A 55672-nucleotide genomic window follows, 5' to 3' on the forward strand; every position below is an offset into this window, starting at 1 on the left:
CCGTCGAGGGAACGCTCGTCGAAGAAGAGCTGGTAGCGCAGGCCGGAGCAGCCGCCGGGCTGAACGGCGACGCGCAGCGCCAGGTCCTCGCGGCCTTCCTGGTCGAGCAGGGCCTTGACCTTCGCCGCGGCGGCGTCGGACAGGATGATGCCGTCGGTGACGGTGCTGGTCTCGTCCGATACGGACATCTACATCTCTCCCGGGTTGTACGGAGACTGCCTTGCCGACGGTTGCAACCGTCGGGGCCGCGGATTCATTCCGGGCCGAGGACTTGTGTTCCCACTTCTTTCCTCTTCCTGTCATTCATGCTCGCACACCCGCGCTGAAGCGAACAGCGATCGCCATCCGCCATCGGGATTCACGTCACATCGACGTTATGACCATCGTCAAAGTGACATGAAGCGGGTTATGATAGATAACGTCAATTCGACGAAAAGTAGAAAGGGTGCGTGTCGTGACCACGGCCCAGACCCAGGAGCTCGACGTACAGCCGACTCCTCTTGCCCTGCTGCTCCTCGGCCGTGAGGCCGACCCGAAGAGCGAGCGGGGTGTCGAGTGTCCCGGCGACCTGCCCTCGCCGTCCGACCCGGACCTGGTCGAGCGCGCCCGCGCGGCCAAGGCCAAGCTCGGCGACAAGGTGTTCGTCCTCGGCCACCACTACCAGCGCGACGAGGTCATCCAGTTCGCCGATGTCACAGGCGACTCCTTCAAGCTGGCCCGGGACGCGGCCGCGCGCCCGGAGGCCGAGTACATCGTGTTCTGCGGTGTGCACTTCATGGCGGAGTCCGCGGACATCCTGACGGGCGACGACCAGAAGGTCGTACTGCCGGACCTCGCCGCCGGGTGCTCGATGGCCGACATGGCCACCGCGGAGCAGGTCGCCGAGTGCTGGGACGTGCTGACCGAGGCCGGCATAGCCGAGCAGGTCGTGCCCGTCTCGTACATGAACTCCTCGGCGGACATCAAGGCGTTCACCGGCAGGCACGGCGGCACGATCTGCACCTCCTCCAACGCCCAGCGGGCCCTTGAGTGGGCCTTCGAGCAGGGTTCGAAGGTGCTGTTCCTGCCCGACCAGCACCTCGGCCGCAACACCGCCGTGCGGGACATGGGCATGTCCCTGGAGGACTGCGTCCTCTACAACCCGCACAAGCCCAACGGCGGGCTGACCGCCGAGCAGCTGCGCGACGCGAAGATGATCCTCTGGCGCGGCCACTGCTCGGTGCACGGCCGCTTCAGCCTGGAGTCGGTCGAGGACGTGCGCGCCCGGATCCCCGGTGTGAACGTGCTCGTGCACCCCGAGTGCAAGAACGAGGTCGTGGCCGCGGCGGACTACGTCGGCTCGACCGAGTACATCATCAAGGCGCTGGAGGCGGCTCCGGCCGGCTCGAAGTGGGCCATCGGCACCGAGCTGAACCTGGTCCGCCGCCTCGCGAACCGTTTCGCGCCCGAGGGCAAGGAGATCGTGTTCCTCGACAAGACGGTCTGCTTCTGCTCGACGATGAACCGCATCGACCTCCCCCACCTGGTGTGGACCCTGGAGTCCCTCGCCGAGGGCAACCTGGTCAACCGGATCGAGGTCGACAAGGAGACCGAGGCGTTCGCGAAGCTGGCGCTGGAGCGGATGCTGGCGCTGCCGTAGCCCTGTCGTGGACCGCCGCCGACCCCGAGACGGGCTTCCGCTCGGGGTCGACGGGTCGGCGGGGTCGGCAGGGCCGAAGGTGAAGACGCCCACTCCAGGAAGACCGACCGGCCGTTCCGGACAGACCAGTTCGGGGCCGCAGGATACGCAACGGCGACATGCCGACGGCCGGGCACCGAACCGTCGGGGTTCGGTGCCCGGCCGCCGTGGAGCGTGCCGTCACACGGACGCGGGCTCCGGTTCGTCCGAGGAGTCGGGGGACGAGGAATCGGGGGACGAGGAGGAGGCCGGGTCCGAGGCCGACTCCTCGGGCGCCCCCGCCTTCTTCGCCCGCTTCGCCGCCCGCTTCTTCGCCCGGCGCTCCTTGCGGAGCTCCAGCATCGCGTACAGCGTCGGGACCAGCAGCAGGGTGAGCAGGGTCGACGTGACCAGGCCGCCGATCACGACCACCGCGAGCGGCTGGGCGATGAAGCCGCCCTGGCCGGTGACGCCGAGGGCCATCGGGAGCAGGGCGAAGATCGTGGCCAGGGCCGTCATCAGGATCGGGCGCAGCCGGTGGCGGCCCCCTTCGACGACCGCCTCGACAACGCCGTACCCCTGCTTGCGGTACTGGTTGATCAGGTCGATCAGCACGATCGCGTTGGTGACCACGATGCCGATGAGCATCAGCATGCCGATCATCGCGGGGACGCCCATCGGGGTGCCCGTCGCCACCAGCAGGCCGATCGCGCCGGTCGCCGCGAACGGGATCGAGACCAGCAGGATCAGCGGCTGGGCCAGCGAGCGGAAGGTCGCGACCAGGAGCATGAAGACGATGGCGATCGCCGCGAGCATCGCCAGGGCCAGGTTCTTGAACGCGTCGTCCTGGTCCTGGGAGACCCCGCCGATCTCGGCCGTGGCGCCCGCCGGCAGCTTGAGCGAGTCCAGCTTGGACGTCAGGTCCGCGCTCACCGCGCCCGTGTTGTCGCCCGTCGGCTTCGCCGTGATGGTCGCGGCGCGCTGACCGTCGATACGGGTCATCGAGACCGGGCCGTCGACCAGCTTCACGTCCGCGATGTCGCCCAGCTTCACCGGACCCAGCCGAAGGTCGCGCAGCTGGTCCAGCGTCCGGGCCGGCTTCGCCGACGTGATGACGACGTCCCGCTCCGTGTCGTCCAGGATCGCCTTGGCGGCCGTGCTGCCGCGCACGGCCTGGCCGACGGCCGCGCCGAGGGTCTGCTCGTTGAAACCGGCCGCCGCCGCCTTGGAGTTGGCCTTGACCGAGATGCGCGGGACGCTCTGCGAGAGGTCGCTGGTGACGTCCGTGACATCGTCCAGACCGGCCACCGTCCTTCGGACCTCCTCCGAGGCCTCGCGCAGGACGTTCGCGTCGGCGGCCTTCACGACCACGCTCAGGTCCTGGCTGCTGAAAGCGTCACCGGCGGCGACCGTGGTGGTGCCGATGCCGGACAGCTTGTGCAGGCCGTCCTCGATGGCGTTCTGCACGTCGTCGAACGACGCCGAGTCCTTCAACATCACCTGGTACGACGCCTGGTTGGTGTCCGTGCCGCCGCCGAAGGCCGCCAGGAAACCGGAGGAGCCGATGGTGACCTGGTAGTCCTTCACGCCCTTGGTGGCGGAGAGCAGCTTCTCGACCTTCTTCGCCTGGGCGTCGGTCGTGGCCAGGCTGGCGCCCGGCTTCAACTCCTGCTTGACGGTGAGGACTTCCTGCTCGCCCTGGTCGAAGAAGTTCGTCTTCAGCAGGGGTGCCATGCCGAAGGTGCCGACGAGGATGACGGCCGCGAGCGCCAGGCTCGTCAGACGGCGCCGGGTGGCGAACCGCAGGACCGGGACGTAGAGGCGCTGGAGCCTGCTCCTCGCCTCCTTCTCCTCGGCCTTGCGGCGGGCCTCCTCCGCGTCCTCGGGGGTGCCCTTCGGGGCGCGCAGGAACCAGTACGACAGGACCGGGACGACCGTGAGCGACACCAGCAGGGAAGCCAGCAGCGCCGCCGTGACGGTCAGGCTGAACGAGCCGAACAGCTCGCCCACCATGCCGCCGACCAGGCCGATCGGGAGGAAGACCGCGACCGTGGTGAGCGTCGAGGACGTCACCGCGCCGGCCACCTCACGGACCGCCTTCAGGATGGCGTCCTGGCGCTCCTCGCCGTAGCCGAGGTGCCGCTTGATGTTCTCCAGCACCACGATCGAGTCGTCGACGACCCGGCCGATGGCGATGGTCAGCGCGCCCAGCGTGAGCATGTTCAGGGACAGGTCACGGGTCCACAGCACGATCAGGGCCAGGACCACGGAGAGCGGGATGCTCACCGCCGTGACCAGCGTCGAGCGGATCGACGCCAGGAAGACCAGGATGACGAGGACCGCGAAGAGCAGACCGAGGGCGCCCTCGGTGGTCAGGCCGTCGATGGCCTTGGAGACCGCCGGTCCCTGGTCGCTGACGACCGTGACGGTGGCGCCGGAACCGAGGTCCTCCCGCATGTCGGACAGCTTGTCCTGGACCGCTTCGGAGATGGCGACCGCGCTGCCGTCGTGGTCCATGGTGACCGTGACCGCGAGGCTCGGCCTGCCGTCCGTCCGGGTGATGGAGTCGGCGACGGCCTGCTGCTGCTCGACCGTGGCCATGTCGGCGAGGCGTACGGGCTTCTTGGCGCCCTGGCCCGTGACCATCAGGTCCTGGATCTGCTCCAGGGAGGTGAAGCCGCCGCCCACCTGGACGGTGCGGTTGCCGCCGTCCTCGTCGAAGGAGCCGGCCGGGACGGTCGCGCCGCCCGCCTGGAGCGTCTGCGAGAGGTCCTGAGCGGTCAGACCCGCCTTCGCCAGCTTCGCGTCGTCGGGGGTGACGGTGACCTGGAGGTCCCGTACGCCGTCGACGGTGACCTGTCCGACGCCGTCGATGTCCTTCAGATCCGGTACGACGGTCCGGTCGAGCCGGTCGGACAGCGCCTGCTGGTCCTGCTCGGAGGTGACGGCGAGGACGACGGTCGGGATGTCGTCCGTCGACCCGGCGACGACCTGCGGGTCCACATCGTCGGGGAGCTGGACGCGGGCCCGGTTGACGGCCTGCTGGACGTCGGCGACCAGCTGCCCGGTGTCGGTGCCGAACTCGAAGGACGCCATGATCAGGGCGTTGCCCTCGCTCGCCGTGGAGGTGACGGACGAGATGCCGTCGACGGCCTCCAGGTTGTCCTCGATGGGCTCGACGACCTGCTTCTCCACGACGTCGGGAGACGCGCCCTGGTAGGGCGCCAGCACGGACACGACCGGCAGTTCGATGGTGGGCAGCAGTTGCTGCTTCAGCTGCGGGATCGCGATCGCTCCGAAGGCGAGCGCGATGATGGACATCAGGCCTATCAGGGCCCGTTGAGCGAGGCTGAATCTCGACAGCCAGGACATGGGTGAGGGTCTCTCTTCTGTGAGCGGCAGAAGTCAGGGCGGCCGCACATGTGAGCGCCCGCCCCTCCACCCTGTGCCATGCGGAAGTGCCGATCCGTAGGCCCCAGGTCCAGTTCCTTATACGGCGCATACTCCGGGCGCAGTACGGCGAGGTCGAGTTCACTCCACCCTTGGACGTACCAGGCCCGACTCGTACGCGATCACCACCAGTTGGGCCCGGTCCCGTGCGCCCAGCTTGGCCATGGCCCGGTTGACGTGCGTCTTCACGGTGAGCGGGCTGACCTCCAGCCGCTCCGCGATCTCGTCGTTGGAGTGTCCGCCGGCGACCTGGACCAGCACCTCGCGCTCCCGCACGGTGAGCGCGGCGAGGCGCTGCGCGCGGGCGGGGTCGCGGTCGTCGTCCGCCGCGTCGCCCTGGGCGAGGAAGCGGGCGATCAGGCCCTTGGTGGCCGCCGGGGACAGGAGGGCCTCGCCGCCCGCAGCGACCCGGATGGCGCTGAGGAGTTCCTCGGGTTCGGAGCCCTTGCCGAGGAAGCCGGAGGCGCCCGCGCGCAGCGACTGCACGACGTAGTCGTCGACCTCGAAGGTGGTCAGGATGACCACGCGGACATGGGCGAGGGAGGCGTCGGCGCTGATCATGCGGGTGGCCGCGAGGCCGTCCGTGCCGGGCATCCGGATGTCCATCAGGACGACGTCGGCGCGCTGTTCCCGGGTCAGCAGCACCGCCTGAGCCCCGTCGGACGCCTCGCCCACGACCTCCATGTCGGGCTCGGAGTCGACGAGCACGCGAAAGGCGCTGCGCAGCAGGGCCTGGTCGTCGGCGAGCAGGACGCGGATGGTCATACGGGCTCTCCCGGCTTTCCGGTGACTGCGGTGCGGGTCTTGACCGGCAGGATCGCATGGACGCGGAAGCCGCCGCCGTAGCGGGGACCGGTGGTGAGGGTGCCGCGCAGGGCGGTCACGCGCTCCCGCATGCCGAGCAGTCCGTGGCCGCCGCCGGCCTGCGTGCCGTCGTCGTCGCCGGTTCCGTCGTCGAGGACGGTGATCTCGATGTCCGGTCCCACCCGGACGACGCTGACCTCGGCCTTCGCCGCCGTCCCGGCGTGCTTCTGGACGTTGGTGAGGGCCTCCTGGACGATCCGGTAGGCGGCCAGACCGACGGCGGCGGGCAGGACGGTGCCGTTGTCGGCGCGGGCGACCTCGACACGCAGTCCGGCGCTGCGGAAGGTGCCGACGAGTTCGTCGAGCCGGTCCAGGCCGGGGGCGGGCTCGGTCGGCGCCTCCGGGTCCCCGGACTGGCGCAACAGGCCGACGGTGGCGCGGAGTTCGTTGAGCGCGGAGCGGCTGGCCTCCCGTACGTGGGCCAGCGCCTCCTTGGCCTGGTCGGGCCGCTTGTCCATGACGTGGGCGGCGACCCCGGCCTGGACGTTGACCAGGGCGATGTGGTGGGCGACGACGTCGTGCAGGTCACGGGCGATGCGCAGGCGCTCCTCGGCGACCCGGCGGCGGGCCTCCTCCTCGCGGGTGCGCTCGGCGCGTTCGGCGCGCTCTCTGATGGCGTGGATGAAGGCGCGGCGGCTGCGGACCGCGTCGCCGGCGGTGGCGCCGATGCCGGTCCAGGCGAAGATCGCGAGGTTCTCCTGGGCGTACCAGGGGAGCGGGCCGGCGAGCATGGAGGCGCCGGTGAGGACGGTCATGGTGAGCAGGCCGGCCCGCCAGGTGGTGGGACGGTCGGTGGTGGCGGCGACGGTGTAGAGGGCGATCACCGCGGACATGGCGACGGGGGCGCGGGGGTCGCTGGTGACGGCCTCGACGAGGGAGAAGGTGCCGGTGAGGGCGAGGACCGTCATGGGGGCTCGGCGGCGGAACACGAGGGCGGCGGAGCCGAGGGCGATGAGGACCAGGCTGAGGGGGTCGGGGGTGCGGAATCCCCAGCTGACGCCCCGCTCTCCGTGCGGGTCCACGAACGAGCCGGCCACCATGCAGACAAGGACACCGGCCGCGAGGGCCGCGTCCAGTGCCATGGGGTGCGCCTTGAGGTGACGCCGGGCGCGGTCGAGGGTGCTCACGTCTGCCAACGGTACGGGGGCCCTGGCGGGGGCGGAACGGGGGCTACCTGTACGTTTCCTGTCCGCGTCAGATGCCGGCGCGGAGCCTGGGGGAGGCTCAGCCCGGGATCAGTCCGTCGTCGCTCAGTAGTTCCCGTACGTCCTCCAGGGTCGCGTCCTGCGAGGGGAGGATGAGTTCCGAGGGTTCCAGGGAGTCGTCCGGGAGCGGCTCGCCCAGTTCGCGGACCTTGGACAGCAGGGCTTCCAGGGTGCGGTGGAAGCCGGGGCCGTCGCCGTTCTCCATTTCGGCCAGGAGCTCGTCGTCCAGCTTGTTCAGCTCGGTGAGGTGGCCGTCGGCCAGCCTCACCTGCCCCTCCCCCATGATCCGTACGATCATGTCGCCCTCCTCAGGCGTGGGCCCTACTGTTCATCACCACTTGTCACCGCTTGCCACTGCCCGTCACTTCTTGTCGAAGCGCGGGGTGTCCTGCGGCTGCTGCTGGGACTGCTGCTGGCTCGTGCCACCTTCGATGGCCTGCTGCCCGGACGTGCCACCGGCCAGCTCCGCCTTCATGCGCTGCAGCTCCAGCTCTACATCCGTACCACCGGAGAGCTGGTCCAGCTCGGCCTGGATGTCGTCCTTGTGCATGCCGGACTGGTCGTCGAGGGCGCCGGAGGCAAGGAGTTCGTCGATCGCGCCCGCCCGGGCCTGGAGCTGCGCGGTCTTGTCCTCGGCGCGCTGAATGGCCAGGCCGACGTCGCCCATCTCCTCGGAGATGCCGGAGAACGCCTCGCCGATCCGGGTCTGCGCCTGGGCCGCGGTGTACGTGGCCTTGATCGTCTCCTTCTTCGTGCGGAAGGCGTCGACCTTGGCCTGGAGCCGTTGGGCCGCCAGAGTGAGCTTCTCCTCCTCACCCTGCAGCGTGGAGTGCTGTGTCTCCAGGTCGGTCACCTGCTGCTGGAGCGCGGCGCGACGGGAGAGCGCCTCACGGGCCAGGTCCTCGCGGCCCAGCGCCAGCGCCTTGCGGCCCTGGTCCTCCAGCTTGGACGACTGCGACTGCAACTGGTTCAGCTGCAGTTCCAGACGCTTACGGCTGGTCGCCACGTCGGCGACTCCACGGCGCACCTTCTGCAGCAGTTCCAGCTGCTTCTGGTACGAGTAATCGAGGGTCTCGCGCGGGTCCTCGGCCCGGTCAAGGGCCTTGTTCGCCTTCGCGCGGAAGATCATCCCCATACGCTTCATGACACCGCTCATGGGCTTCGCGCGCCCCCTTCTGACGGACTCCAGCTCAGCTGCTGCGACAGAACCCACAGTACGGGCCCTGCATCCATTACCGCACTGTTCAGGGACTGATGCGCTCATCCCCAAGGACGACTGCGCCAGGCCCCGCTCCCGCGTAAGGAGTAGGTGACATTCAGGGTGAGCACCGGGTCACCGAGTGAGTACTGGGTCACCGACGTCCCCATCTGTCGCCTGTACAGACGACTGGTGTTGCCGGATCGTTCCCCACCTGGCTGGGGTCCACACCCTCGCACCCCGTACCCTTGGGTTTTGTGTTCCGTAGCCGCGCGAAGGATGAGAAGGCCCCCGCCGCCGACAAGGCGTCGCTGACCGACTCCAAGCAGACCCGAGACCCGCAGGCCCCTAAGGGCCGGCCCACCCCCAAGCGGAGTGAGTCCCAGTCGGTGCGCCGCAGCGTGGCCAACACGCCGACGTCGCGCAAGGAGGCCTCCAAGCGCCAGCGCGACGATCGCCGGGCGCAGATGGACAGGCAGCGCCAGGCGCTGGCCACCGGCGACGAGCGGTACCTGCCCGCCCGTGACAAGGGCCCCGTGCGCAAGTTCGCCCGCGACTACATCGACTCGCGGTTCAACGTGGCGGAGTTCTTCCTGCCCATGGCCGTGGTCATCCTCGTGCTGAGCATGGTGCGGGTGGGTTCGCTGCAGAGCATCGCGCTGCTGCTGTGGCTGGTCGTGATCGTGCTGATCGTGCTCGACTCGATCCTCACGGGCTTCCGTATGAAGAAGACGCTGGCCGAGCGCTTCCCGGACCAGAACCGCAAGGGCGCGGTCGCCTACGCGCTGATGCGCTCCCTCCAGATGCGTCGACTCCGGCTGCCGAAGCCGCAGGTCAAGCGTGGAGAGCGGCCCTGAGCACCACGCCGTTCACCGGGGGCGCGGCGGATGCCTGGCTGACCAGGCTGGGCGGGCCGCGGGATGTCGTACGACAGGAGCTGGTGGCCCGGCAGCTCGACGAGCAGATAGCCGGGCGGTTCAAGGTCGGGCAGCGGCTGCGGGTGCTCGACGTGGGGATGGGGCAGGGCACGCAGGCGCTGCGGCTGGCCCGGGCCGGGCACAAGGTCACCGGGGTCGAGCAGGACCACAAGATGATCTCTGTCGCCCGGGAGGCCCTCGCCGTCGAGCCGGAGGGGATCCGAAATCGGGTGCGGCTCGTCGAGAGCGACGGCCGGGACACCGGGGTGCACTTCCTGCCGGGCAGCTTCGACGTGGTGCTGTGCCACGGCGTGCTGATGTACGTCGAGGAGCCGGATCCGCTGCTGGCGGGGCTGGCCCGGATGCTCGCCCCGGGCGGGCTGCTGTCCCTCCTCGTGCGCAACGGCAACGCGCTGGCGATGCGACCGGGACTGTCCGGGGACTGGGCCGCCGCGCTCACCGCCTTCGACACCACCGCCTACCAGAACCGGCTGGGCCTCGACGTGCGTGCCGACCGGCTGGAGACGCTGACCGCGACGCTCGCCGGCATCGGGGCACCCTTGCAGGCCTGGTACGGCGTACGCGTCTTCACGGACACGGTGGCCGACGGGGCGGAGGTCCCGGCCGACCTGACGGACCTGCTCGCGGTCGAGGAACGGGCCGGGCGCTCGGATCCGTATCGCGGGGTGGCGGCCCTGCTGCATCTGTGCGGAGTGCGCGGCTGAGCCCACTCGGGCCGCCGGGGATGTGACACCGGCCCGCGGTGAGACGGGGCGACCGGCGCACGGCCGCCCCTGTCCCCGCTACGCCTCTTCTGCCGCGCGCAGGCTCATCGGCCCGTAGATCTCCGTGGAGTCCTCGAACAGCCGTACCTGCTCGGCGCCACCGGCCAGCAGGTCCTTCCAGTACTCCCCGAGCCAGGACTCGGCGTCCCCCTGCGTGGTGAATTCCTCGGGCTGCACCGCGGGCTGGACCTCCGCCCCGTCGGCCTTCTCGAATCGCCACGTCCATGCCGCCATGTACGCCTCCCACGTCTGAGCACGAGCAGAGCAGAAGCCGGATCTTGGTCCGGCTCCTCTCCGCAGCCTATTCGCTCCGCTGGGTCAGCTGTGAAGAACGGGGGGAGGTTCGTGATCTGCGGCCGGTGCGGGTCGGTGCCGGCCCATGGGTACCGGTGAGGGCTGGTGGGGGTGGTGGCTCCCGCGCCTCCGGGGGACTCGGGCGCGCACGACCAGCGGCGACCGGCGAGAATCGGGGCCGTGGAAGCAACTGTGCTCGGTACCGGCGCCCCTGCGGGGCTCCCCCGCCCCGACTGTCCCTGTGCTGTCTGTGCCACCGCCCTCGGGGTGGCCGCCAGGGCGGCGACCGCGGTGCTCGTGGACGGGGCGTTGCTGCTCGATCTGACGCCCGGGGCGGCGTTCGCGGCGGCCCGGGCGGGGCATTCGCTGGGCCGGGTACGGCAGGTGCTGCTGTCGCATCCGCACGACGGGCCGGCGGTCGAGGTTCCGGCGGGCCTGCCGCGGCCCGGACGGGTGCCGGACGGGCGGGAGTTGGCGCTGCTGACGGGGCATCGGGTGCGGGCGGTGGCGCTGGACGCGCCGGGCACCGGGTACGCGGTGGCCGGGCCGGGCGGGCAGCGGCTGTTGTACCTGCCGCCCGGGGGTGCGCCCGCCGGACTGGAGTCGGGTGCCACCGTCCCGTACGACATGGTGCTCGCCGATGTCGTGGGACGGCCGGACGCCCTGGCGCGGCTGCGGGCCGTGGGGGCGGTCGGGCCCACGACGGACGTGATCGCCGTGCACCTCGACCACGACGCGCCGCCGGGGCCGGAGATGCGGCGACGGCTGGCCGCGGCGGGGGCGCGGGCGGTGCCGGACGGGACGACTCTGGCGGTGGGCGTGTACGAGGACGTACCGGATGTGCCGCGGCGGACGCTGGTGCTGGGCGGCGCCCGGTCGGGGAAGTCGGTGGAGGCCGAGCGGCGGCTGGAGGCCTTTCCGGACGTGCTGTATGTCGCGACCGGCGGCTCCCGCAGCGAGGACAGCGAGTGGGCGGACCGGGTCGCCGCGCACCGGGAACGGCGGCCCGGGTCGTGGCGTACGGCCGAGACGTGTGACCTGGTGCCGCTGCTGAAGGACGACGGGCCGCCGTTGCTGGTCGACTGTCTGTCGCTGTGGCTGACGGACGCGATGGACTCCGTCGGGGCGTGGGACGACGCCCAGTGGGCCGACGGCGGCGAACGGGCGTTGCGGGCGCGGGTGCGGGAGTTGACGGAGGCGGTCCGCGCCACCGGGCGGACCGTGGTCGCCGTGTCGAACGAGGTGGGCTCGGGGATCGTCCCGGCCACCGCGTCAGGGCGGCGCTACCGGGACGAACTCGGGCGGCTGAACGCGGCGTTCGCGAGGGAGTGCGAGCAGGTCCTGCTGGTGGTGGCGGGTCAGGCGCTGGTGCTACGGGGCTGACGCCTCGCGGCGGGCGATGAGCCGGTAGGTGTTCGAGAAGCGGGTGAGCCGGAGCAGCGGGGCCAGGGCGTGGTCCAGCGCCTTCGCCGCGGCCAGCGGGGGTCTGGTCGACCACGAGGGCAGGAACCTGGGCAGGCACAGGGACAGCGCGGCCGACAGGTCGTGGGGGAGGTGCGCGGCCCGGCGGTCCGTCCCGACGATCGTGCAGCCCTGGGACGTCAGTTCCGTGCACAGGTCGTCCAGGGACAGCAGCCGCAGCCGGCGGGCCCGCGGAAGCCACCGTTCACCGAGGAGCTCGGCGAACGCGCACTGCGGGTCGGCGGCTTCGAGCAGGAGGTGGCCGCCGGGACGCAGGACGGCCACGGCCGCGTGGAGTTCCTCGCGGGGGTCCGGGGCGTACGGCAGGTGGTGGAGCATGCTGACCACGTCGTAGCGGGCTCGCAGCCGCATCCTGATCTGCGGGTCCGTCAGGAGGCCCACGTGGGCCTCCTCGACGCGCTCGGCGCGGCGGGCCTGCTCGACCCGGGGGGTGGCGTCCAGGCCGTCGAAGGACGTGTAGGGGAAGAGTTCCTTCGCCGTCTCCGGGAAACGGGCGTCGCCCGTGCCCACGTCCAGCCAGCTCTCCGGCTCGGGGAACGGCAGTATCACCTGGGCGGTGGAGCGCAGGCGCCGCGCGGAGAGGGCGGACGGTACGGACATGGGCGACTCCTGGAGACGTACGACAATCCGCTGCAAAACGGAACGTATGGGATGACGTTCTGGAGCGCAACGACGTCGCCCCGTCGTCGTGGCGATATGGCGCCGTCCTGTTCGATCGCGGCCGGTACTGTTCGGCGAATGAGCTCGCTTAATCTCGACGACTTCACCGATCTGATCGAGCGCCCCGACGGTGGTGTGCGCCGCGACGCCGAGGCGCGCCGGGAACGTCAGATCGTGCCGCCCGGAGCACTGGGCCGCCTCGACGAACTGGGTGAGTGGCTGGCCGGGGCGCAGTCCGCCGTGCCGGTACGCACGATCGAACACCCGCGGGTCGTGCTGTTCGCCGGGGACCACGGGATCGCCGAACTGGGCGTCTCGGCACGACCCGCGGGCACCGCCGCGGAGTTGGTGCGGGAGGTCCTGGAGGGCGGCCGTCCGGTGTCGGTGCTCGCGCGGCGGTTCGGGGTGCCGGTGCGGGTGGTCGACATGGCGCTGGACTGCCCGCCGGAGGCCCTGCCCGGCGAGGTCACGCGGCACCGGGTGCGGCGCGGCAGCGGGCGTATCGACATCGAGGACGCGCTGACCCTGGAGGAGGCGGAGGCCGCCTTCCTCGCCGGGGTGGCGGTGGCCGACGAGGAGGCCGACTCCGGTACGGATCTGGTGGTGCTCGGCGATGTGAGCGTGGGCGGCACCACGGCGGCGGGCGTGCTGATCGCCGCGCTGTGCGGGACCGACGCGTCCGTGGTGACCGGGCGGGGCGGTCAGGCGATCGACGACCTGGCGTGGATGCGCAAGTGCGCGGCGATCCGGGACGCGCTGCGGCGGGCCCGGCCGGTGCTCGGGGAGCAGTTGCGACTACTGGCGACGGTGGGCGGCGCCGACCTCGCCGCGATCACCGGGTTCCTGCTGCAGAGCGCGGTGCGGAAGCTGCCGGTCATCCTGGACGGGGTCGTGGTGGCCGCGTGCGCGCTGGTGGGACAGCGGATCGCGTTCCGGGCGCCGGACTGGTGGCTGGCCGGGCAGAGCAGCGGGGAGCCGGGGCAGGCGAAGGCGCTGGACCGGATGGCCTTGGAGCCTCTGCTGGATCACGGTGTGACCGTCGGGGAGGGCGCGGGGGCGCTGCTGGCGCTGCCGCTGGTACAGGCCGCGGCGGCGCTGGCCGCGGAGCTTCCTGAGAAGCCGGAGGTTTCTGAGAAGCCGGAGGACTCCGGGGAGCTTGAGGCGGACGGGGAGCCTGAGATTTCCGGGGGCTCCGAGGTTTCCGGGGCCCTCGAAAAGGACGGGGAGCCCGAGTTTTCCGCGGGCCTCGACAAGGACAGCGTGCCGGACAAGGACGGCGTGCCGACGACGGACGGGGCGCCGGAGAAGGAGGCGTAGCCTCCGGCCGGTTCGGCGCAGCCGACCACGCCGTCGACCGCACCGTCGGACCACGCCGCCGGACCACGCCGCCGCGGCCGGATCCCGTCGTGGCTGAGCGTCACAACGGCGGAAAACGGGCATGATCCCCGTTCATGGGAGATGTCCGAATTGCCACGGAACAGGACCGGCCCCGCACCCCACCGGGCACAACGGCCCCACCGGGCACGACAGCCCAACCGAGTACCCCCGGTCGGCACGGGACGGCGGACCGGCGGTCGACGGCCGCTTCGCGGCGGGCCGCCAAGTTCGCCGTGTGGTACCTGCGCGCCGTCGCGTTCGTCAACTTCCTCAGTGCGGTGTGGGTCTCCCTGGGGCAGGACGTACGGCGCCACAACCAGGAGAACTACTTCACGCCGTATCTGCTGACCGCCGGCTTCGCCTCCGGTGTGTTCACGGCGTTCCTCGCGATCACCATGCGGCGGCGGAAGCGGGCGGCCTGGATCCTGAACCTCGCGCTGGCCGGGCCGTTCCTGCCGCTGCTCGCCTCGGCCATGGCGTTCCCGGAGGTGCGGCAGTACGCCCAGAACTGGATCTCGCTCGTCCTCACCGCCGCCTTCGTGGCCGCGCTGCTGATCGGACGACGGGAGTTCTACGCCAAGGGCGACCGGTCCAACCCGAAGCTCGCCGCCGCCGTCGCGGTCGGCGGCCTGCTGGTGTCCTCGCTGCTCGCCGCGCTGCTGGTGACGGTCACCAACGACGCGCCCGGCCCGTCCACCTTCGCGGAGCGCTGGCGCTACGGCGCCCTGCGGCTGGTCTCGGTCGCCGCCGACGAGTCCCACTTCTCCGGGATCGCCCCGCCGAACTGGGTGAACGTCGTCGTCAACGTGCTCAGCACGGCCCTCGTCCTCGCCGTCCTGTATGCCGCCTTCCGCTCCCGGTGGGCCGTGGACCCGCTCACCGAGGACGACGAGAGACGGCTGCGGGCGCTGCTGGAACGGCACGGCGAGCGGGACTCGCTCGGGTACTTCGCGTTACGGCGGGAGAAGAGCGTCGTCTGGTCGCCGACCGGCAAGGCGGCCGTGGCGTACCGGGTGATCGGCGGGGTGTCGCTGGCCTCCGGTGATCCGCTCGGCGACCCGGAGGCCTGGCCCGGCGCGATCGAGCCCTGGCTCGCCGAGGCGCGGGCGCACGGCTGGATCCCGGCGGTGATGGGCGCGGGCGAGGAGGCGGGGACCGTCTACGCCCGGCACGGTCTGGACGCCCTCGAACTCGGCGACGAGGCGATCGTCGAGGTGGCCGAGTTCACGCTGGAGGGACGGGCCATGCGGTCCGTGCGGCAGGCCCACAACCGGGTCGGCCGGGCAGGGTACGAGGTGCGCGTCCGACGGCACGAGGACATTCCGGCCGACGAGATGACGTGTCTGCTGGAACGCGCCGACAACTGGCGGGACGGGGCCACCGAACGCGGGTTCAGCATGGCGCTGGGGAGGCTCGGGGACCCGGACGACGGGCGGTGCGTGATGGTCGAGTGCACCGACGCCCGGGGCGAGTTGAGGGCTCTGCTGTCCTTCGTGCCCTGGGGGCCGCACGGGCTGTCCCTCGACCTCATGCGGCGCGACCGGGACTGCGGCAACGGCCTGATGGAGTTCATGGTGATCGAACTCCTGCGCCGCGCCCACGAGATCCAGGTCACCCAGGTCTCGCTCAACTTCGCCATGTTCCGTGCGGTCTTCGAACGTGGCGCACGTCTGGGTGCCGGACCGGTGCTGAGGCTGTGGCGGTCGCTGCTCAGCTTCTTCTCGCGCTGGTGGCAGATCGAGTCGCTGTACCGCGCCAACGCCAAGTACCGGCCCATCTGGGAGCCGCGGTTCCTGCTCTTCGAGAAGAGCGCGGACCTGCCGCGCATCGGCATCGCGTCGGCGCGCGCGGAGGGCTTCCTGGAGGTGCCGGGACTGCTGGGACTTCTGGGACTGTCAGGACTGCCGGGACTGTCGGGACTGCCGGGACTCACGGGGACGAGGACCACCGGATGAAGACGCTCACCCGCTGGGCGCGCGCCGAATGGGGGCTGCTGTACGTCACCGTGCGCGAGCCGCTGCTCCGGCGCGGGTGGCGGGCGGTCCCGATGACGATCGGGGCGGTGTGTCTGACGGCGCTGCTGCAGTACGCGCAGAACCAGTCGTGGGGTTACCGGTTCGTGCAGGACATCGGGGCCGTGCGCGCCGAGGACCCCCTGTGGCAGGCGCTGCTGCGCACTCCCCTCTCCCTGTTCGTGCCCGCGCTTGACCTGCCCGTCTGGGGCGCCCTGGCGCAGATCCTGCTGGTGTTCGGGATCGCCGAGATCTGTCTGGGCCGGTGGCGGACGCTCACCCTGGCCTACGCGGCCACGCTCGCCGGGACCCTGTACGCGCGCCTGGGCATCCGACTGGGCCCCGACCACCTGCTGGGTCTGCCCGGCTCGGACGCGTACGTGGTGGACACCGGCCCGTCGGCGGCCGTGGTGGGCCTCGCGGTGTTCCTGGGGTGGCGCTACGGCGCCTACGTCACCGCGGGCGGGGTGATCGCGGCGATGGTGGTCGAGGTGGCGGTGAAGGAGAACCTGGCCGGCAAGGAACATCTGGCGGCCATCGTGGTGGTCCTGGTGCTGTGCGGGGTGTCCGCCCTGCGTCACCGGCGGGCGACCACCGGGTCGGGCTTGCCGCCGATCAAGTCCTGAAGTCTGCGGCTGGGGCCCGCCCAGCGTCGGTCGTGGTGGTAGTCACGCAGGATCGACTTCGCGCGGGCCCGCGGGCGGCGCCGGTAGAAGCGCTTGGCCCAGGGGGACCCCGGGCGGGCCAGCCGCATGAAGCCGACCAGGCCGACCAGCGGGATGATCACACTGAAGATCGCCATCCGGGCCTTGCCCTTGCTCAGCACGAGCAGGGCGAAGAGGAAGTTGCCCGCCACGGTGAAGATGACTCTGCCGCGGTCCTGGAGCTCTTCCTGGGACATGTCGTTGACGCCGAACGGCAAGAACCCGGAGAGGGCCAGGCCGACCAGGGCCGCCGTGAGCACCACCACCTCGACGCTCTTGCGGCCGGCCTCGGTCCAGTAGACGTCGTCGAGGTGCAGGATCAGCGCGAACTCGTCCAGGACCAGGCCCGCGCCGATACCGAAGACGACCGCGAAGGCCGCGGAACCGAAGCCGTACCGGCTGCTGGCGACCGCGCCGAAGCCGCCGACGACGGTGAGGAAAACGCCGGGGACCACGTGATGGATATGCACTCCCCCGGCGCTGACGTTGCCGAAGGGACCCTTGCCCGCCCTGATCATGCGCGTGACGACCCGGGTGATCACAAAGGTGAGGATGAACGCGGTCAGGGCCAGCAACAGCGGGAGTTTGCCCGGTTCGACGATGTTGCGGTTCAGCCAGTGCCCCATCCCCCCAGTCTTCCGGGGAGCGGACAGGGCCGCCTGACGGATGTGGCGTCCGGGCGAGGGGTGTCGTTCGGATCACCTCGGGTCCGGGCCGATGAGCGCGGAGACATGATCCGCCGGGCAGGCCCTACTCTGCCGGGGTGTCCATAGCCCTGCCGCTCGACGGTTTCCGTTTCGCCTTCGGCACCCTCAGTGTGTTCCCCGTCACGGTGAAGCGCTGGGACCGGGAGGCCGCCCGGGGCGGGATGCTCTGCGCTCCCCTGGTCGGAGTGGTATTGGGCGGCCTCTCCGCCGTCGTCGGGCTCCTGCTGCTCGTCCTCGGTGCCTCGCCCCTCCTCGCCGCCGTCGCCACCGTCGCGGTGCCCGCCGTCCTCACCCGGGGCCTGCATCTCGACGGGCTCGCGGACACGGCGGACGGCCTCGGCAGCGGCAGGCCCGCCGAGGACGCCCTGCGGATCATGAAGCAGTCGGACATCGGGCCCTTCGGGGTGATCGCCCTCGTCCTCGTCCTGTTCGCGCAGGTGGCCGCGGTGTCGCAGCTGTACGGCGACTCGTGGGCCCGGGGCGCGGTGGCCGCCGTGGTCTCGGCGACCACCGCCCGCCTCGCGCTCACCCTGGCGGCCCGCGCCGGGGTGCCGGCCGCCCGGCCGGAGGGGCTGGGGGCGGCGGTCGCGGGCGTGGTCCCGGCGAGCGCCGCCCTGATCACCGGCCTTGTCACCGTCGTGGCCGCGGCCGGCGCGGGGGCGCTCCTCGGGACGTACGACATCCTCCGCACGGCACTCGCGGTCGTCATCGCCGTCGGGCTCGCCGAACTCCTTCTGCGGCACTGCACCCGGCGGTTCGGCGGAGTGACCGGTGACGTGTTCGGAGGGCTCGCCGAGACCGCGGCCACCACCGCGCTCGTGGTGCTGACGCTGGGGTACTAGCAGGCCTCGCGCCACACCCCCAGTTCGTATTTCTTGAGCATCGAACTCAGCTTCAGGCGGCGGGAGTCGGCGCAGAAGCGGCGGGTGGGCAGTTCGTACTCGACGTGGAAGACGGCCTTGTCCGCGGTGATGAAGGGCTTCAGGTCGTCGCATTCCTCGTACTGGGCGCACTGTTCGTTGACCGCGAAGTCGAAGTCGGCCACCAACTGCGGGATCTGGTCGAGGTCGTTCTTCAGCCCCACGGCCAGACCGCGGTCGTGGGCGAGCTTCGCGACCAGGCGGTTGTAGCGGAGCTGGTCGGTTGCGGTCAGCGGGAAGCCGCTGCGGTTGCGGTAGCCGTCCATGTTGTCCGGCTCCACCGCGTCGAAGCCCTTGTCGCGGCACATGTCGATACGGGCCGCCATCAGGGGCTCCAGAACGTCCGTGCGGCGGATGTCGAGCCAGCGCTCGCCCTCCCAGCCGTTGCCCTTGCCCAGCACCGACCTGGGGAATTTGTCGGCGTCGGGCCGCCAGTCCTCCCAGGCGCCGGTCGAGAGGTAGCAGATCACCTTGCGGTCCTCGTCGTGCAGCGCGGCGACCGTCGCCTCGGGCTGGTCGAAGCCGTCGATGTCGTAGACCGGGACGTCGACGCCGGTGTCGACACGGCCGCTGAGCTGCCACTGCCAGGCCACTGAGGGGCGCGGCCGCCAGCGGTCGCCGGTCTGCCGGTCGGCGTCCTTGCCGGGGGCCGTCGTACAGGCCGTCAGCAGCAGTAGCAGGGCTGCGAACAGGATGGGGCGTCTCACCGGGCGGGCTCCAGGGTATGCGGCAACGTACCCCCAAGGATGATCTACCGGGCCGGTACGTTCCCCCCGGGCCCTCGTGCGGTTTCACAGCGGAGGACCCGTGTGAGCGGATGCGGCCCCGAGCGTAGGCTCGTGCCGGGGCTTTGCCCGCCCGGTAGAGACCGTTCCGCAGGGGGGCTCTAGGGTCGCTTGTCGGGCCCGGTCGACCCACCCGTATTCGGCCACAGCACACTTCAACGGAAGCGAGATTTCACCACCGTGACTGCTCTCACTCTCAGCACCGCCGCGGCGCCCGGCCTGCGGGCCGACGCGATCGTGATCGGTGTTGCCAAGGGTGCCGAAGGCCCGGTCGTCGCACCGGGCGCTGAGGCTGTGGACAAGGCGTACGACGGCAAACTCGCAGGCGTCCTGGAGACCCTCGGCGCCGCCGGTGCCGAGGGCGAGGTGACGAAGCTGCCCGCACCGGCAGGCTTCAAGGCGCCGCTCGTGGTGGCGGTGGGCCTGGGCGCCGAGCCCGAGAAGGACGCCGGGTTCGACGCGGAGGCGCTCCGCAAGGCCGCCGGTGTCGCGGCCCGCACGCTCAAGGGCATCAAGAAGGCCGCGTTCGCGCTGCCGCTCGCGGACGCCGCCGACGCCGGCGCGGTCGCGGAGGGCGTACTGCTCGGGGCGTACAGCTTCGACGCGTACAAGGACACCGCGGGCGCCAAGAGCAAGGTCGGCAACGGCAAGGCGCCGCTCGCCGAGGCCGCGCTGCTCGGCGGCAAGCCCCGCGACCGGGAGTACAAGGCGGCGCTCGACCGTGCCACCGCCGTGGTCGAGGAGCTCAACCGCGCCCGCGACCTCATCAACATGCCGCCGAACGACCTCGACCCGGAGGCGTTCGCCGCCGTCGCGCAGACCGCGGCGAAGGAGCACGGCATCAAGGTGCAGGTGCTCGACGAGAAGGCCCTCGTCAAGGGCGGCTACGGCGGCATCCTCGGGGTCGGCGCCGGATCGGCGGCGGGTCCGCGGCTGGTGAAGCTGTCGTACACCTCCTCCAAGGCGAAGAAGCACCTCGCCTTCGTCGGCAAGGGCATCACGTACGACTCGGGCGGCATCTCGCTGAAGCCGGCCGGTCACAACGAGACGATGAAGTGCGACATGAGCGGGGCGGCCGCCGTCTTCGCCGCGGTCGTCGCCGCCGCGCGGCTCGGCCTGGAGGTCAATGTCACCGGCTGGCTGGCGCTGGCCGAGAACATGCCGTCGGGCTCCGCGACCCGGCCGGGTGACGTGCTGCGCATGTACAGCGGCAAGACGGTGGAGGTGCTCAACACCGACGCGGAGGGCCGGCTGGTCCTGGCCGACGCGCTGTGGGCGGCGTCGCAGGAGAAGCCGGACGCGATCGTGGACGTGGCGACGCTGACCGGCGCGATGATGCTGGCGCTGGGCAACCGGACGTTCGGGGTCATGGCGAACGACGACGCGTTCCGCTCCGCGGTGCACGAGGCAGCCGAGGAGGTGGGTGAGCCGGCGTGGCCGATGCCGCTGCCGGAGCACCTGCGCAAGGGGATGGACTCCGCCACCGCCGACATCGCGAACATGGGTGAGCGGATGGGCGGCGGACTGGTCGCCGGCCTGTTCCTGCGGGAGTTCGTGGGCGAGGGGATCACCTGGGCGCACCTCGACATCGCGGGGCCCGCGTTCAACGAGGGCGGCCCGTTCGGATACACGCCCAAGGGCGGTACGGGCACGGCCGTGCGCACGCTGGTTCGGCTGGCCGAGCTGACCGCGGCGGGCGATCTGGGCTGAGTTCCGTCGCCGGGGCCCCGCACGCGGGTGGTGCGGGGCCCCCGTCGCCCGACAGCTCGGTGCGCTCTCAAGTGAGCGTGGTGCGTCTCACAGCCCGGCCCGGCGTCCCTTTCACCGGCGACAGGTGCGAAGATGGGGCTCGGCAGGACAGGGCCCCACCCGAAGGGCCGAAGAACGAGCGGCCGGACACCAGCCGCCGACCGGTCACTGGAGACCGGCGTGGCGCACATGCATGGAGGACGTGACGTGGCGAACGACGCCAGCACCGTTTTCGACCTAGTGATCCTCGGCGGTGGTAGCGGTGGTTACGCCGCGGCCCTGCGCGGGGCGCAGCTGGGCCTGGACGTCGCCCTGATCGAGAAGGACAAGGTCGGCGGTACCTGCCTGCACCGGGGTTGCATTCCCACCAAGGCCCTGCTGCACGCGGGCGAGATCGCCGACCAGGCCCGCGAGAGCGAGCAGTTCGGTGTGAAGGCCACCTTCGAGGGCATCGACGTACCGGCCGTCCACAAGTACAAGGACGGCGTCATCGCGGGCCTGTACAAGGGATTGCAGGGGCTCATCGCCTCCCGCAAGGTGACGTACATCGAGGGCGAGGGACGTCTGTCCTCCGCGACCTCCGTCGATGTCAACGGCCAGCGCGTCCAGGGCCGCCACGTGCTCCTCGCGACCGGCTCCGTGCCGAAGTCGCTGCCGGGCCTGGAGATCGACGGCGACCGGGTCATCTCCTCCGACCACGCCCTCGTGCTGGACCGCGTACCGAAGTCGGCGATCGTCCTCGGCGGCGGTGTCATCGGCGTCGAGTTCGCCTCCGCCTGGAAGTCCTTCGGCGCGGACATCACCGTGATCGAGGGCCTGAAGCACCTCGTTCCGGTCGAGGACGAGAACTCCTCCAAGCTTCTTGAGCGCGCGTTCCGCAAGCGCGGCATCAAGTTCAACCTGGGCACCTTCTTCTCGAAGGTCGAGTACACCCAGGACGGCGTCAAGGTCACCCTCGCCGACGGCAAGGAGTTCGAGGCGGAGGTCCTGCTCGTGGCCGTCGGCCGCGGCCCTGTGTCCCAGGGCCTGGGCTACGAGGAGCAGGGCGTCGCCATCGACCGCGGCTACGTCCTGGTCGACGAGTACATGCGCACCAACGTTCCGACCATCTCCGCCGTCGGTGACCTGGTCCCGACCCTCCAGCTCGCGCACGTCGGCTTCGCCGAGGGCATCCTGGTGGCGGAGCGTCTGGCCGGACTGAAGACCGTTCCGATCGACTACGACGGTGTCCCCCGGGTGACGTACTGCCACCCCGAGGTCGCCTCCGTGGGCATCACCGAGGCCAAGGCCAAGGAGATCTACGGTGCGGACAAGGTCGTCGCTCTGAAGTACAGCCTCGCGGGCAACGGCAAGAGCAAGATCCTCAACACCGCGGGCGAGATCAAGCTCATCCAGGTCAAGGACGGTGCCGTGGTCGGCGTCCACATGGTCGGCGACCGCATGGGCGAGCAGGTCGGCGAAGCCCAGCTGATCTACAACTGGGAGGCGCTGCCCGCCGAGGTCGCGCAGCTCATCCACGCCCACCCGACCCAGAACGAGGCGATGGGCGAGGCGCACCTGGCCCTGGCCGGCAAGCCTCTCCACGCGCACGACTGACCCTCGGTCGACAACGCGACTCCGCGACGAACACAGACTTCCGCAATTCGTAAGGAGCAACCGAAACCATGGCGGTTTCCGTAACCCTTCCGGCGCTCGGCGAGAGCGTCACCGAGGGCACCGTCACCCGCTGGCTGAAGGCCGAGGGTGAGCGCGTAGAGGCCGACGAGCCGTTGCTCGAGGTCTCGACCGACAAGGTCGACACCGAGATCCCCTCGCCCGCCGCCGGTGTCCTTGCGTCCATCAAGGTCGCCGAGGACGAGACCGTCGAGGTCGGCGCCGAGCTGGCCGTCATCGACGACGGCACGGGCACCCCCGCTGCCGCCCCGGCCCCGGCCGCAGAGCCCGTCGCGGAGCCCGCTCCCGAGCCGGCTCCGCAGGCCACCCCGTCCACCGAGCAGGCCGCCCCGGCGCCCGCTCCCACCGCCGAGGCCGCCACCGGCGCCGGCTCCGCCGAGGGCACGGACGTCGTCCTGCCCGCGCTCGGCGAGTCCGTCACCGAGGGCACCGTCACCCGGTGGCTGAAGGAGGTCGGCGACTCCGTCGAGGCCGACGAGCCGCTGCTCGAGGTCTCCACGGACAAGGTCGACACCGAGATCCCGGCGCCCACCTCCGGTGTGCTGCTGGAGATCACGGTCGCCGAGGACGAGACCGCCGAGGTCGGCGCCAAGCTGGCCGTGATCGGCGCCCCGGGCGCGGCTCCGGCCGCTGCACCGGCCCCCGCCGCCCCGGCCCCCGCTCCGGCCCCGGCCCCGGCTCCGGCTGCGGAGGCCCCTGCTCCGGCTCCCGCCCCGGCCGCTCCCGCGGCTCCGGCCCCGGCTCCGGCTCCGGCTCCGGCTCCGGCCCCGCAGGCGCCCACGGCTCCGGCTCCGCAGCAGCAGACCACCCCGGCTCCCGATCCGGTCCCGTCCGCTCCCGCGCCGGCTCCGGCGCCGGCCGCGCAGGCTCCCGCCGCCACCTCCGGTGACGACGGCGCCTATGTGACCCCGCTGGTGCGCAAGCTCGCCGCCGAGAACGGCGTCGACCTGGCCACCGTCAAGGGCACCGGCGTCGGCGGCCGGATCCGCAAGCAGGACGTCGTCGCCGCCGCCGAGGCCGCGAAGGCCGCCGCGGCCGCTCCGGCTCCGGCCGCTGCCGCCGCCCCGGCTCCGGCCGCCAAGAAGGCCCCGAGCCTGGAGGCCTCCCCGCTCCGGGGCCAGACCGTCAAGATGCCGCGCATCCGCAAGGTCATCGGCGACAACATGGTCAAGGCGCTGCACGAGCAGGCGCAGCTGTCGTCGGTCGTCGAGGTCGACGTCACGCGCCTGATGAAGCTGCGCGCCCGGGCCAAGGACGCGTTCGCGGCCCGTGAGGGCGTGAAGCTCTCCCCGATGCCGTTCTTCGTCAGGGCCGCGGCCCAGGCGCTGAAGGCGCACGCGCCCATCAACGCCAAGATCAACGAGGCCGAGGGGACCATCACCTACTTCGACACCGAGAACGTCGGTATCGCGGTGGACTCCGAGAAGGGCCTGATGACCCCGGTCATCAAGCACGCCGGCGACCTCAACATCGCCGGTATCGCCAAGGCCACGGCGGAGCTCGCGGGCAAGGTCCGCGCCAACAAGATCACTCCGGACGAGCTGTCCGGCGCGACCTTCACCATCTCCAACACCGGTTCGCGCGGTGCGCTCTTCGACACGATCATCGTGCCGCCGGGCCAGGTCGCGATCCTCGGTATCGGTGCCACGGTCAAGCGTCCGGCCGTCATCGAGACGGAGGAGGGCACGGTCATCGGCGTCCGCGACATGACGTACCTGACCCTCTCCTACGACCACCGTCTGGTGGACGGCGCCGACGCGGCCCGTTACCTGACCGCGGTCAAGGCGATCCTGGAGGCGGGCGAGTTCGAGGTCGAGCTCGGCCTGTAGCCCCCAGCGGCAGCTGTACGGTGCCCCCGTCCGGAGTTTCCGGGCGGGGGCACCGCTTTCCCGTCTCGGCGAAGACGCCCAGCTGAGGGCGTGTAAGCCTTGTCTCACCTGCACTGAAGCGCCCCTGTGCGCCCCTTCCGGACGAGCCCGCGGCCTTATTGTCTAAACGTCAAACGCGCCAGGGGCCGAGGGGCGGCCCCTCCCTAAGGAGCTCTCATGACCGCGCCCGTCGTCCACTCGCTGCGCGAACAGATCCGCGAGCACATCGTGGAGGGGATCGTCAGCGGGCGCTGGCAGCCGGGCGAGCGGATCGTGGAGCGGCGGATCGCGACCGAGCTGGAGGTCAGCCAGACACCCGTGCGGGAGGCGCTGCGCGAGCTGGAGTCGCTGCGGCTGATCGAGTCCGCGCCGAACAAGGGCGTGCGGGTGCGGAACCTGACGGCGGCCGACCTGGAGGAGAGCTACCCGGTCCGGGCCGGTCTGGAGGCGATCGCGGCGGAGCTGGCGGCGGTGCGGCTGGCGGAGGACTGCTCGGCGCTGGAGCCGCATGTCTTCGCCCTGTACGAGGCCGACCGGGAGGCCGACGGCACGGCCCAGGTGCGGCACACGGTGGGCTTCCACCGGGAACTGGTCCGCGCGGCCGGCAACTCGGTGCTGCTGCACACCTGGGAGGGCCTGGGCATCGAGGTGTTCACGGCCCTGTCGATCCGCTGGCTGGGGACGGTGCAGCAGTCGTACGCGGAGGAGCACGAGGAACTGGTGCAGGCGTTCCGGAGGCGGGACCCGAGGATCGCGGAGCTGGTGAAAGCGCACGTACTGGGGTGCGCGCCACGGGCCTGACGCAGCCGAGCACACCCCTGCTCACCTGCGAAAACCCCCCGAAAGACCCGGCACGGCGTGCCTGCCCGAAAGGCACCGCGTGCCGACTTTCTCGTTATCAAGAAGTTTTACCCCTCAACCCTTTGATCGATCATCGATCAGGGAGTTAGAGTCACCGCGGGCCTTACCGAGGCCCTCGCCCTGTCCTGCCAAAGACCAAGGGCACCCCCGATAACCCCATAGGGAACCCCCTTCGACTGAGGAAGGCGGCGACATGACCGACCCCCACGCCATCCAGCCGAGCGCGCTCGACCAGCTCCCCGACCGGGACCCGGAGGAGACCGCCGAATGGCAGGCCTCCCTGGACGCGGTCACCAAGGCGGCCGGGCCGCACCGTGCCGCGTACCTGATGCGGCGCACGCTGGAGCGTGCCGAGGGCAACGGCATCACGCTGCCCAAGCTGCTCGCGACGGACTACGTCAACACCATCCCCACCGCCGCCGAGCCGTCCGTGCCCGGTGACGAGGAGATGGAGCGGAAGATCACCGCGTGGAACCGCTGGAACGCGGCCGCGATGGTCACCCGCGGCGCGAAACACGGCGTCGGCGGCCACATCGCCACCTTCGCCTCCGCGGCCTGGCTCTACGAGACCGGCTTCAACCACTTCTTCAAGGGCAAGGAATCCCAGGAGTCGCCCGGCTCGGGCGACCAGCTCTACATCCAGGGACACGCCTCTCCCGGCATCTACGCCCGCGCCTTCCTCGACGGCCGGCTGGACGAGTCGCACCTCGACAACTTCCGCCGCGAGTCCGCCGGCGGCGGCCTTCCGTCGTACCCGCACCCGCGCCGGCTGCCCTGGCTGTGGGAGTTCCCGACGGTGTCGATGGGCCTCGGCCCGCTGTCCGCCATCTACCAGGCGCGCTTCAACCGCTACCTCACCAACCGCGCCGTCAAGGACGTCTCCGCGTCCCACGTGTGGGCGTTCCTCGGTGACGGCGAGATGGACGAGCCCGAGTCGACGGCGGCCCTCGGGCTCGCCGCCCGCGAGGAGCTCGACAACCTCACCTTCGTCATCAACTGCAACCTGCAGCGCCTCGACGGCCCGGTCCGCGCGAACTTCAAGATCGTGCAGGAGCTGGAGGCCCAGTTCCGGGGCGCCGGCTGGAACGTCGTCAAGACGCTGTGGGGCACGGCCTGGGACGAGCTGTTCCAGCTCGACACCACCGGCGCGCTCGTACGCCGCCTGCGCGAGGTACCCGACGCCCAGGTGCAGACGTACCAGACCCGCGACGTCGCCTACATCCGCCAGGACTTCTTCGGCTCGGACCCGGCGCTCGTCGAGCTGGCGAAGCTGCTGAGCGACGACAAGATCCTGGAGTGTTTCCACCTCTCCCGCGGCGGCCACGAGGCCCGCAAGGTGTATGCGGCCTACAAGGCGGCCGTCGAGCACAAGGGCGCCCCGACGGTCATCCTGGCGCAGACGGTCAAGGGCCACACCCTCGGCGAGGGCTTCGCGTCGAAGAACGCCAACCACCAGATGAAGAAGCTCTCGGTGGACGAGTTCAAGTCGATGCGGGACCTGCTCGAACTGCCCATCTCGGACAGCCAGTTCGTCGACGGCGTGGTGCCCTACGGCCACCCGGGCGCCGACTCCCCCGAGGTCCGCTACCTCCAGGAGCGCCGCGCCGCCCTCGGCGGCCCGGCCCCGGCCCGCCGCACCCACGCGCTCGCCCCGCTGCCCGCCCCCGCGGACAAGACGTTCACCTCCTTCGACAAGGGCTCGGGCTCGCAGAACGTGGCGACCACGATGGCCTTCGTCCGGCTCGTCAAGGACCTGGTCCGCGACAAGGAGACCGGCAAGCGCTGGGTGCCGATCGTCCCCGACGAGGCGCGCACCTTCGGCATGGAGTCGCTGTTCCCGTCGCTCGGCATCTACTCGCCCAAGGGCCAGACGTACGAGCCGGTCGACCGCGACCAGCTGATGTACTACAAGGAGGCCAAGAACGGCCAGATCCTCAACGAGGGGATCACCGAGGCCGGTTCGATGGCCGACTTCATCGCCGCTTCGACGTCGTACGCGACGCACGGCGAGGCGATGATCCCGTTCTACATCTTCTACTCGATGTTCGGCTGGCAGCGCACGGCCGACCAGATGTGGCAGCTCGGCGACCAGCTCGGCCGCGGCTTCCTGGTCGGCGCCACGGCCGGCCGGACCACCCTGACCGGTGAGGGCCTCCAGCACGCCGACGGGCACTCCCCCGTCATCGCGGCGACCAACCCCGCCGCCCTGTCGTACGACCCGGCGTTCGCCTACGAGATCGCGGCGATCGTGAAGGAGGGCCTGCGCCGGATGTACGGCGAGGCGGCCCCGGGCGAGGACCAGAACGTCTTCTACTACCTCACCGTCTACAACGAGCCGATGCCGCAGCCGGCCAAGCCGTCCGGCGAGGGCGTCGACGAGGGCATCGTCAAGGGCCTGTACCGCTTCAACACGGCGGAGTCGGCCGGGCTGTCCCCCGTGGCCAACGCCCCGCGGATCCAGCTGCTGGGTTCCGGTACGGCGATCCACTGGGTCCTCAAGGCCCAGCGGCTGCTCGCCGAGGAATGGGGCGTGGCCGCCGACGTGTGGTCCGCGACCTCCTGGACCGAGCTGCGCCGGGACGCGCTGGAGGCCGACGAGGCCCTGCTGCGCGGCGAGGAGCGGCTGCCGTACGTCCGTCAGGCGCTCCAGAGCGCCGAGGGCCCGGTGCTCGCCGTCTCCGACTACATGCGCCAGGTCCCGGACCAGATCGCGCAGTGGGTCGAGCAGGACTACTCCTCGCTGGGCGCCGACGGCTTCGGTCTCTCGGACACCCGTGAGGCGGCCCGCCGCCACTTCGGTGTGGACGCCGAGTCGGTCGTCGTTGCGGCCCTGGCCCAGCTGGCCCGCCGCGGCGAGGTCAAGGCGACCGCGGTGAAGGAAGCCCGGGAGAAGTACGGCCTGTAGGCATCGCTTCCGTTCGAAGGGGCACGGCGTTCTCGCCGTGCCCCTTCGCCGTCGGCGGCTGTGTTGTCCGTGGCTGTGTTGTCGGTGGATCCCGGCATCATGAACGTATGCGTGCCGCCCGTCTCATCAAAATGGTGTTGCTGCTCCAGTCCCGGCCGTCCATGACCGCCGCCGAGCTGGCACGGGAGCTGGAGGTGTCCGAGCGGACCGTCACGCGGGACGCGCAGGCACTGTCGGAGGCGGGGGTGCCGGTGTACGCCGACCGGGGGCGGGCCGGCGGTTACCGGCTGATCGGCGGGTACCGCACCCGGCTGACCGGGCTGGCGCGCGGCGAGGCCGAGGCGCTGTTCCTGTCCGGGGTGCCGGGGGCGCTGCGCGAGATGGGCCTGGAGGACGCGGGCTCGGCGGCGCGGCTGAAGGTCTCCGCGGCCCTGCTCCCGTCGGTGCGGGACGCCTCGCGTACGGCGGCTCAGCGGTTCCATCTGGACGCGCCGAGCTGGTTCAAGGAGCCGAAGACACCCGAGCTGCTGCCGGCCGTCGCCGACGCGGTGTGGGACGACCGGCGGATCACCGCGCGCTACTGGCGCGGCGAGGGCGAGGTCGTGCGGGACCTGGAGCCGTACGGGCTCGTCCTGAAGGCGGGTGTCTGGTATCTGTGCGCGCGGGTGGCTGGGCACGGGTCCTACCGGGTGTACCGGATCGACCGGTTCACGGCGGTGAAGGCGGGCGAGGAGCGGTTCGCGCGGGACGAGGAGTTCGACCTGCCGGGTTTCTGGGAGGAGCGGGCCGAGCAGTTCGCGCGCTCCATCCTGCGCGCCGAGGTCGTCGTACGACTGACCCGGGACGGGGTGCGGGCCCTGCCGTACGCCGTCGACGGGCCGTCCGCCCGGGAGGCGCTGCAGGCCACCGGCCCGCCGGACGAGCTCGGGCGGGTGACGGTGACCCTGCCGGTGGAGTCCGAGGAGGTCGCGCACAGCCAGCTCGCGGCGCTCGGGCCGGAGGCGGAGGTACTGGCGCCGGAGAGTCTGCGGGCACGTTTCGCCGCGGACGCGATGCGCCTTTCCGCCCTCTATGGGACATAGCCTTGTACGGGACATAACAATCCGTCGCACTCCACGTGCGCCCCACCCTTCCAGGGCCGATGCTGGACCCGTGATGGACGAGACGGAGTTCTGGGAGCTGGTGGACGCCACCCGCGAGGCCGCCGAGGGCGACCCCGAGGAGCAGGCTGACCTGCTCGTGGACCGGCTGCTCCAGCTGGACCCGGAGATGGTCCTCGACTTCGCCCGTCACTTCGAGGCCCGTTTCAACCGCGCGTACACCTGGGACCTGTGGGGCGCCGCCTGGGTCCTGCTGGACGGGGCGAGCGACGACGCCTTCGACTTCTTCCGGTGCTGGCTGATCGGCCAGGGCCGCGAGGCGTACGAGGGTGCCGTGCACGTCCCGGACTCGCTCGCCGATCTCCTGGCCGACTTCGACGAGGAGCTCGACGGCGACGGCGAGGAACTCGGCTACGCGGCGGACGAGGCCTACGAGCAGCTCACCGGTACCGTCGCCCCCGACCTGGGCATCCCGCCCGCGGCCTCGGAGCCGGCCGGGACCCCCGTCGACTTCGAGAACGCACGGGTGCTGGCGGAGCGCTACCCCAGGCTGTGGGAGCGGTTCAGGGGCTGAGAGCCTGTGTCACAGGCTCTGAGGGCTACGCGACCCGGCGGCGGGTCGGGTCCGTCGGGAGGTACGCCTGGGTCTGGTCGACCGGCCGGTCGACCCGCGCCGCGTGGTGCATCGGTGCCTTGTTGGCCTGGTCGAGCGCGGACGCCGTGACGGCGGCCGGCCCCAGGACGACGGTCGCGACCGCGCAGACCACCGTCCACACCCGACTGCCGCCGCTCCTGCTGCTGCTCATGATCCCCACCTCCGGTCGGCTTCTGGTGAAGACCGTAGAGCGCGGATCTCTCAGCACCCTGCGCGCGGGCTGTGCCGTTCCTGTGGACCTCGGCATCCTCCTCACACCCTGCCCTGGAGCCGTGCCGCCCGTTCCCTGATCTCCGGCAGCCGGGCGGTGAGGGCCGCGCCGGGGCAGCTCGTCATGTAGCCGTCGTCGTGGCCAGCCAGGGCGGGCAGCAGGGCGGCGGTGCCGGACGCGTACCGGCTGAGGCTGTTGCTGGAGACCAGGCGGACCCTCGCGCGGGGGTCGACATCGGCCGGGCCCAGCTTCCAGGCGACCAGCGCGGCGATCGAGTCGATCATCGCCTTCGGCACCTTGACACCGGCGGTGAACGTGCCGACGGCGGCGATGCCCGTGGTGCGGTGGTTGAAGCCCTGGGTGTGGGCGCCGGTCACGGGCCGGCCGGGGCCGCCCGCGCGGCCCTCGTAGATGGTGCCGCAGCGGTCGACGAGGAAGTTGTAGCCGATGTCGTCCCAGTCCCGGGCGCCGGTCTGGCCCGCGTACAGGTAGCGGATGATGTGGGGCGTCTCGGCGCAGTCGTAGTCGTTGGGCGAGTCGGTGTGGTGGACGAAGACGGCGATGACCTTGTCGTCGTAGCGCGGCGGCGGCTGCGGGCGGCGGGTGTCGTCGTCCAGCCAGGTCGCGCGCGGCCGGATGGGCGGCCTGGTCGCGGAGTGCGGGGCGCCGGCCTGGCGGGGGACGGCGGTCTGCCGGGCGGCGGCGCGGGCGGCGGCCGTGTGTTCGACGCCGCTCGCGCACAGCACCAGCGCGCCGGCCGCGGCCAGGCCGGGCAGGCAGCCCAGCAGCACGAGTGCGGTGCCCGGTATGCGGCCCGCGCGTCGTCTCCGGGCCCGCCGCGGCCGCCGCCGTCTTCGCGAGACACACATGCTGCCACTGTCGGCCGGATCCGGTGCGCCCGCGATGTGTGCTGTGCCACCCGGTGGAACCATCGTCCGGGTCCGCGACGTTTCTCCAGGTGCACGCACGCGTGGCCGGTTCCGGTGGCCACGCGCGCGCGTGACTGATCACTGGGACCGTCCCACGCGTACTAGGAGACGCCCCCTGAGGGGTCCGAGAGAAAGGCGGCTCCGTGGACCTGCTCGACATCCTGCTGTTGCTGGTGATCCTCGCCTACGCGGCGTCCGGCTACCGGCGCGGGCTGGTGGCCGGCTGTGTCTCGTTCGCCGGGTTCGTGGGCGGCGCGGTCATCGGCGTGTGGGTGCTGCCGTGGATGATGGACCTGGCCACACCGGGGACGACCGCGGCGACGGTGACCGCGGTGCTGACCGTGCTGGTTCCGGCGGTGGTGGGGCACGAGCTCGCGGGGCGGCTGGCGCTGAAACTGCGCCGGGAGCTGGACCGGGGGCCGCTCAGGGTGGCCGACGGGGTCGGCGGGGCCGCGGCCAACTCGGTGGCGGTGCTGATCGTGGCGTGGGTGGTGGCGAGTGTGCTCGGCGCGTCCTCGTCCCCGCTGGTCACGACCGCGATCCGGGACTCCGCCCTGCTGGGCGCCGTCCAGGACACGATGCCGGACACCACTCCCGCCTGGTTCTCGCGGGCCACGTCCGCGCTCACCCAGGCGGGCTTCCCGCAGGTCTTCAACCCGTTCGAGAACGAGTCGACGGCCGAGGTCGCCAAGCCGACCGGCGACAGCGTCACGGCGAGCGCGACGAACGCCGCCAAGCTGAGCACCGTGAAGATCGAGGGCGTCGCGGGCACCCAGGGCCGCGAGGGCAGCGGCTTCGTGTACGCCCCGCGGCATGTGATGACCAACGCGCACGTGGTGGCCGGCATCGACGATCCGAGCGTACGGATCGGGGGTGTGGGGCGGTCCTACGAGTCACGGGTGGTGCTCTTCGACCCGAACAAGGACGTGGCGGTGCTGTACGTCCCCGAACTGAGCGCCCCGGTGCTGAAGTTCGACGGCGACGCCACACGCGGCGACTCGGCGGTGGTCGCCGGCTATCCGCAGGACGGCGACCTGAACCTGCAGGCGGCGACCGTGGCGAACCGAGTGCGGGCGACCGGCCAGAACATCTACAGCGACGCGACCGTCACCCGCGAGATCTACTCGATCCGCTCGACCGTCCGCCCCGGCAACTCCGGCGGCCCGTTGCTGACCACCGGCGGCCAGGTGTACGGCGTGGTCTTCGCCCGCTCCACCTCGGACGACGAGACGGGGTACGTCCTCACGGTGGCCGAGATCGCCGACGACGCGCGGCGCGCGTCGGACGCGACGGCTCCGGTGGACACGGGCGACCTGGTCACGTCCTGACGGACGCGGTCCATGGGGCACCGGCCGCCCTGAGACCCCCCGCCCACCTCGCCCTCGGACGGGGCAATCCCACGCCCGGCGGCACTCACGGCGTACCTCTGGGCGCATGTCCTGTGCCAGCCCGGCCCGCCGGGCCGCTCTCCTCCTGGTGTCCCTGTTCGCCCTCACCGCCGCCGCCCCGGCCGGCCATCCGGTCGGCCCCGGCTGGATGCTCGCCGGTTTCGCCACGGCGGCCGCGGTGGCCGGGGCCCCGCTCTACCTGCTCGTGCGCAGACGCCGTACGAGCGCCACCGCCGAGCAGGTCAGAGAGTGCGGCCCATGAGCACGTCGTCGACGTAGACGCCGTCCAGCAGGAACTCCTCGGGCAGGACCCCCTCCACCACGAAGCCCTCGGACTCGTACAGCCTGCGGGCGGGGATGTTGTGCCCCAGCACGCGCAGGGTGAGCCGGCGCGCCCCCTGCCGCCGGGCCTCCTCCCCCGCGGCCCGCAGCAGTGCCCGGCCGACCCCGGCGCCGCGCGCCTCGTCGGCCACCACGAGTCCCTGGATCTGGCGGACGTGGGCGTTGCAGGCGAGGGAGGTCGGGTGCGTCAGCCGGATGTAGCCGACGAGGATCCCGGCCAGTTCGGCGACGAGGTGGTCCCGGGGCCCGTACCGCCGGCTGTAGAAGGGGTCGTACGGCGGCCGGGGGCGCGGCATGACGGCGTGCAGCGGGGACCAGGCGTCGCGGTCGAGGCGGCCCAGCGCCTCCCCGTCGGCGAGGGCGGCGTGGCGTATGTGGGGTACCGGCATGACGGTCACCCTAGGCCGGGATACGGCGGGACCCCGATCAGGCCGGAGTGCGGCCGCTGAGCGAGGATGGCACTCATGACACGTTCGCGAATCGCGGTGGCCGGTGCCTCCGGTCTGATCGGCGGCGCCCTGGTGCGGTCCCTGACCGCGGACGGGCACGAGGTGGTGCGCCTGGTGCGCCGGGCGCCCCGGACCCGGGACGAGGTCCGGTGGGACCCCGCGAGGAAGTACGTCGACCCGGCCGGGCTCGTCGGGTGCGACGTCGTGGTCAACCTGGCCGGCGCGAACGTGGGCTCGCGCCGCTGGACGGACGCGTACAAGGCGAGGATCCGGGACAGCAGGGTGCTGGGCACGGCCGCCCTCGCCGAGGCGGCCGCGTCCCTGGACGAGCCGCCGCGGGTCTTCGTGAACGGCAGCGCGATGGGCATCTACGGCGAGACCGGTGACCGGCCCGTCGACGAGGACGCGCCGCCCGGGGAGGGCTTCCTGCCCGAGCTGTGCGTGGAGTGGGAGGGCGCCGCGGCACCGGCCCGGGAGGCGGGCGTACGGACCGTGTTCACCCGCACGGGACTGGTGGTGGCCCGCCATGGCGGGGCCTGGGGGCGGCTGTTCCCGCTGTTCAAGGCGGGGCTCGGCGGGCGGTTGGGCGACGGGCGGCAGTACTGGTCGTTCGTCTCGCTGCACGACGAGGTCGCGGCGATCCGGCATCTCATCGACACCGACGGCCTGTCGGGGCCGTTCAACGTCACCGCTCCGCGGCCGCTGACGAACCGTGAGATCACCGCGGCGATGGGGCGGGTGCTGGGCCGACCGACCCTGTTCGCGGTGCCCGCGCCGGTGCTGCGGATCGCGCTCGGGGAGATGGCCGGGGACGTCCTGGGCAGCCAACGGGTGTTGCCGATGCGGCTGTTGGAGTCGGGGTTCACCTTCGCGTTCCCGGAGATCGAGGAGGCGATCCGGGCGGCCCTGTGACGTCTGCGATCGAATGCGACCGTCGTGCGACCGTGCCCTGTCGATGCGCGACTGCACCCGACCGATCACGGCCCTACCCTCGACCCGAACTCGGGTATTTCTGAAGCCAGTTGGGGCCGTCTCCACCGGCCGCACAACCTCCAGGAGGGGCACGTGCTTGAGCCCGCGTACCAGGCGGATGTCGTGATCGTGGGAGCCGGGATCGCCGGACTCTCCGCGGCGCATCGACTGACCAGCGCAGGAGTGACGACCGCGGTGCTGGAGGCGGCCCCGTGGGTCGGCGGCCGCATGTCGACGGAGAAGGTCGACGGCTTCCGGCTCGACCGCATCGGACAGCTGCTGTCCACGGCGTATCCCGACCTACGACTGACCCCCGGGCTGGACGCACTGGTGCTGCGCCCCTTCGCCCCGGGTGTCCTGCTGCACAGCGACGGACGCCACCACCGGGCGGGCGCCCTCGCTCATCCGGGGGGCGCAAGGGGCGCACTTCATGCTGTGCGCGCCCTGGCAAGCGCCCCCAGGTCGTCCGTGGCGCCCAAGGGACGGGTTCTGCCGCGGCAGGCCGCCGCGTCCAGGGACTGGGGTGATCCGGAGCCGGCCGCCGCGCCGAGGGGCCGGGCGGGTTCTCGGCCCGTCGGCGCACCCGGCGCCGTCCGCAACGCCCCCCGGGGCACGTCCCCCCTCGGCACCGCCGTCGACCAGGCCCGGCTCGGCACCGCGCTCACCCGGATCGGGGGGCTGCCCGTCGAACGGCTGCTGGGCCGGCCGGAGTTGCCCGCGGGCCAGGCCCTCGCGGAGCGCGGGGTCCCCGCCCGCACGATCGACGGCTTCCTGCGCCCGCTGCTCGCCGCCCTGCTGTGCGACCCGGAGCTGACTACGTCCAGCCGGTGCGCGGACCTCGCGCTGCGGGCCTTCGCACGGGGGCGGCTGTGCGTGCCGGAGGGCGGTGCGGAGGCGCTGCCGGAGCTGCTCGCGCGGACGTTGCCCGCGGGCACCGTGCGGACCGGGGTCCGGGTCACCTCGCTCTCCACGACCTCGGTGACGACCGCCGAGCACGGTGAGATCCGCTGCCGGGCGGTGCTCCTGGCGACCGACGCGCGGGCCGCGGCCGAGCTGCTGCCCGGCCTGCGGGTGCCGGACTTCCACCCGGTGACGGTGGTGCACCACACGGCGGACGAGCCGCCGGCCACGGGCGCGTCCCTGCTGCTCGACGCGGACCGGGGCGGCCCGGTCGCGTACACGGCGGTGGTCAGCCGGGTCGACCCGTCGCGCGCACCGGCGGGCCGCCCCCTCGTCTCCTCGACGGTCCTGGGCCCACCCCCGGCCGACCTCGACACGGCCGTACGCATGCATCTGGCGCGCCTGTACCGCACCTCGACCCGGCGCTGGGAGACGGTCGCCGTCCACCACACCCCCGAGGCCGTACCGGCCATGCGCCCGCCGCACGACCTACGCCGTTCGGTACGACTCCTGGCCGGCCTCTACGTATGCGGAGACCACCGCGACACCAGCACGGTCCAGGGCGCCCTGCACTCGGCCCACCGCGCGACCGCGGCGATCCTGACGGACCTGGGAACCACCGGCTCCCTGCACAGGGCAGACCCCCCGAGCACCTCCCTACCGAGGGCCGCCTGACCCACCCCAGGGGCGCGGAGCCGCCTCGATCACCTCCCAACCAACGCCACCCGACCCACCCAAGGGGCGCGAGCAGCCACGAGCACCTCCCAACCAACGCCACCCGACCCACCCAAGGGGCGCGAGGCCCCGTCGATGTGCGGCTCCGCCGCGTGGGCGCGACCAGCCACCACGAAGCCGCACAGACCCCGCACCGGCCGCAGCCACGAGCCCCTCCCAACCAACGACCACCCGACCCGCCCCAGGGGCGCGAGGCCCCGTCGATGTGCGGCTCCGCCGCGTGGGCGCGACCAGCCACGACGGAGCCGCGCAAACCCCCCACCGGCCGGAGCCACAAGCACCCTCCTAGCCCAGCGCAGCGACCTTGTCCCGGTACCCCCTCACCGGTGCCGCGTCCTTGTACGGCTCCAGCCTCCGCTCGAAGTCCCGTACGTACTCGACCGCCCGGACCGAGCGCATCTCAACCGCCGCGCCGGCCGCCTCGGCGCCGAGGGCGCAGGCCTGGTCGAGTTCGCCGAGGCCGAGGCGGGCGGAGGCCAGGACGATCCGGCAGAAGAGGCGGCTGCGGGCGTAGGCGGGGGCGCGCAGTTGCAGGGCGCGTTCCGCGTGCTGGGCGGCGGCGCGGAACTGCTGGAGGTCCCGGTGGCAGTGCCCGAACTCGTCGGCGAGCTGCGCCTCGTCGAAGAACCGCGCCCAGTGCGGGACCTCGTCGGCGGGCCGGGCCGCCTCCAGCGCGCGTTCGGCCCGCACGAGGGAGGCGGTGCAGGCCCGTACCTCGCCCAGTACGCCATGCCCACGTGCCTCGACCGCGTGCAGCAGCGCCTGTACGACCGGCGGGGCGTTGGTCCCCACCCCCTGCTGCGCCACCCGCGCGAGCTGCACGGCCTCCCGGCCGTGCCCGAGATAGACGGCCTGCCTGCTCATCGTGACCAGCACATAGGAGCCGTACGCCCGGTCCCCGGCCGCCTGCGCGAGCCGCAACGCCTGCACGAAGTAGCGCTGGGCGAGACCGTGCGCGGCGATGTCGTACGACGTCCAGCCCGCGAGCCGGGTCAGGTCGGCGGCGGCGGCGAACAGCCGGCGGCCGGTCTGTTCGCCGTAGGTGCCGCGCAGCATCGGCTCGCACTCGTGCTCCAGGTAGCGCACGAGGGCCTGCCGGGCGTGACCGCCGCCGTACATGTCGTCGAGGGAGCGGAACAGCTCGCCGACCGAGCGGAGGGCGGAGATGTCGCCGCCGGTGACCTTCTGGCCGGGACCGCGGTCGGTCTGGCCGCGCTGCCGGGGGACGGCCGGGCGGCCCTGCGGGGGCAACCGAAGGGGCACCTCGCCACGGGTCACCCTGTCGTCGGGGCGGCCGATCAGCCAGTCCCGGCTCGGCACCACCAGCCCCGCCGGGGTGAACGCGATCTTGCGGAGCTCGGCGTGACTGCCGGAGTCCTTGCGCCACAGCCCGCTGACGATGTCGATGGCCTCCTCGGGGGTGGCCGCGAATTCGAGGCCCGCGTAGACCGGCGCGCAGGCGTCAAGCCCGAGGTCCTGGGCGCTGAGCCTGCGGCCGAGGCGGCGGGTGAAGACCTCGGCGATCAGGGCGGGCGTGGTGCCGCGGGGCTGCTGCCCGCGCAGCCACCGGGTCACGGATGTCTTGTCGTATCTGAGGTCCAGCCCGTGTTCGAGACCGAGCTGGTCCACTCGCCGGGCGAGACCCGCGTTGGAGAACCCCGCTTCTGCGATGAGCGCGGCGAGCTGGCGGTTGGGGGTGCGCTGCGCGGGTCGTTCCGTCATCTGCGGTGCGGTCTCCTGCCTTCGGGCCTCGCGGCGGCCGCTGCGGCGCCTGCGTTGCCCGGATTGCCTGTGAGCAGCCCTTATGGCCTCTGCGAACGGCGCGAATGTAGCGGAGAGTGAGCAGTCGAACGCACACTTCGACGTTCGTTCATCCGATCGTGTGAGGATTGGCCGTCGGGCTGACGCCCGGTGGCCGGTCGTACAGTGGCTTAGGCACGCCTTGTGCCTTACGACCTTCTAGGGAGGCGCTTGTCGTGAGTGGGTTGCGGTTCGTCCGCATGGGGTTCGGTGCGGACGCGGTCGAGTACCAGGAGGCGTGGGACGAGCAACGCCGGGTGCACGCGGCCCGATTCACCGACGAGGCCCCCGACACCGTGCTGCTCCTCGAACACCCGCCGGTCTACACGGCCGGCCGGCGCACGGCGGACAACGAACGGCCGCTCGACGGCACCCCGGTCGTCGACGTCGACCGCGGCGGCAAGATCACCTGGCACGGCCCGGGCCAGTTGGTCGGCTACCCGATCCAGAAGCTCCCGCGTCCGGTCGACGTGGTCGCGCATGTACGGCGCCTCGAAGAGGCCCTGATCCTTACGTGCGCGGAGTTCGGCCTGGAGACCACCCGCGTCGAGGGCCGCAGCGGGGTGTGGGTGCTCGGCGAACCCCGACAAGCGACAGCGCGGCGTCCGCTGCTCGGCGGACTGTCGCTGGACCTCGACCCGCGGCTGCGGGACGACGAGTTCGACCCGCGCCTCAACGGCCCCGAGTACGCCCCGTCCAACGCGGGCCAGCGCCGCGAGGACCGCAAGATCGCGGCGATCGGGATCCGGGTGGCGAAGGGCGTGACCATGCACGGCTTCGCCCTCAACGTGAACCCGGACAACAAGTGGTTCGACCGCATCATCCCGTGCGGCATCCGCGACGCGGGCGTCGCCTCCCTCGCGAACGAGCTCGGCCGGGATGTGACGATCGAGGAGGTACTGCCCGTCGTCGAGCGGCACCTGAAGGACGTACTCGAGAACGCGGAACCGAAGCCGCGGGAGATCGAGAAGGCGACGGCCTGAGCCCGGGAATGGGCCCCACAGTCCCGGGGTTGCCCTCACGTGTAGGCCGCAACAAGCACGGGCGTACCCTGGTGTACGCCGAAGAATCGAAGCTACAGGGAGCCGATGTGTCCGCAGTCGCACCCGACGGACGCAAGATGCTGCGCCTGGAGGTCCGGAACGCCCAGACCCCCATCGAGCGCAAGCCCGAGTGGATCAAGACCCGGGCGAAAATGGGTCCCGAGTACACCAAGATGCAGAACCTCGTGAAGAGCGAGGGCCTGCACACCGTCTGCCAGGAAGCCGGCTGCCCCAACATCTACGAGTGCTGGGAGGACCGCGAGGCGACCTTCCTCATCGGTGGCGACCAGTGCACCCGGCGCTGTGACTTCTGCCAGATCGACACCGGCAAGCCCGAGGCCCTCGACCGCGACGAGCCGCGCCGCGTGGGCGAGTCCGTGGTCACCATGGACCTCAACTACGCCACCATCACCGGCGTCGCCCGCGACGACCTGGAGGACGGCGGTGCCTGGCTGTACGCCGAGACCGTGCGCCAGATCCACCAGCAGACGGCGGACCGCGAGAGCGGCCCTACCAAGGTCGAGCTCCTCGCCCCCGACTTCAACGCCGTCCCGGAGCTGCTCCAGGAGGTCTTCGCCTCCCGCCCCGAGGTCTTCGCGCACAACGTCGAGACGGTCCCCCGGATCTTCAAGCGGATCCGCCCCGGCTTCCGCTACGAGCGCTCGCTGAAGGTCATCACCGAGGCCCGCGACTACGGCCTGGTCACCAAGTCGAACCTGATCCTCGGCATGGGCGAGACCCGCGAGGAGATCAGCGAGGCGCTCCAGCAGCTGCACGACGCCGGCTGCGAGCTGGTCACCATCACGCAGTACCTGCGTCCGAGCGTGCGCCACCACCCCGTGGAGCGCTGGGTCAAGCCGCACGAGTTCGTGGAGCTGCAGGAGGAGGCCGAGCAGATCGGCTTCTCCGGTGTGATGTCCGGCCCGCTGGTCCGGTCCTCGTACCGCGCCGGGCGGCTGTACCGGATGGCCGTCGAGCAGCGTCAGTCAGCCACTCCGCGGCGCGAGGGCTCCTACGCCGCCTCGCAGGCCGTGTGACCTGCCTGACAAACCGTCACCCACCTTGCCCGGCCAGGAGTGGTGCAAGCGTGTGAATTCGCGCACAAGGGGCTACTCGCCAGTAACGGCCGATATGACGCGGTCCTGACCGTCCTCGCAGATGAGGACACCCATCAGGACCGCGTCGGCTTGCGAGGCCCCGCCATCAACGCTTCATTGGTGTTTGACCGGTCGGTCATGCCCTGGTAACACCAATCAGTGACCCTGGACTTACACCACGTGCACCCGTACCCGAAGCGGTATCAAGGGGGGACCTCCATCATGCAGGCCGCGCCCGTTCGCGCCACAGCGATTCCTACGTTCACCGACGCGCTCCGTGCCGTCGAATCCCTGCTCATGAGCAGCGGCCAGCGCACCGCCCGCCGCAACGCCTGGACATCCGTGCTGGAGGACCGCCGCCGCGCCAAGGACAGGGTCGAGGCGCAGCTTGTCCTGGAGCAGACCTTCACCGTCCGTCCCTGACACACCCCTTCCGCCGTCCCCGCGGGCACTGCCGTCGTCGGCGCTTGTGGGGCCACGTAGACTTCCTGCCATGGCGAGGAAGGACACGGCAGCGAACGCTGCGGACCAAGGGCGACTCAAGCAGATCGCCCTGACCTACAAGATGACTCGCAAGGCCGACAAGAAGATCGGTCTTGTACTCGCGGCTGTCGGAATCGTCACCTTCGGTGTCTTCCTCGCGATCGGTTTCTTGATCGGTCACCCCGTATATCTCGGCATTCTGGGCCTCCTGCTCGCCTTCCTCGCGTCGGCGATCGTGTTCGGGCGCAGGGCCGAGAGGGCAGCCTTCGGGCAGATGGAGGGACAGCCGGGCGCTGCGGCGGCCGTACTGGACAACGTCGGCCGGGGTTGGACCACGACCCCCGCGGTCGCGATGAACCGCAGTCAGGACGTGGTGCACCGGGCCGTCGGCAAGGCCGGCGTCGTGCTGGTCGCCGAGGGCAACCCGAACCGGGTGAAGAGCCTCCTGGCCGCCGAGAAGAAGAAGATGAACCGCATCGTGGCCGATGTGCCGGTGCACGACCTGATCGTCGGCACGGGTGAGGGCCAGGTCGAGCTGAAGAAGCTGCGCACGACGATGCTGAAGCTTCCGCGCGTGCTCACCGGCCCCCAGGTCACCGCGACCAACGACCGGCTGCGGGCGCTGGGCGATCTGATGAGCAACATGCCGGTGCCGAAGGGGCCGATGCCGAAGGGCATGAAGCTCCCGAAGGGCGGGCCCAAGGCCCGCTGACTCCCCTCCCACGTCAGAAAGGGGGCGCCCGGATCACTCCGGGCGCCCCCTTCGTAGTACGAGGAGCGCGGCCGCCTCGTCGTACGAGGAGTACGGCCGTCAGATCCGTACCTCGACCGTGCGGGCCAGCCGGTCGTGCAGGCCGCGGCCGTCGCGGTCCCAGATCAGGGCGGGGACGGCCAGGCACAGCAGGGCCGTGCGGAGCAGCGCCCGCCAGGGGTTGACGCGGCCGGTGTCCAGGGCGACCACCCGTACGCCGAAGAGGCGCTTGCCCGGGGTGAAGCCGACGGTGCCGACCGTGAGGGCGCCCATCACGAAGAAGACCAGCAGCGCCCAGTTGGAGGCCGTCTGGTCATAGCTCTGAGTGATCAACCGGGATGCAATCAGGGCGCTCATCGCCCAGTCCACCACCAGTGCCCCGAGGCGCCGCCCCGGGCGGGCTATCGATCCCGGCCCCTCCTCCGGCAGACCGAGCTGTTCGCCCCGGTATCCGAAGGCCACACCGGCCTGCTCGGCGGCCGCGCGGGGTCCCGAGAGCCACGAACCGATTGCTTCCCTCTTGTCCACGCCTACACCGTACTGCGCCCGTTTCGCGATACGGACAGGTGGGGTGGACCGGAAGGTGTCCGGTTAACTTGTGCGAAACAAATGGGTCACGCATGAGAAATCACCCGTCCCTAGGGTCGACGACAGCGTGTGCCACCGCACTGGCCGCACAAACGAACTACCACCCCGGCACGACGGTCGGGAGTAGGAGGAGCTGGATGTTCCAGAACGCCGACGAGGCCAAGAAGTTCATCGCGGACGAGGGCGTCAAGTTCGTCGACGTCCGCTTCTGCGACCTGCCGGGCGTCATGCAGCACTTCACGCTGCCCGTCGAGGCGTTCGACCCGGACGACGAGCTCGCCTTCGACGGCTCGTCGATCCGTGGCTTCCAGGCCATTCACGAGTCGGACATGGCACTGCGCGCGGACCTGTCGACCGCCCGGCTCGACCCCTTCCGCCGTGACAAGACGCTGAACATCAACTTCTTCATCCACGACCCGATCACCGGCGAGCAGTACAGCCGTGACCCGCGCAACGTGGCGAAGAAGGCCGAGGCCTACCTGGCGTCGACCGGTATCGCGGACACCGCGTACTTCGGTCCCGAGGCCGAGTTCTACGTCTTCGACTCCGTGCGCTTCGCGACCAGCGCGAACGAGTCCTTCTACCACATCGACTCCGAGGCCGGCGCCTGGAACACCGGCGCCCTCGAGGACAACCGTGGTTACAAGGTCCGCTACAAGGGCGGCTACTTCCCGGTCCCGCCGGTCGACCACTTCGCCGACCTGCGCGCGGAGATCTCCCTGGAGCTGGCGGCCTCCGGCCTCCAGGTCGAGCGCCAGCACCACGAGGTGGGCACCGCCGGCCAGGCCGAGATCAACTACAAGTTCAACACGCTGCTCGCCGCGGCCGACGACCTCCAGCTCTTCAAGTACATCGTGAAGAACGTGGCCTGGCGCAACGGCAAGACCGCGACCTTCATGCCGAAGCCGATCTTCGGTGACAACGGCTCGGGCATGCACGTCCACCAGTCGCTGTGGACGGGCGGCTCCCCGCTGTTCTACGACGAGGCCGGTTACGCGGGCCTGTCGGACACCGCCCGCTTCTACATCGGCGGCATCCTCAAGCACGCCCCGTCGCTGCTCGCCTTCACCAACCCGACGGTGAACTCGTACCACCGTCTGGTGCCGGGCTTCGAGGCGCCGATCAACCTGGTGTACTCGCAGCGCAACCGCTCCGCGGCCATGCGTATCCCGATCACCGGCTCGAACCCGAAGGCCAAGCGCGTCGAGTTCCGTGCGCCCGACTCCTCCGGCAACCCGTACCTGACGTTCTCCGCGCTGCTGCTCGCGGGCCTGGACGGCATCAAGAACAAGATCGAGCCGGCCGAGCCGATCGACAAGGACCTGTACGAGCTGGCTCCCGAGGAGCACGCGAGCGTGGCGCAGGTCCCGACCTCCCTGCCGGCCGTCCTCGACCGTCTCGAGGCCGACCACGAGTTCCTCCTCCAGGGCGACGTCTTCACGCCGGACCTGATCGAGACGTGGATCGACTTCAAGCGCACCAACGAGATCGCGCCGCTGCAGCTGCGTCCGCACCCGCACGAGTTCGAGCTCTACTTCGACGTGTAAATCGGACCACGCCTGACCGCGTGAGCCGTTCGGCGCCCCCGCTCCTGGTTACTCAGGGCGGGGGCGTCGTCGTATGGTTTCCTGCACAGTTGTTCGAGACGCACGACGGGGGTTGTGGGGATGCCCGAACAGGACGACGCGGAGCGGGAGTTCGACCTCAGGTGGGCCGACGGCGCCGAGCACAGGGAGCCCTCCGCGCGGGCCCGGATGCTCGCCGCCCGCTGGAAGGAGAACCCGCCTCGGCCGCAGCCCTTCCGCGCCGATCCCGACCCCTCGGGGCCGCGCCGGTCCTCGTGGATCTCGACGGTCGTCGTGCTCGGCGGCATGGCGGCGATCATCCTGCTGCTGGGGTACGCGAACTTCCGGGCGCCGTACTAGAGGACCTCGGCCGCCGCCCGGGGTGAGCCTTTGCTGGCCCTAGGGCTGATCGGGACCGCTTCATGGCGAGGGCGGGTGCACACTGGGCTGTGGGACGAGTGCCTGACTGCGGGGTGATGCGAGATGCAGAGCCGTTTCCGGAGCGACCGGCGCCTGACCGTGCGGATGACGGTCACCATGTTTTCGCTGGGGCTGCTGTACGTGGCCTTCGTCGTCGCGCTGATCGTGCTGCTGAAGTCGTGGCTGTTGGTCGTCGGACTGGTCGCGGTGATGTTCGTCGCCCAGTTCTGGTTCTCCGACCGGATCGCGCTGTTCGCGATGCGCGGGCGAGTGGTGGAGCGGGAGGAGTATCCCGAACTGCACGCCGTGGTCGACCGGTTGTGCGCGATCGCCGACATGCCCAAGCCGGTGGTCGCCGTGTCGGCGATGGACATGCCGAACGCGTTCGCGACCGGCCGGAATCCCGACAACGCGGTGGTCTGCGTCACCACCGGTCTGCTGCGGCGGCTGGAGCCGGCGGAACTGGAGGGCGTCCTCGCGCACGAGCTGTCGCACGTGGCGCACAAGGACGTCGCGGTGATCACCATCGCGTCCTTCCTCGGGGTGATCGCCGGGCTGATCGTGCGGTTCGCCTTCTACTCGCAGCTGTTCGGCGGCGGGCGCAGGGACCAGAACACCGCTGTCATCTTCGCCGCCGTGATGGGGGTGTCGGCGGCCGTGTACGCGATCAGCTTCCTGCTGATCCGGGCGCTGTCCCGGTATCGGGAGCTGGCGGCGGACCGGGCGGCGGCGCTGCTCACCGGCCGCCCCTCGGCGCTGGCGTCCGCGCTGACCAAGGTCACGGGCGACATCGCCCGGATCCCGACCAAGGACCTGCGGACGGCGCAGGCCTTCAACGCCTTCTACTTCACCCCGGCACTGGGGTCCGAGCCGGGTGTGGCGCGACTGTTCTCGACCCACCCGAGTCTGGAGCAGCGGCTGGAACAGCTGGGCAGGATCTCCGGTGAACTGGGTGAGGCGACGACCCCGGGGAGGGCCGGCTGAGGATGGGGCTGCTGGACATCCTGCTCGGCCGTACGAAGCCGGTCGTGCCCGATCTGGACCAGCTCTTCGCGCTGCCCTCGGCGGCGGTGACGCTGGAGGCGACCACCTCCTTCACCGCGACCGGGCGCGGCGCGGTGTGCTTCGCCACGGTGGAGGGCGCGGCCTTCGAGCAGACCCACCGCGAGGTACAGGCCCTGCTGGACGCGGACACCGACCGCGACGGTCCGCCGGTGGAACTGCGGCGGGACGAGTACGGGTACTCGTGGCTGGTGTCGGAACGGGCCCCCGACCAGCTGCCGCTCCTGGTCAACGATCTGCACGCGGTGAACAGCTCGATGGAGGTCAACGGCTTCGGGCCGCAACTGCTGTGCTCGCTGGCCGGCTTCCAGGACCCCCAGGGCCGGTCGCTCGCGCTGGTCTACCTGTACAAGCGGGGCACCTTCTACCCCTTCGCGCCGCTGCCCGAGGAGGGACAGCGGCGCGACAACGCGCTCGAACTGCGGGTGCGGGCGGCCCTCTCGAACGACGTGCGGATCGAGCAGGACCTCAACCGCTGGTTCCCGGTATGGGGCGCCCCCGGTCTGTGACCGGGGGCCGCTCCCCAGCTGTCTCAGTTGCCCTTCTCGCGTGCCTGCCGACGGGACTCGAAGGGGCGTTCGCGGCGGTAGCGGCGCTCCCACCTGGCCTGCTTGTCACGGCGGTCCCGGTAGGCGCGGTAGTTGCCGGGCGCGGATCCCGGGGCTCCTGGGGACGAAGAAGGGGAGGACGTGGAGGACGTCCCCCGTCCGTACTGCACGTACAGGAAGAGCACGGCGACGGCGGCGAGCCACCAGATGTGGTTCTCGAATCCCAGAACGACCAGGACGACGGTCCCGGAAAGGACGATGGTGCCCATGACGGGCCTCCGTGGGCGTGGGTGATGAGCGGTGTCGGCTGTCTGGACGGGGCGCGAGGGTGGGCGTCCGGCCGTCGGTGCGTAGCAGAGTAGCCCCGAGTCCGCGGGGTGGTGTCTGTCCCGTGGAAAGCGGCGGGCGGGGGCTCCACAACGTATGTCCAGCGTAGGGACACCGTCACTCGGCGTGCATCTCCCTTTCCCGCGGCACGCGCCCCTTGGCGCCGGGAACGGTCAGACGTCCGGGGCCGCCGTCACCACTCCCGCCGCGACCGCCGCGCCGAGGGTCGTGTGGTCGTGGGCGGTCTGGTCGGCGTAGCTCAGGGCGAAGTCGGCGACGGCTCGTTCGAAGGTGTCGGCGCGGCCCAGGTAGCCGGCGATGGCGATGCGGTCGCCGGTGCGCGCGTGGGCACGGGCCAGGGCGGTGCCGCAGAGGCGGGCGTAGGCGGCCAGGTCGTCCGGGCTGAGGCCGGCGACGTCCGCGGCGGCCTTCGTGTCGCGCAGTTGCCGCCAGTAGTACGCCCGTCCCTGCGGGCCGCTCATCCAGCCGAGGAAGACGTCGCCGGCGGCCTGGAGCAGCCGCTGCCCGGTGACGACCCGGTGCCCGGGATGGACGACGTGGGGACCGTTCGGCAGATGTTCCTCCAGTACGGATCTCCGCGCCTCCTTGACCTGGAGGAACAGCGGGTCGGCCGCGTCCCGGCCGGCGAGCAGCACAAGGAAGCAGCGGGTACCGACGCTGCCCACGCCGACCACCTTGCGGGCGGCGTCGACGAAGCGGTAGCGGTCGAGGAGCAGTCGGCGTTCCTCGGAGAGGGTGGAGCGGTAGTCGCTGAAGATCTTGCGCAGGGCGGCTGTGTCGGGGGCGCCGGCGGGTTCGAGGAGCGGCGGGTCGTGGATGATGCGCCGGTGTCCGTCGACGATCTCCGTGAGCTTGCCGAGGGCCTGCAGGCTGGTGCGGCGGCGGGCGCGGGTGAGGCTGGACTCGGCGCGGCGGCGCCGGCGGGCGGAGCGGACCAGCGGCAGCAGGCTGTCGGCGTCGATGCGCTCGTACCAGACGTCGAGTTCACCGCGTCGGGCGAGGCGGCGCATGGCCTCCCGGTAGGCGGCGGTCGCCTCCAGTGCCGCGTGATGGGCCTCGGCCTCGCTGTGGCCGTTCTCGCGGGCGGCGACGGCGACGCTGGCGGCGAGGCGTTTGACGTCCCATTCGAAGGGGCCGGGGAAGGTCTCGTCGAAGTCGTTGAGGTCGAAGAGCAGGGACCGCTCCGGGGAGGCGTAGAGGCCGAAGTTGAGCAGGTGGGCGTCGCCGCAGAGCTGCACGGTGAGGCCCGTGTGCGGCTGGGCGGCCAGGTCGGCGGCCATCACGGCGGCCGCGCCGCGCAGGAAGGCGAAGGGGGACGCGGCCATGCGGCCGTAGCGGACCGGCAGCAGCTCCGGCAGCCGGTCGCGGCCCTGCCGTTCCAGTACGCCGACGGGGTCCGGCCGGTCGACGGCGGGGATCCAGGCGGCGTGCGCGGAACGGGGCACGCGTTTGCGGGCGGCCTTGCCGCGATCGGCGCGGGCGGCGGGGTCGGCGCGGTGGGCCGGGTGGTCGGGATGACGGGCCGGATGGTCGGGGTGGCGGGCCGGACGGTCGGGGTGGCGGGCCTGGTGGTCGGCATGGGTCGTCATGGGTGCCGCCTCCTCTCACGCCTCCCGGGCCCCCTGGTGTCCGGCACCTCCTGTTCGCAGTGAAGGCCTCGGGGCGGGGCGTGCGCATGCCGGGTACGGCGAACGGGTGACGTCCCTCGGCGGCCGTCGTGCCACCCCGATTGTCAGTGGTGTCGTGCAGGATGCCCTCAGGCAGGACGTGACGGGCGAGGGCGGAGGCCGGCATGGGTGGCGGGGAGCGGTACATCGGCGTGGCGGAGCGGCGGGCGCGGCTCGCGCTGCGGCACCGGCTGGCCGGGGCGGCGCGGGCGGCGGCCCCGGAGGAGGTGGCCGCCGCCCTGGTCGCCCTGCACGGCACGGATCCCGCGACGGTGTACCTGGCGGTGGGCGCACGGCTCGCGGACCCGGCGCGGACGGTGCCGGAGACCGGCCGGGCGCTGTACGAGGACCGCGCGCTGGTCCGGATGCACGGTATGCGGCACACCGTCTTCGTGTTCCCGACGGACCTGACCGCGGTGGTGCACGCCTCCACCGGCCTCACGGTCGCGGCCCGGGAGCGGGCCGCGCTGCTGAAGCACATGGCGACGGCCGGGGCGCCGGACGCGGCCTGGCTCAAGGAGGTCGAGGAGTCGGCACTGGCCGCGCTGTCCCGGCGTGGCCAGGCGACGGCGGCCGAGCTCGCCGAGGACGAACCACGCCTGCGGCAGCAGTTCGTGTACGCGGCCGGGAAGTCCTACGAGGGCGTCCACACCGTCTCCACGCGCCTGTTGAAGGTGCTGGGCGTCGAGGGCAAGGTCGTCCGGGGCCGGCCGCTCGGGTCCTGGACCTCCAACCTGTTCCGCTGGGCGGTGGCCCCCGCGCACCCCGAACTGGACCCGGCGAAGGCCCAGGCGGCCCTCCTGCGCCGCTGGCTCACCGCCTGCGGCCCGGCCACGGAGGCCGACCTCAAGTGGTGGACCGGGTGGCGGGTCACGGAGGTCCGCCGGGCCCTGTCCGCGATCGGCGCCCGGACGGTGTCCTTGGACGAGGGCGTCGGCCATGTCGTCGACGGCGACACCGACCCGGTGACGGGGCCCGCGGAGCCCTGGGCCGCGCTGCTGCCCGCGCTCGATCCGACGGCGATGGGCTGGCAGCAACGGGACTGGTATCTGGCGCCGGAGTCGCGGGCGGCGCTGTTCGACTACAGCGGCAACGTGGGGCCGACGGTCTGGTGGAACGGCCGGGTGGTCGGCGGGTGGGCCCAGCGGCCGGACGGCGAGATCGCCTGGCGGATCCTCGACACGGACGGCGTGGGCCGGGAGGCGCGGGCGGCGATCGAGGTGGAGGCGGAGCGGCTGCGGGGCTGGGTGGGGGCGACCAGAGTGACACCGCGCATCCGGACGCCGCTGGAGAAGGAGTTGGCGACGTGACAACGGGCGGTGCGGGAGCGGGTCGTACGGCCGTGCGCGGTACGGGCGTTGGCCGTACGGCCGTGCGCGGTACGGGCGTTGGCCGTACGGCCATGGGAGCGGGCGGCGGCCTGCGGCGCCGGGCGCCCTGCGTGCACAGGGCGCCCGGCGCCACGGCTCACCTCGAGTACCGCATCAGCGCCCGCACCATGTGGCACGTGGTGTCCGACGGCGGATGGACACCGACCGTCTCGGCAGCGCTCCGGATCGTCTCGTTGCGTGCCTGGTCGGGCAGGTACACACCCGAGTCGAGCAGGGCGATCGCAAGGCGCATCGCCTTGAGACGCCGGTTGTGGCTCACGTACCACTCACGCGGACGCCCCGGGGGCAACGGCCGCTTCTCCACCGGCCCGTAGGGCAGGTCGAGCAGAACGGCACGCTTCGCGGTGGACTGGGTCGGCAACGGCTTCGGCTTCAGTGCGGCAGCGGGCACAGGCATCCTCCTGTCGCGGTCAGGGCGCCACGCCGGGGACATCGGCGACCCCGGCAACACCCTCGAACACTGCTTCTATTCTACTGCCCGCCACTGACAAAAGGCCCTGGCCACAAGGGCTTTCGGGGTTGCTGTGGCGCAGGTGGAGGACGGGTTTTCGCGTACCGTGGATGGCATGGAAATCTGGATCAACCCGGCCTGCTCCAAGTGCCGCAGCGCGATCTCGCTGCTCGACGCCGAGGGTGCGGACTACACCGTCCGCCGCTACCTGGAGGACGTACCGAGCGAGGACGAGATCCGGGGCGTACTGGAGCGCCTGGGTCTCGAACCCTGGGACATCACCCGGACCCAGGAGACCGTCGCCAAGGAGCTCGGGCTCAAGGAGTGGCCGCGGGACGAGAGTGCGCGCGACCGTTGGATCGAAGCGCTCGCCGCGCACCCGAAGCTGATCCAGCGTCCGATCATCACGGCGGAGGACGGGACGGCGGTGGTGGCCCGCAGTGACGAGGCCGTGCAGGACGCCCTGTCCCGGCGTCAGCCGGCCGGCGCACCGACGGACGGCTCACCGACGGACGACCCAACTCATGTGTGACGTACGTTACTTCAGTGACTCCTGTAACCGCTGAGTAACACCGTTCGGTATCTCGTACATAGCGACGTACGCTCCCCCCCCCGACCTCCCAGGAGGCGCGCATGTCGCGTAGGAGAACTCTCAGTGCCAAGAAGAAGATCGCGCTGCTGGTGAGCGCGGCGGCGGTGGCGGGAGGTGGCGCCTTCGTCATGGCGAGCACCTCGAACGCCGCGGCTCCGCAGACCGCGGCGGAGTCCACCGTCTGCCAGGGGCTTTCCACCGCCCTGGGCAACAACCAGAAGTTCATCGCGGACCAAAAGGCCGCTCCGGACGCCCAGTCCGAGGCCAGGATCGCCAACCGCGAGGCGGTCATCGCCCAGATCAAGGTTCAGCAGGAGGCGTCCGGTTGCGTCGTTGGGGAGTCGGCTCAGGACTCCCAGGCCACGCAGCCGTCGCAGGCCGCTTCGCCGTCACAGGCCGGTCAGCCCGCGACGAGCGCCCCCGCCACACAGCCCCCCGCCGCCGGGAACGGTGACGATGCCGCCGCCACCGGACAGCAGGTGTGCAACGGCTCGACCGTCACCCTGTCCGGCGAGGGCGGCGCCCCCGCCGCGTCCAGCAACCAGTTCCCGGCGGGCACCAAGCTGAAGGTCACCAACCTGGACAACAACAAGTCCACGACGGTTGAGGTCACCTCGGTCTCCGGTAGCTGTGCCCTTCTGAACAACGCGGCCTTCGAAGAGGTCCGTGAGCCCGGCAAGTTCCTGATCCGCCGGGCCCTGATCGAGAAGGTGGGGTGACTAGCCGCGTAGGAACCCGCTGAGGCGGCGGCCCAGTCCGGGCGGCGCGTCCTGCGGCAGCGCGTGGTGCGAGACGTCCGGGACCACGACGATCTCCACCCGCGGCAGCAGCGCCCTCGCCCTTGTCGCCACCTCGTGGGTGACGGGAGTCCCCCCGCTCGAGCGAAGTCGAGAGTGGGGGAGTGCCCTGCTGCTCCCGAGTGTCCTGCTGTTCCCGGCCAGGAGCAGCAGGACAGGCATGTCCAGCCCACGCAGCGCGTCCGGCGCCGGACGCGGACCGGTCACCGGCTTCACTACGGAGGGGAAGCCGGCGGCCGCCTCCTGGAGCCGGAGCCAGTCGGGGTCCAGGACTGCTCCCCCGCTCTCCCATTCCAGGAAGCCGCGGACGCGACGCGGCGTGGGCCGCAGCAGCATCGGCAGGGCGTGCAGCAGGTAGGCCGCCCGGTACCCGGCGAAGCACTGGGTCGGGTCCAGCAGGAACAGCCGGCGCACCCGGGCGGGGGACCGCAGGGCGTGGTGCAGGGCGATCCAGGCACCGTAAGAGTGCCCGCCGAAGTCGGCCGCCGAGACCCCGAAGCCGTCGAGCAGGGCGTCCAGCCATGCGACCAGGTCGGCGACCGTACGAGGATGACGGCCGGCTGCCGGTTCACTGCGCCCGGGAGCGCCGATCAGATCGACGGCGTAGACACGGTGGGCGCGGGCCAGGTCGGCGGCCTGGGCGTACCAGGACGCGGAGGTCGCTCCCCCGCCGCCCGGCAGGAGGACGAGCGGAGGCGCGTCCGCCGGGCCGCACACGTTGACGTACGTCACGCCGAACGGCGTCGGGACGGTCAGCGCCTCCCGCTCGGCGGGCCACTTCGCCATGACCTTGTCGTACGCGGCCCGGAAGCCGTCGCTGTCGTACACACCTCGGACGCGGACACCCATGAGCGACCCCTCCCCTATTATCTCGTTGAGCGAGATACTCGATGAGCGAGATGATAACCGGAGGAACGCCATGCCGAACCAGGGTCCCGAGATGGAGATCGTCCATCTGCTGCGCGCGGTGACCGTCGAACTCGGCCTGCACAGTGCCCGGTTCGCGCACCGCAACGGGATGCACGCCACGGACGTGCGCGCCCTGATCGCCCTCATGGACGCCGCACGCGCGGGCGAGGAGATGACGGCGGGACGGCTCGGGGCCGCGCTCGGGCTCAACTCGGCGGGAACGACCGCGCTGGTCGACCGGCTGGAGCGGGCCGGGCGGGTGCGCCGGGTGCGCGGCGAGAGCGACCGGCGCAAGGTCGTCGTCGAGGTGGACGAGCGGGCGGTGGAGCTCGGACAGTCCTTCTTCGGTCCACTGATCGACCGGACGGTGGGCCTGCTCCAGGGGTACGACGAGCGGGAGCTGGCCGCGATCAGGGGGTTCCTGAAGGGGGTGCGGGACGCGTCCGCGGAGGGTTCCCGAACGGAACGCCGTGAGTCGTGAGTCGTGAGTCGTAACACAGAACAGGCAGGTAACACGGGGTTCACATTCGAGCAATGATCGGGAAATCGCCTGTTGACAAACTGCCGGGCATCAACCGCGGCGTCCCAGTGCCGTAGCGCCGCAGCACCCGCACGTGCGTCTAGACACACCCCCGAAGGAAGTGGCCCGTGACCTTCAAGGCTGAGTACATCTGGATCGACGGCACCCAGCCGACGGCCAAGCTGCGTTCCAAGACGAAGATACTCGCCGACGACGCCAAGGGTGCCGAGCTGGGGATCTGGGGCTTCGACGGGTCGTCCACGAACCAGGCCGAGGGCCACGCCTCGGACCGTGTCCTCAAGCCGGTCTTCTCCTGCCCCGACCCGATCCGCGGCGGCGACGACATCCTCGTCCTGTGCGAGGTCCTCAACATCGACATGACGCCGCACGAGTCCAACACCCGTGCCGCGCTCGCCGAGGTCGCCGAGAGGTTCGCCACGCAGGAGCCGATCTTCGGCATCGAGCAGGAGTACACGTTCTTCAAGGACGGCTACCCGCTGGGCTTCCCCAAGGGGGGCTTCCCGGCCCCGCAGGGCGGCTACTACTGCGGTGTCGGCGCCGACGAGATCTTCGGCCGTGACATCGTCGAGGCGCACCTGGACAACTGCCTGAAGGCGGGCCTCGCCATCTCCGGCATCAACGCCGAGGTCATGCCCGGCCAGTGGGAGTTCCAGGTCGGCCCGGTCTCCCCGCTGGAGGTCTCCGACCACCTGTGGGTGGCCCGCTGGCTGCTCTACCGCACCGCCGAGGACTTCGGTGTCGCCGCGACGCTGGACCCCAAGCCGGTGAAGGGCGACTGGAACGGCGCCGGCGCGCACACCAACTTCTCCACCAAGGCGATGCGCGAGACCTACGAGGCGATCATCACCGCCGCCGAGTCGCTCGGTGAGGGCTCCAAGCCGCTCGACCACGTCAAGAACTACGGCGCCGGAATCGACGACCGCCTGACCGGTCTGCACGAGACCGCCCCGTGGAACGAGTACTCCTACGGTGTCTCCGACCGTGGCGCCTCGGTCCGTATCCCGTGGCAGGTCGAGAAGGACGGCAAGGGCTACATCGAGGACCGCCGTCCGAACGCCAACGTCGACCCGTACCTGGTGACCCGCCTGATCGTGGACACCTGCTGCTCCGCCCTGGAGAAGGCCGGCCAGGTCTGATCCGCACGCTGATCCGCACCGCTTCCTCGCGAGGGGCGCCCACCGTGACGGTGGGCGCCCCTCGCGCGTGCGTTCTCTGTCGTGGACGTCAAGAATCCACGCCGAGGAGGCGTCCAAGCTGTGAGAGAAGGGTCCTCGTGACGCCGTCCGTCTGCTTCAATGGGCTCATGGCCAGCTTCCAGAAGGACACCGCGACGGGTCGCCACGACCTGGAGCCGTTCTGGCCTTCCCGTCAGCATCACGACTTCGACCGGGTGTGTTGCCGCGCGACGAACGCGCCGGCCCTCTAACGCCGTACACCCCGGCCTTCGGCCAGCGCGACACGACGTACGTCCCCTCGACGACTCCTCGCGCGAAAGAGCTGACACCTCATGGCGACCACCCGTTCTCTCTCCACCGCCGCCCGCACCGCCCCCTCCGCCCCGGCCAACGGCTCCGCCCGGCACCGCCTGCGTGCCGTCGACCGGGACGAGGTGGTCGAGATCGCGGACTTCCTGCCGCCGGGTGCCACCTGGCTGCCCGCTCCCCCGCACACCCTGCCCACGCTGCCGGGACAGCCGCCGATGGTCGGCTACCTGGTGCTGGTGCCTGCCGACCAGCAGCCGCCGTTCCTGCCGACGGCGGTGCCCGACCGTCCGGACACGCCGGTGGTGCCGGTGGCGCCTGGGGTGGGCGACAAGGCCGTCGGCGCGGTCGACCCGCTCGTCCGGGTCGACACCGTGGAGCGCACCGCCGCGGTGGCCGGACGTGAACTCGACCTCACCTACCTGGAGTTCGAGCTGCTCGCCCACCTCGTCGGCCACCCGCACCGGGTGCACACCCGCGACCAGCTGGTCACCACGGTCTGGGGCTACGGACACGTGGGCGACGGCCGTACCGTCGACGTCCACATCGCCCGGCTGCGGCGCAAGCTGGGTGCCGAGCACCGCCTGGCGATCCAGACGGTACGGCGGGTCGGCTACAAGTACACGCCGCCATCCGGGCGTTGATCCTCCACCGGTCGGTTCCCGCTGGGTGAGCCTCTGCTGACGGCAGAGCGCTGTTCCGTTCCGCGGGCGATCCCCGCACAGTCTCCGGTATGAGACTTCTCCTGCTGGGTGGGACCGAGTTCGCGGGACGGGCCGTCGCCGAGGCGGCCCTCGGGCGCGGCTGGGAGGTGACCGTCTTCCACCGGGGGCACCACGAGCCGCCGGTCGGGGTGCGGTCGCTGCACGGCGACCGCACCGCGCCCGACGGGCTCGCCGCCCTGACCGAGGCGCACGGCGACGGACACTGGGACGCCGTGGTCGACACCTGGTCGGGGGCGCCCCGGGCCGTGCGGGACGCTGCGCGACTGCTGCGGAACCGCGCCGGACGGTACGTGTATGTGTCGAGCTGTTCGGTGTACGCCTGGCCCCGGGACGCCGGGTACACCGAACAGGCGCCGCTGGTGGACGGCGCGGCCGCCGACGCCGAACAGACCGACTACGCCCGGGACAAGCGGGGCGGTGAGCTGGCCGCCGTCGAGGAGTTCGGGGCGGACAGCTCGTTGCTCGTGCGGGCCGGGCTGATCCTCGGGCCGTACGAGAACATCGGGCGGCTGCCGTGGTGGCTGAGCAGAGCCGCCCGTGGCGGGCCCGTCCTCGCGCCCGGGCCGCGTGACCTGCCACTCCAGTACGTCGACGTCCGTGACCTGGCGGAATGGATCCTGGACTCGGTGGAGCGGGGCGCGAGCGGGCCGTACAACCTCGTCGGTCCGCCGGGACACACCACGATGGGCGCGCTGCTCGACGCCTGTGTCGCGGTCACCGGCGGGGCCGCCGAACTCCGCTGGACCGACCCGGACGTGATCCTCGGCGCGGGCATCGAGCCATGGCTGCACCTGCCGGTCTGGGTGCCCCCGGGCAGCGAGGACCACGCGGCCCTGCACGGCGCCGACGTCTCCCGCGCCCTCGCGTCAGGCCTGCGCCCCCGCCCGGTCACGGACACCGTCACCGACACCTGGCACTGGCTACGAGCCCTCAACGGCCCACCCCCACAACGCCCGGACCGCCCACCGGTCGGCCTCGCCCCTGAACTGGAGGCGAAGGCGCTCGCGGCGGGCGGGGGCTGAACCCGAGCCGGGGCGTCGAGACTGGGAAGGGGGACTCGGAGAGGGAGCGGTGGTGGGCGGGGTGTATCTGGCACCACCCCTGAACGACCGTTCAAGTCCCGTGTTTCGTGGCGGTGCCTCGGCCAGACTGACGGCATGACCATGGAGACGAAGAGCGACAGACCCCGCACCGGGCCGCGGGAGGTCGGGCGGGCAGCCCTGCGGGGGTTCGGGCTGGCACTCGTGGTGTTGCCGGGGGCGGTGGCCCTGTTCACGATCTCGCTGGTGTCGATGGCGCTGATACCGATCGGGGTCGGGATCGTCACCACCCCGTGGGTGCTCACGGGGGTGCGGATGTTCGCGGACTGGCGGCGGGCCCTGGCGGCCGAGTGGTACGGGGTGCGGATCCCGCCGGCGTACCGGCCGATGCCCAAGGACGCCAACCCGTGGACACGCACCTTCGGGATGCTGGGCGACCCCGCGACCTGGCGGGACCTGAGGTGGCTGCCGGTGGACATGACGGCCGGGTTCCTCACCGCGCTGCTGCCTGCCCTGCTGCTGTTCTACCCCGTCGAGGGGTTCGTGATAGCGGCCGGGCTGTGGCGGGTCTTCCCCGACGGGTACTGGTACGGGTTCGTGCCGGTGACCGGGCAGGCC

Annotated in this window: 55 protein-coding genes (2 of these 55 only partly in view); 36 read left to right on the top strand and 19 right to left on the bottom strand. The window is 71.4% G+C overall.

Annotation, left to right across the window (positions count from 1 at the left end; genetic code table 11):
- Positions 1 to 188, bottom strand: the 5' portion of a protein-coding gene (locus tag AB0H86_RS24150; protein WP_006380335.1) for an iron-sulfur cluster assembly accessory protein. The gene continues 169 nt to the left of window position 1, outside the view; the window shows 188 of its 357 coding nt (coding positions 1-188); its start codon is at positions 186 to 188; its stop codon lies beyond the left edge, outside the window.
- 266 nt (positions 189 to 454) lie between these two features.
- On the opposite strand from AB0H86_RS24150, the gene nadA reads away from it, so the two are divergent.
- Positions 455 to 1639: a quinolinate synthase NadA gene (gene nadA, locus AB0H86_RS24155; protein WP_362442303.1), complete on the top strand. Its 1185-nt coding sequence runs from the start codon at positions 455 to 457 to the stop codon at positions 1637 to 1639.
- Between the two features lie 219 nt (positions 1640 to 1858).
- On the opposite strand, the gene AB0H86_RS24160 is transcribed toward nadA, so the two are convergent.
- The 5 genes from AB0H86_RS24160 to AB0H86_RS24180 form a co-directional block, all read right to left on the bottom strand.
- Entirely contained in the window at positions 1859 to 5029 is a 3171-nt protein-coding gene (locus AB0H86_RS24160; RefSeq protein ID WP_362442306.1) for an efflux RND transporter permease subunit, read from the bottom strand.
- 159 nt (positions 5030 to 5188) lie between these two features.
- Positions 5189 to 5872 (bottom strand): response regulator transcription factor, encoded by a 684-nt coding sequence (locus tag AB0H86_RS24165; protein ID WP_362442309.1) that lies wholly within the window; start codon positions 5870 to 5872, stop codon positions 5189 to 5191.
- On the bottom strand, positions 5869 to 7098 hold the full coding sequence (locus AB0H86_RS24170; RefSeq protein WP_362442312.1) for a histidine kinase: 1230 nt from the start codon (positions 7096 to 7098) through the stop codon (positions 5869 to 5871). The genes AB0H86_RS24165 and AB0H86_RS24170 overlap by 4 nt, the downstream gene beginning before the upstream one ends.
- A gap of 97 nt (positions 7099 to 7195) precedes the next feature.
- A complete protein-coding gene (locus AB0H86_RS24175) occupies positions 7196 to 7474 on the bottom strand; it encodes a hypothetical protein (RefSeq protein ID WP_362442315.1) in 279 nt (92 codons plus the stop codon).
- 63 nt (positions 7475 to 7537) lie between these two features.
- The gene (locus AB0H86_RS24180) at positions 7538 to 8305 is read right to left on the bottom strand and encodes a PspA/IM30 family protein (protein ID WP_362442498.1); all 768 of its coding nucleotides are present in this window, start codon (positions 8303 to 8305) and stop codon (positions 7538 to 7540) included.
- Positions 8306 to 8592: 287 nt separating this feature from the next.
- On the opposite strand from AB0H86_RS24180, the gene AB0H86_RS24185 reads away from it, so the two are divergent.
- Together AB0H86_RS24185 and AB0H86_RS24190 are read left to right on the top strand one after the other, a co-directional pair.
- Positions 8593 to 9231, top strand: coding sequence for a DUF3043 domain-containing protein (locus AB0H86_RS24185; RefSeq protein ID WP_362442501.1), 639 nt, complete (start codon positions 8593 to 8595; stop codon positions 9229 to 9231).
- An 83-nt stretch (positions 9232 to 9314) separates the two neighbouring features.
- Positions 9315 to 10016 (top strand): methyltransferase domain-containing protein, encoded by a 702-nt coding sequence (locus tag AB0H86_RS24190; RefSeq protein ID WP_362442318.1) that lies wholly within the window; start codon positions 9315 to 9317, stop codon positions 10014 to 10016.
- Between the two features lie 78 nt (positions 10017 to 10094).
- Here the strand turns inward: AB0H86_RS24190 and AB0H86_RS24195 are convergent, their stop codons facing one another.
- Entirely contained in the window at positions 10095 to 10310 is a 216-nt protein-coding gene (locus AB0H86_RS24195) for a hypothetical protein (RefSeq protein WP_362442321.1), read from the bottom strand.
- A gap of 240 nt (positions 10311 to 10550) precedes the next feature.
- Between AB0H86_RS24195 and AB0H86_RS24200 the strand changes: the two genes are divergently transcribed.
- Positions 10551 to 11753, top strand: coding sequence for a bifunctional adenosylcobinamide kinase/adenosylcobinamide-phosphate guanylyltransferase (locus AB0H86_RS24200; RefSeq protein ID WP_362442324.1), 1203 nt, complete (start codon positions 10551 to 10553; stop codon positions 11751 to 11753).
- Here the strand turns inward: AB0H86_RS24200 and AB0H86_RS24205 are convergent.
- Positions 11742 to 12452, bottom strand: coding sequence for a methyltransferase domain-containing protein (locus AB0H86_RS24205; RefSeq protein WP_362442327.1), 711 nt, complete (start codon positions 12450 to 12452; stop codon positions 11742 to 11744). The two genes, AB0H86_RS24200 and AB0H86_RS24205, sit on opposite strands and share 12 nt — an antisense overlap.
- Positions 12453 to 12590: 138 nt before the next feature.
- On the opposite strand from AB0H86_RS24205, the gene cobT reads away from it, so the two are divergent.
- The 3 genes from cobT to AB0H86_RS24220 all read left to right on the top strand — a co-directional run bounded on the left by cobT (position 12591) and on the right by AB0H86_RS24220 (position 16527).
- Positions 12591 to 13829: a nicotinate-nucleotide--dimethylbenzimidazole phosphoribosyltransferase gene (gene cobT / locus AB0H86_RS24210; protein ID WP_362442330.1), complete on the top strand. Its 1239-nt coding sequence runs from the start codon at positions 12591 to 12593 to the stop codon at positions 13827 to 13829.
- A gap of 134 nt (positions 13830 to 13963) precedes the next feature.
- Positions 13964 to 15844, top strand: coding sequence for a phosphatidylglycerol lysyltransferase domain-containing protein (locus AB0H86_RS24215; RefSeq protein ID WP_362442333.1), 1881 nt, complete (start codon positions 13964 to 13966; stop codon positions 15842 to 15844).
- Entirely contained in the window at positions 15841 to 16527 is a 687-nt protein-coding gene (locus AB0H86_RS24220) for a hypothetical protein (protein ID WP_362442336.1), read from the top strand. Before AB0H86_RS24215 ends, AB0H86_RS24220 begins: the two co-directional genes overlap by 4 nt.
- Here the strand turns inward: AB0H86_RS24220 and AB0H86_RS24225 are convergent.
- The gene (locus AB0H86_RS24225; RefSeq protein WP_362442339.1) at positions 16479 to 17231 is read right to left on the bottom strand and encodes a hypothetical protein; all 753 of its coding nucleotides are present in this window, start codon (positions 17229 to 17231) and stop codon (positions 16479 to 16481) included. The genes AB0H86_RS24220 and AB0H86_RS24225 overlap by 49 nt on opposite strands.
- A gap of 137 nt (positions 17232 to 17368) precedes the next feature.
- Between AB0H86_RS24225 and AB0H86_RS24230 the strand changes: the two genes are divergently transcribed.
- Positions 17369 to 18154 (top strand): adenosylcobinamide-GDP ribazoletransferase, encoded by a 786-nt coding sequence (locus tag AB0H86_RS24230; protein ID WP_362442341.1) that lies wholly within the window; start codon positions 17369 to 17371, stop codon positions 18152 to 18154.
- On the opposite strand, the gene AB0H86_RS24235 is transcribed toward AB0H86_RS24230, so the two are convergent.
- Complete coding sequence (locus AB0H86_RS24235; RefSeq protein ID WP_362442344.1) at positions 18151 to 18939, bottom strand: endo alpha-1,4 polygalactosaminidase; 789 nt, start codon at positions 18937 to 18939, stop codon at positions 18151 to 18153. The genes AB0H86_RS24230 and AB0H86_RS24235 overlap by 4 nt on opposite strands.
- Positions 18940 to 19197: 258 nt before the next feature.
- Between AB0H86_RS24235 and AB0H86_RS24240 the strand changes: the two genes are divergently transcribed.
- The 7 genes from AB0H86_RS24240 (at position 19198) to AB0H86_RS24270 (ending at position 29748) form a co-directional block, all read left to right on the top strand.
- Positions 19198 to 20727, top strand: a complete 1530-nt coding sequence (locus AB0H86_RS24240; RefSeq protein WP_362442347.1) for a leucyl aminopeptidase — start codon at positions 19198 to 19200, stop codon at positions 20725 to 20727.
- Positions 20728 to 20973: 246 nt separating this feature from the next.
- Entirely contained in the window at positions 20974 to 22362 is a 1389-nt protein-coding gene (lpdA, locus tag AB0H86_RS24245) for a dihydrolipoyl dehydrogenase (protein ID WP_362442350.1), read from the top strand.
- 68 nt (positions 22363 to 22430) lie between these two features.
- The gene (sucB, locus tag AB0H86_RS24250) at positions 22431 to 24269 is read left to right on the top strand and encodes a 2-oxoglutarate dehydrogenase, E2 component, dihydrolipoamide succinyltransferase (protein ID WP_362442353.1); all 1839 of its coding nucleotides are present in this window, start codon (positions 22431 to 22433) and stop codon (positions 24267 to 24269) included.
- 216 nt (positions 24270 to 24485) lie between these two features.
- Complete coding sequence (locus tag AB0H86_RS24255; protein ID WP_362442355.1) at positions 24486 to 25109, top strand: GntR family transcriptional regulator; 624 nt, start codon at positions 24486 to 24488, stop codon at positions 25107 to 25109.
- A gap of 253 nt (positions 25110 to 25362) precedes the next feature.
- The gene (aceE, locus tag AB0H86_RS24260) at positions 25363 to 28074 is read left to right on the top strand and encodes a pyruvate dehydrogenase (acetyl-transferring), homodimeric type (protein WP_362442358.1); all 2712 of its coding nucleotides are present in this window, start codon (positions 25363 to 25365) and stop codon (positions 28072 to 28074) included.
- Positions 28075 to 28181: 107 nt separating this feature from the next.
- Complete coding sequence (locus tag AB0H86_RS24265; RefSeq protein WP_362442361.1) at positions 28182 to 29156, top strand: WYL domain-containing protein; 975 nt, start codon at positions 28182 to 28184, stop codon at positions 29154 to 29156.
- A gap of 73 nt (positions 29157 to 29229) precedes the next feature.
- Positions 29230 to 29748, top strand: a complete 519-nt coding sequence (locus AB0H86_RS24270) for a DUF4240 domain-containing protein (RefSeq protein WP_362442504.1) — start codon at positions 29230 to 29232, stop codon at positions 29746 to 29748.
- A gap of 25 nt (positions 29749 to 29773) precedes the next feature.
- On the opposite strand, the gene AB0H86_RS24275 is transcribed toward AB0H86_RS24270, so the two are convergent.
- Positions 29774 to 29980 (bottom strand): hypothetical protein, encoded by a 207-nt coding sequence (locus tag AB0H86_RS24275; protein WP_362442364.1) that lies wholly within the window; start codon positions 29978 to 29980, stop codon positions 29774 to 29776.
- A gap of 101 nt (positions 29981 to 30081) precedes the next feature.
- Positions 30082 to 30909, bottom strand: a complete 828-nt coding sequence (locus AB0H86_RS24280) for a peptidoglycan recognition protein (RefSeq protein ID WP_362442367.1) — start codon at positions 30907 to 30909, stop codon at positions 30082 to 30084.
- A gap of 203 nt (positions 30910 to 31112) precedes the next feature.
- On the opposite strand from AB0H86_RS24280, the gene AB0H86_RS24285 reads away from it, so the two are divergent.
- A complete protein-coding gene (locus AB0H86_RS24285; RefSeq protein ID WP_362442370.1) occupies positions 31113 to 32297 on the top strand; it encodes a MarP family serine protease in 1185 nt (394 codons plus the stop codon).
- A gap of 106 nt (positions 32298 to 32403) precedes the next feature.
- On the top strand, positions 32404 to 32619 hold the full coding sequence (locus AB0H86_RS24290) for a hypothetical protein (RefSeq protein ID WP_362442373.1): 216 nt from the start codon (positions 32404 to 32406) through the stop codon (positions 32617 to 32619).
- On the opposite strand, the gene AB0H86_RS24295 is transcribed toward AB0H86_RS24290, so the two are convergent.
- Entirely contained in the window at positions 32600 to 33097 is a 498-nt protein-coding gene (locus AB0H86_RS24295) for a GNAT family N-acetyltransferase (protein WP_362442376.1), read from the bottom strand. The genes AB0H86_RS24290 and AB0H86_RS24295 overlap by 20 nt on opposite strands.
- A 66-nt stretch (positions 33098 to 33163) precedes the next feature.
- Here AB0H86_RS24295 and AB0H86_RS24300 point away from each other — a divergent pair, with 66 nt between their 5' ends.
- On the top strand, positions 33164 to 34060 hold the full coding sequence (locus AB0H86_RS24300) for a TIGR01777 family oxidoreductase (RefSeq protein WP_362442379.1): 897 nt from the start codon (positions 33164 to 33166) through the stop codon (positions 34058 to 34060).
- 153 nt (positions 34061 to 34213) lie between these two features.
- The gene (locus AB0H86_RS24305; RefSeq protein WP_362442382.1) at positions 34214 to 35695 is read left to right on the top strand and encodes an NAD(P)/FAD-dependent oxidoreductase; all 1482 of its coding nucleotides are present in this window, start codon (positions 34214 to 34216) and stop codon (positions 35693 to 35695) included.
- 345 nt (positions 35696 to 36040) lie between these two features.
- On the opposite strand, the gene AB0H86_RS24310 is transcribed toward AB0H86_RS24305, so the two are convergent.
- Positions 36041 to 37477 carry a regulator gene (locus tag AB0H86_RS24310; protein WP_362442385.1) on the bottom strand — a complete coding sequence of 479 codons (1437 nt, stop codon included), beginning with the start codon at positions 37475 to 37477 and terminating at the stop codon, positions 36041 to 36043.
- 254 nt (positions 37478 to 37731) lie between these two features.
- On the opposite strand from AB0H86_RS24310, the gene lipB reads away from it, so the two are divergent.
- The 4 genes from lipB to AB0H86_RS24330 all read left to right on the top strand — a co-directional run bounded on the left by lipB (position 37732) and on the right by AB0H86_RS24330 (position 40890).
- Positions 37732 to 38538 (top strand): lipoyl(octanoyl) transferase LipB, encoded by an 807-nt coding sequence (gene lipB / locus AB0H86_RS24315; protein ID WP_362442387.1) that lies wholly within the window; start codon positions 37732 to 37734, stop codon positions 38536 to 38538.
- A 107-nt stretch (positions 38539 to 38645) separates the two neighbouring features.
- On the top strand, positions 38646 to 39635 hold the full coding sequence (lipA, locus tag AB0H86_RS24320) for a lipoyl synthase (protein ID WP_362442390.1): 990 nt from the start codon (positions 38646 to 38648) through the stop codon (positions 39633 to 39635).
- A 282-nt stretch (positions 39636 to 39917) separates the two neighbouring features.
- Complete coding sequence (locus tag AB0H86_RS24325; RefSeq protein ID WP_362442393.1) at positions 39918 to 40118, top strand: hypothetical protein; 201 nt, start codon at positions 39918 to 39920, stop codon at positions 40116 to 40118.
- Positions 40119 to 40188: 70 nt separating this feature from the next.
- Positions 40189 to 40890 (top strand): DUF4191 domain-containing protein, encoded by a 702-nt coding sequence (locus tag AB0H86_RS24330; protein WP_362442396.1) that lies wholly within the window; start codon positions 40189 to 40191, stop codon positions 40888 to 40890.
- 99 nt (positions 40891 to 40989) lie between these two features.
- On the opposite strand, the gene AB0H86_RS24335 is transcribed toward AB0H86_RS24330, so the two are convergent.
- Positions 40990 to 41457, bottom strand: a complete 468-nt coding sequence (locus AB0H86_RS24335) for an RDD family protein (protein ID WP_362442398.1) — start codon at positions 41455 to 41457, stop codon at positions 40990 to 40992.
- 197 nt (positions 41458 to 41654) lie between these two features.
- Between AB0H86_RS24335 and glnA the strand changes: the two genes are divergently transcribed.
- From glnA to AB0H86_RS24355, 4 genes are all read left to right on the top strand, one after another.
- Positions 41655 to 43064: a type I glutamate--ammonia ligase gene (gene glnA, locus AB0H86_RS24340; protein WP_362442400.1), complete on the top strand. Its 1410-nt coding sequence runs from the start codon at positions 41655 to 41657 to the stop codon at positions 43062 to 43064.
- A 120-nt stretch (positions 43065 to 43184) separates the two neighbouring features.
- Entirely contained in the window at positions 43185 to 43442 is a 258-nt protein-coding gene (locus AB0H86_RS24345) for a hypothetical protein (RefSeq protein WP_362442403.1), read from the top strand.
- Between the two features lie 123 nt (positions 43443 to 43565).
- Positions 43566 to 44486 carry a zinc metalloprotease HtpX gene (gene htpX / locus AB0H86_RS24350; protein ID WP_362442406.1) on the top strand — a complete coding sequence of 307 codons (921 nt, stop codon included), beginning with the start codon at positions 43566 to 43568 and terminating at the stop codon, positions 44484 to 44486.
- A 2-nt stretch (positions 44487 to 44488) separates the two neighbouring features.
- Entirely contained in the window at positions 44489 to 45073 is a 585-nt protein-coding gene (locus AB0H86_RS24355) for a hypothetical protein (RefSeq protein ID WP_362442409.1), read from the top strand.
- 23 nt (positions 45074 to 45096) lie between these two features.
- On the opposite strand, the gene AB0H86_RS24360 is transcribed toward AB0H86_RS24355, so the two are convergent.
- Positions 45097 to 45381 carry a hypothetical protein gene (locus tag AB0H86_RS24360; RefSeq protein ID WP_362442412.1) on the bottom strand — a complete coding sequence of 95 codons (285 nt, stop codon included), beginning with the start codon at positions 45379 to 45381 and terminating at the stop codon, positions 45097 to 45099.
- Positions 45382 to 45612: 231 nt separating this feature from the next.
- Complete coding sequence (locus AB0H86_RS24365; RefSeq protein ID WP_362442415.1) at positions 45613 to 47049, bottom strand: DUF2252 domain-containing protein; 1437 nt, start codon at positions 47047 to 47049, stop codon at positions 45613 to 45615.
- Positions 47050 to 47252: 203 nt separating this feature from the next.
- On the opposite strand from AB0H86_RS24365, the gene AB0H86_RS24370 reads away from it, so the two are divergent.
- Positions 47253 to 48437 (top strand): winged helix DNA-binding domain-containing protein, encoded by a 1185-nt coding sequence (locus AB0H86_RS24370; protein WP_362442418.1) that lies wholly within the window; start codon positions 47253 to 47255, stop codon positions 48435 to 48437.
- A gap of 157 nt (positions 48438 to 48594) precedes the next feature.
- Here the strand turns inward: AB0H86_RS24370 and AB0H86_RS24375 are convergent, their stop codons facing one another.
- On the bottom strand, positions 48595 to 48909 hold the full coding sequence (locus tag AB0H86_RS24375; protein WP_362442421.1) for a hypothetical protein: 315 nt from the start codon (positions 48907 to 48909) through the stop codon (positions 48595 to 48597).
- A 175-nt stretch (positions 48910 to 49084) separates the two neighbouring features.
- On the opposite strand from AB0H86_RS24375, the gene AB0H86_RS24380 reads away from it, so the two are divergent.
- Positions 49085 to 49501 (top strand): arsenate reductase family protein, encoded by a 417-nt coding sequence (locus AB0H86_RS24380; protein ID WP_362442424.1) that lies wholly within the window; start codon positions 49085 to 49087, stop codon positions 49499 to 49501.
- A 101-nt stretch (positions 49502 to 49602) separates the two neighbouring features.
- Positions 49603 to 50280, top strand: a complete 678-nt coding sequence (locus AB0H86_RS24385) for a hypothetical protein (protein ID WP_362442427.1) — start codon at positions 49603 to 49605, stop codon at positions 50278 to 50280.
- Here AB0H86_RS24385 and AB0H86_RS24390 read toward each other — a convergent pair whose 3' ends face one another.
- Positions 50281 to 51207, bottom strand: coding sequence for an alpha/beta fold hydrolase (locus tag AB0H86_RS24390; RefSeq protein ID WP_362442430.1), 927 nt, complete (start codon positions 51205 to 51207; stop codon positions 50281 to 50283).
- A gap of 70 nt (positions 51208 to 51277) precedes the next feature.
- Between AB0H86_RS24390 and AB0H86_RS24395 the strand changes: the two genes are divergently transcribed.
- The 6 genes from AB0H86_RS24395 to AB0H86_RS24420 form a co-directional block, all read left to right on the top strand.
- The gene (locus tag AB0H86_RS24395; RefSeq protein WP_362442433.1) at positions 51278 to 51748 is read left to right on the top strand and encodes a MarR family transcriptional regulator; all 471 of its coding nucleotides are present in this window, start codon (positions 51278 to 51280) and stop codon (positions 51746 to 51748) included.
- Positions 51749 to 51915: 167 nt separating this feature from the next.
- The gene (gene glnII, locus AB0H86_RS24400; protein ID WP_362442436.1) at positions 51916 to 52944 is read left to right on the top strand and encodes a glutamine synthetase; all 1029 of its coding nucleotides are present in this window, start codon (positions 51916 to 51918) and stop codon (positions 52942 to 52944) included.
- 167 nt (positions 52945 to 53111) lie between these two features.
- Positions 53112 to 53234 carry a hypothetical protein gene (locus tag AB0H86_RS24405; protein ID WP_362442439.1) on the top strand — a complete coding sequence of 41 codons (123 nt, stop codon included), beginning with the start codon at positions 53112 to 53114 and terminating at the stop codon, positions 53232 to 53234.
- An 81-nt stretch (positions 53235 to 53315) separates the two neighbouring features.
- Positions 53316 to 53933 carry a winged helix-turn-helix domain-containing protein gene (locus AB0H86_RS24410; RefSeq protein WP_362442442.1) on the top strand — a complete coding sequence of 206 codons (618 nt, stop codon included), beginning with the start codon at positions 53316 to 53318 and terminating at the stop codon, positions 53931 to 53933.
- 89 nt (positions 53934 to 54022) lie between these two features.
- Positions 54023 to 55036, top strand: coding sequence for an NAD-dependent epimerase/dehydratase family protein (locus AB0H86_RS24415; protein WP_362442445.1), 1014 nt, complete (start codon positions 54023 to 54025; stop codon positions 55034 to 55036).
- Between the two features lie 135 nt (positions 55037 to 55171).
- A protein-coding gene (locus AB0H86_RS24420; protein WP_362442448.1) for a sensor domain-containing protein crosses the window boundary here: on the top strand, positions 55172 to 55672 show its start. 765 nt of this gene lie beyond the right edge of the window; the window shows 501 of its 1266 coding nt (coding positions 1-501); its start codon is at positions 55172 to 55174; the stop codon falls past the right edge of the window.

The organism is Streptomyces sp. NPDC050997, from assembly GCF_040660135.1.
In the GTDB taxonomy this organism is placed as follows: Bacteria; Actinomycetota; Actinomycetes; order Streptomycetales; family Streptomycetaceae; genus Streptomyces.

Bases quoted from the DNA above. Each gene is read 5' to 3' on its own strand.
- AB0H86_RS24270 (WP_362442504.1), top strand. From the start codon at position 29,230: ATGGACGAGACGGAGTTCTGGGAGCTGGTGGACGCCACCCGCGAGGCC.
- AB0H86_RS24405 (WP_362442439.1), top strand. From the start codon at position 53,112: ATGGCCAGCTTCCAGAAGGACACCGCGACGGGTCGCCACGACCTGGAG.
- AB0H86_RS24215 (WP_362442333.1), top strand. From the start codon at position 13,964: ATGGGAGATGTCCGAATTGCCACGGAACAGGACCGGCCCCGCACCCCA.
- AB0H86_RS24385 (WP_362442427.1), top strand. From the start codon at position 49,603: ATGTCGCGTAGGAGAACTCTCAGTGCCAAGAAGAAGATCGCGCTGCTG.
- AB0H86_RS24380 (WP_362442424.1), top strand. From the start codon at position 49,085: ATGGAAATCTGGATCAACCCGGCCTGCTCCAAGTGCCGCAGCGCGATC.
- AB0H86_RS24255 (WP_362442355.1), top strand. From the start codon at position 24,486: ATGACCGCGCCCGTCGTCCACTCGCTGCGCGAACAGATCCGCGAGCAC.
- AB0H86_RS24175 (WP_362442315.1), bottom strand. From the start codon at position 7,474: ATGATCGTACGGATCATGGGGGAGGGGCAGGTGAGGCTGGCCGACGGC.
- sucB (WP_362442353.1), top strand. From the start codon at position 22,431: ATGGCGGTTTCCGTAACCCTTCCGGCGCTCGGCGAGAGCGTCACCGAG.
- AB0H86_RS24275 (WP_362442364.1), bottom strand. From the start codon at position 29,980: ATGAGCAGCAGCAGGAGCGGCGGCAGTCGGGTGTGGACGGTGGTCTGC.
- AB0H86_RS24165 (WP_362442309.1), bottom strand. From the start codon at position 5,872: ATGACCATCCGCGTCCTGCTCGCCGACGACCAGGCCCTGCTGCGCAGC.
- AB0H86_RS24220 (WP_362442336.1), top strand. From the start codon at position 15,841: ATGAAGACGCTCACCCGCTGGGCGCGCGCCGAATGGGGGCTGCTGTAC.
- AB0H86_RS24390 (WP_362442430.1), bottom strand. From the start codon at position 51,207: ATGGGTGTCCGCGTCCGAGGTGTGTACGACAGCGACGGCTTCCGGGCC.
- AB0H86_RS24265 (WP_362442361.1), top strand. From the start codon at position 28,182: ATGCGTGCCGCCCGTCTCATCAAAATGGTGTTGCTGCTCCAGTCCCGG.
- AB0H86_RS24345 (WP_362442403.1), top strand. From the start codon at position 43,185: ATGCCCGAACAGGACGACGCGGAGCGGGAGTTCGACCTCAGGTGGGCC.
- AB0H86_RS24205 (WP_362442327.1), bottom strand. From the start codon at position 12,452: ATGTCCGTACCGTCCGCCCTCTCCGCGCGGCGCCTGCGCTCCACCGCC.
- aceE (WP_362442358.1), top strand. From the start codon at position 25,363: ATGACCGACCCCCACGCCATCCAGCCGAGCGCGCTCGACCAGCTCCCC.
- AB0H86_RS24370 (WP_362442418.1), top strand. From the start codon at position 47,253: ATGGGTGGCGGGGAGCGGTACATCGGCGTGGCGGAGCGGCGGGCGCGG.
- AB0H86_RS24280 (WP_362442367.1), bottom strand. From the start codon at position 30,909: ATGTGTGTCTCGCGAAGACGGCGGCGGCCGCGGCGGGCCCGGAGACGA.
- AB0H86_RS24355 (WP_362442409.1), top strand. From the start codon at position 44,489: ATGGGGCTGCTGGACATCCTGCTCGGCCGTACGAAGCCGGTCGTGCCC.
- htpX (WP_362442406.1), top strand. From the start codon at position 43,566: ATGCAGAGCCGTTTCCGGAGCGACCGGCGCCTGACCGTGCGGATGACG.
- AB0H86_RS24365 (WP_362442415.1), bottom strand. From the start codon at position 47,049: ATGACGACCCATGCCGACCACCAGGCCCGCCACCCCGACCGTCCGGCC.
- cobT (WP_362442330.1), top strand. From the start codon at position 12,591: ATGAGCTCGCTTAATCTCGACGACTTCACCGATCTGATCGAGCGCCCC.
- AB0H86_RS24395 (WP_362442433.1), top strand. From the start codon at position 51,278: ATGCCGAACCAGGGTCCCGAGATGGAGATCGTCCATCTGCTGCGCGCG.
- AB0H86_RS24410 (WP_362442442.1), top strand. From the start codon at position 53,316: ATGGCGACCACCCGTTCTCTCTCCACCGCCGCCCGCACCGCCCCCTCC.
- AB0H86_RS24330 (WP_362442396.1), top strand. From the start codon at position 40,189: ATGGCGAGGAAGGACACGGCAGCGAACGCTGCGGACCAAGGGCGACTC.
- glnA (WP_362442400.1), top strand. From the start codon at position 41,655: ATGTTCCAGAACGCCGACGAGGCCAAGAAGTTCATCGCGGACGAGGGC.
- AB0H86_RS24160 (WP_362442306.1), bottom strand. From the start codon at position 5,029: ATGTCCTGGCTGTCGAGATTCAGCCTCGCTCAACGGGCCCTGATAGGC.
- AB0H86_RS24180 (WP_362442498.1), bottom strand. From the start codon at position 8,305: ATGATCTTCCGCGCGAAGGCGAACAAGGCCCTTGACCGGGCCGAGGAC.
- AB0H86_RS24195 (WP_362442321.1), bottom strand. From the start codon at position 10,310: ATGGCGGCATGGACGTGGCGATTCGAGAAGGCCGACGGGGCGGAGGTC.
- AB0H86_RS24300 (WP_362442379.1), top strand. From the start codon at position 33,164: ATGACACGTTCGCGAATCGCGGTGGCCGGTGCCTCCGGTCTGATCGGC.
- AB0H86_RS24415 (WP_362442445.1), top strand. From the start codon at position 54,023: ATGAGACTTCTCCTGCTGGGTGGGACCGAGTTCGCGGGACGGGCCGTC.
- AB0H86_RS24310 (WP_362442385.1), bottom strand. From the start codon at position 37,477: ATGACGGAACGACCCGCGCAGCGCACCCCCAACCGCCAGCTCGCCGCG.
- AB0H86_RS24325 (WP_362442393.1), top strand. From the start codon at position 39,918: ATGCAGGCCGCGCCCGTTCGCGCCACAGCGATTCCTACGTTCACCGAC.
- AB0H86_RS24225 (WP_362442339.1), bottom strand. From the start codon at position 17,231: ATGGGGCACTGGCTGAACCGCAACATCGTCGAACCGGGCAAACTCCCG.
- AB0H86_RS24360 (WP_362442412.1), bottom strand. From the start codon at position 45,381: ATGGGCACCATCGTCCTTTCCGGGACCGTCGTCCTGGTCGTTCTGGGA.
- AB0H86_RS24290 (WP_362442373.1), top strand. From the start codon at position 32,404: ATGTCCTGTGCCAGCCCGGCCCGCCGGGCCGCTCTCCTCCTGGTGTCC.